The following is a 52,245-nucleotide window of genomic DNA, read 5'->3' on the forward strand; positions in this document are numbered from 1 at the left end:
GACCTCTGCATCGCTAGACTCGCCAAATACCACCTCTATATCACCCTCATAATCCTCATACCTAATTGTGACCAAACCAACGCTCCTCATAACCACCCTACCATCTATGGTCCTGAACTGCCTGACCCTCCTCGGTTTAATGCCGATCGACGCCAAGGTATCCTTATTAATCCAGGTAAAGACGCTGCCGGTATCCACTATCAATTCCACGTCTCGACTCGCCCCAGTCTCCGGATTTTTTATTAATACCTTAACCTTCGTAATGCCCATTATTCCCTCTAGAAATGAAAATACACGGGCTTAAATGGCTTTTTATCAATCCTCAATCAGCCTTAATCCTAATAAGCCACTTATAAACAGGTTCATTAACATCCTCGACATTATTTGGATTTACATAAATGTCTAAGTGCCCATAACCATTAAGTATTACCACATCGCTCGTCAACCCCTTCATTAAGTCCATGTCAACCATCTTCATACTAAATAACCCACTTATGATGGCGGGCATTGGCGTTTTAACCTCCGTGTACTTAGCCTGAACTGGTCCATTGGCTCTATAAACAGCCTTGTCGGCCAGTATGGGTCTAGCGTAGCCATCACGCAAATACAGCCTGGGGTGGTGAGTTTTGGGTATGAGTATGGGTTTGCCAACCCCTGGTTATAAACCATGTTCATTAGGTAGTCACTCAACGTCTTAAAACCGGGTTCCGGACTTGGCAGCGTTAGGTTGTATAGTGCCTTGAGCCATATCGTATTCACGACATTACCTGGGTATTTGGCACCCGCTAGGATTGAGGGAACTGCGTATAATTTACTCGCCCTTAATTCATCAATATTGCGTACAGGTAATGCCTGAGTTACAGAGGACCTTATTGGCGCACCATCCAGCAACACTATTGCCCTCACATCGTTTGGGTAAGCCGTTACATAGTTAATTGAGGCGATACCGCCAAAGCTTTCCCCAATTAGTATGACCTCATCCTTACCAGTAACCTCCTTAATCATATTAATGGCTTCTTTAATATCACTTAACCACGCATCCCAACCCCAATCAACCATGAATGATAGGTCCTTAATTTCCGGAAGTACAAAGTGTGTCCTGTAGTCAATGGTGTAAACCAAGTAACCCCGTCTCGCTAGGTATATGGGTATCATGGAGTCCGGCATTGCGGGCTCTATTGGTTGTATTCCATGCCACGAAACATGTATTAACTGCTCCCCATGTGACGTCATGCCCGGCAGTATCAACACTGGGTATGGATAAGTCACGTCCTCACCCCTAACCTCCCTAAGGGCAATGTGATTGAAGAAACCACCGGGTGAGCGTTCCGTAATCCAAACCCTCTCGGTAAGGTCCGGAAATTCCTTAATGCCTCCCTCCCAGGTTAGTTTCCAACGCTGCATACTTGGTAATGTCTTATTTTACGATTTATTGTTTGTGTTTATATGGAGAATATATTTTATATAGTGCTATAGCATTAATTTATATTTATCGCATATTAATTGTGGAGTTAGCAAAGTTCCTTAGGGATGTTGAGGAATTGATTGGAAAGGATAACGTAATTAAGAGGGAAAATGAATTATCCATGTATAGGAGGGATTGGTGGTCAATACTCATGCTTAAGGAAGTCCTTGGGCATAGCTTGATTCGCCACCAGCCGTTATTAGGCCTGGTAGTATTAACGATGTAATTAATGTTGTTAAGCTCGCCAATAAGTATGGCATATGCCTTGTTCCATATGGCGGTGGGTCTAGCGTTGTTGGTGGTGCTTATCACAATGGTTGTGTTGTTATCGATATGAGCAGGTTAAATAAAATCCTAGACTTTAGTGAGGAGGACCTAACGATAATCGTTGAAGCCGGTGCTAGGGTGATTGATGTGGAGAGGTGGCTTAATGAGAGGGGTTATACCCTGGATTATCATCCGCAATCCTTTCAATTGCTCACAATAGGCGGCGCAATAGCCCATGGAGGCACAGGCTCGCATAGTATGAGCAATATTGATGAATTAGTATTGTCACTTGACGTTGTGTTACCCAATGGTGAATTAGTAACGATAGGCCCTAGGGTGTTCATTAGGACGGCTTGGCCTGACCTAAGAGGTTTATTCATAGGCTCCGATGGCGCGCTCGGCATAATCGTTAGAGCAATGCTTAAGGTTAGACCACTGGCTAATTACTACGTTGACTTAGCCTACGTATTTAATGACATTGAGAAAGCGGTCCGCTTTGCCCGTGATCTTGTAATTAATGTGCCTGGTCCGCATAGGGTCGTTATTCATGATAGGGAGAGCAGTAGGTTAATGGTTGGTGAGGATGGGGTCATAGCCCTGATAAGGATTAGGTGGTATAACGAGGATTTCGTTAATATAATGAGCAGTGTAACCAATAAATTAGCCATTAAATACGGTGCGACTAGTGTGGAGTCTGGATTGGTTAAGAGATGGAGGGACGTCTTTGCCAGGGGTTATAAATCTCAGTTACTTATGCTTGCTCAATCAGGTCTTTGGGTTGATACTATCGACATGGCAACTACATGGAGTAGGTTAGTCAAGCTTCATAATGAGTTAGTGAGTAGGCTTGGTTCTATTGATGGTGTTTATCACGTACTCTCGAGGATAACCCACCTATATTTAAACGGTGCGTCTCTCTATAGTGTTATTGTATTTAGGCAGGATGAAGATTTATACTGGAAGATTTGGAGAGAGGCGTTTAATGTGGCTAATGGTATTGGCGCAACCATAAGCCACCATCATGACACGGGCCTTTTAAAGAGGGATTTCGTGAAGGTTGAGATGGGAAATCAATGGGGTTTATTGAGAAGTATTAAGGGATTGCTTGACGGAAATAATATAATGAATAGGGGTAAGCTGGTTTGGTGAGTTGGATGGGGGATTATAAGAATATTATTGTTGAGGAGAGGGGCCGCGTCTTTATAGTTACTATTAATAGGCCTGAACGTAGGAACGCCATTGACGCCGACACGGCCGAGGAGCTTTATAAGGCCTGGACCTACTTCGATAAGAACCCTAACCTTTACGTTGGCGTGATAAGTGGGGCCGGCGGTAACTTTAGCTCTGGAGCTGATCTCTACGACATTGATAGGCTAATAAATAGGGTGACCAATCCAGAGGGGCCGCTTGGCTTCACTAGGCTTAGGCTTTCTAAGCCCGTTATAGCCGCGATTGGTGGTTACTGCGTAGCTGGTGGCTTGGAAATTGCCCTATGGCTGATATTCGGGTTGCCGATAAAACCGCTAAGTTCGGTTTCCTGGAGAGGAGGTTTGGCGTTCCTCTTGTGGACGGTGGTACCAGAGACTTGCCAGGATTATTGGGCTTGGTAGGGCGTTGGATTTAATACTGACTGGGCGGTTAATAAGTGCTGAGGAGGCATATCAGTGGGGTTTGGTTAATTACTTGGTTGATGAGGGCAAAGCCTTGATAAGGCTGTCGAGATCGCTGAATTAATAAGTAGGTATCCTCAGGAAACCCTTAGAAATGATAGACTCGCTGTGTACGAAGGACTGGGTAAACCGTTGAATGAGGGCTTAATAATCGAGATGAATTATGGGTTGAAGTCGATACAGATTGGTGAAATATACGATGGCGTGAGGCAGTTTAAGGGTGGGGCAGGAAGACATGGCGATTTGAATATTAGATAGTAGTAAGATTTATTAACTTAGTAACTAATTAACTTAGTAACTATGAAAGTAAAAATTACTAGGAATTTTCAAGTAACGATACCAGTTGAGATAAGGGAAAGGCTTGGTATAAGGATTGGTGATTATGTGGATATTACTTATGATGAGAAGGAGGGGGTCATCATCATAAGGCCCTACCGTAGGAAATGGACGACCTATGAATTAGGAAGGAAATTGACGCCTGAGGATATTGAGGAAGTAATTAGAGAGGTGAGCAATGAAGTCACAGGTAATTATTGATACCAATGTTTTGGTTTATGCAACATTTAAGGATAGTGAATATCATGCCGAGTCATATGATATCCTGCAAAGGAGTAATGTCGTAATACCTCACATTGTTCTTTACGAATATATGTGGGTATTGTTGAAGCTGACCGGTGATTTAGGGATTGTTAAAGTAAAATTGAATGAATTAAGGGACTTCGTTATTCTCCACGAGGATTTAGATACGATTTATAACGGCTTAATTTTAATGGAGCAGGACAAGGCCTCATCTACTATGCTGAATGACTACATAATACTATCAGTGGCACTGAGGAGGAGTGCTTACCTAGCCACTTATGACCAAAAACTAAGGAAGATAGCCAATAAGCATGGAGTAATGGTAATACCATAGGCCTTAAACGGCTTCGCCCCTAAATTAATGCCTGATTATTTTACGTATATAATGACCAATTAATCCGCCAAGCCCTGATAATGCGAGGGCTATTAACAACGTTATTATTAGGAGTATTATTAAGCCGATGATGTTATATGGTAATCCGATTATTGCAGCGGTTACCTCACCATCATATATCGCGTATGGATTCATGAAAATACTAAATAGGACACCTGTTAACCCGGACACGCCTGTGCAGATGAACGCTGATGATGCCTTATTGGAGTTTAGGACGTAACCGATTATTAACCCTAGCGCAGCCATTAATAACCAATAACCCGCATATGCTAATGCAAATGAAATAACTAGGTTAATGATGAACAGGGTCCAGAAACGAGCCGTATAACTTAAGGCCATGCCCATCACCCTGGCAACGATACGTTCGGTAGATATAGGTAGTAGAAGTATTGCGGTAAGCCAGGCGGTATTAACGTGTAGTATTGACCAACGAGCCAGTACTCAGTCGTATCGTTATAAAACGGGCTTAGTGGATTCTCCGAAATACCACCTGGGTAAACACCAACGCCAGTGAGTGGATTTGCCATGTCAACTATCTGGCGCCAGCTCGGTCCTTCATTAGATATTAGGCCGTAGGCCGCATTAATGGTATTGCAATCACCAGGTGCTGGGAATGGACCAACGGACAACGCGTTTATACCGAAGAAGCTTATTAACTCCCTGTAATGTACCCTTCCCCAGTACCAAGTTGATGGGTTTGGACCGAGTTCATGCGTTAACTCCGTTATTGTTTGGTTGAAGGCTAGGAGCATGACGATCGTGGCGTTCCTTTCCTGACCCGTTAATGGATCATTAAACCACTGAATGTTTGGGTAATTATTAGTCCAATTTGCTAGGTCCAGCACTAATGGTCCATGGAATGCCGCGTCTGGGCCTAGGAATAGTGAGAACTGGCCTAATCCGTCGGCTGGCGTTATGTTATAGTACTGGAACCAGGGCATGAAGGTATCGTTCAAGTAATTCCAAAGCCAGAAGTAGTATATCGTTGCTGCGGCGGAGTTGGTCGTGAAGTCACCATTCCAATTCTTCAATAATTCATAGGCCTCAACCTCAATTGGCGTTAATTGGCTTAGGTGCGTAGATAATGCATTGAGTAGTGGTGGTAGGAATAAGTTGGTGGAGTAATCATGTACATTGAGTTGTATTGCCTCCATGGACGCATAGGTTATATTGCCCTCACCCTCAAACTGCGATAGTAATGTATAAATTTCATCAGCCTGAAGCCGCTTTCGAATACCCAACCAACGTAGTATGGGTAGTTTGGTGATACGAGTACTTCATTAGCTGATAATGCGAAGTGCGAGGGCGGATTTAGTACGTAGGGCTGGTATTGAGTCGGTATGAAGCCGACCCAGTCATATGACCATTACCAAGCATGACGGCCCTTGGGTCACCGCCCATGACTATTGGGTATAATCCCCAGGCGAATATTCCGATGTTGCCGTACCTATCGGCATATGCAAAGTTCTGAATACCAACCTTGAAGTAGGATAATGCGTTGAGGAAGTCTGAGAGGTTTCTAGCTATGTCGAAGTATAGGAACGTCGCAACCTCATCTGTTGGGTACATCCCAGTCCAATTCATAACTATAATTACATTACTGTAATTTGCAATTACCACGCCATTGCGCGCAAGGTAGACATTATATGGCACATAACCAACACCCTTAACATAAATCTCCTCGTGAATAACCTCAAAGGGTAACCAGGAACCGTCATAGTAGTACTCGCCTGGGTGATCTGGCTTGTGACCTCCACGTAATAATAAACCACCTGAGGCTCTGCATCCGTGGCGCCCCAGGCAATGTATGGATTATGACCGAGTATTACACCAGGCACCCCCGGAAAGTCAACACCAACGACGTTCATGCCAGGCCCAACCAATTGGAACCCAATCCATATGATGGTACCGTGGTTGTTAAGTGAGGGTCATTTGCCAGAAATGCCTGCCCATTTGGCGATACGGCCACCCAATTATTACTACCTTCATCGGTTAAGCCCACGACCAAATGCTCGAATGGATTTATGCCAGGTAGGAACTTACTAACTAATGAATCCCTAAACGCAGTATCACCCTCAACATAGAACTTTATCGCCTCATCAATTGCATCAAGGAGCTCCTGCTTCGTAACACCAGGGGGTAGTGGATTTAATGAGTATAGATTCAAGTATTTCATGTTACCCGTGGTGTTATAAATACCTGGGTTCCATTCCTCAGGGTATACGGGATACTGAATTGATGATGGGTACGCAGGATAGAACGCATAAATAACCTGCGGCGGCATTTTAAGGAGAGCTACCGTGAATGCCAATGGATCAGCCGTACCACTCAAAGACCATGTAAGCAATTGCTGTATAGCGAAGGTGTCCTCCATGGTCCATGGCGGCGGTTTAAAACCAAGCACCTTAAATATTATTGGCGTCCTACGTGGAGTTAGCGAATCAACGTAGGCATTCACACCAAGCGTATAGTAATACAGCGCTTCATAGATAAAGCTTGACCTATTCAACGAATTCGCTATTTCCACGGTAACCTGCGGCGTTAATAGTGTTCTGAAGAACTCGTCACTAGGCAATACCGAGGGACCTACTATTGATGATAGATTACCCATACTCATCATCGCCATGAAGTACATTTGGGCAAGCCTATACTCAGCCGTTAGGTAACCCTCCTCATAAAACACGGCCCAGGTCTCGTTAGATGCGATTCTAATGAAACCATCAGGAGTGACGCAAACAATAACAGCCGCGGAACTACCATTAAGCGTTAAAACACCACTATGACAACCAACACCGGAGGGAGGAGGAACACTACTCCAAACACCAGTACCCGGATTAAGAACCTGCCCAAGCGGCGCCATAATACTAATAGGAATACTCAACAAAACAACAAGCAAAACCAAACCAACCAAAGCCAAACCCAACCTCACATAAACTGAGACAGCCATACAATGCTGCAATAAATAATTAAACTTATAAAATCAGAAACCTTATAATTTATATATAAATTATAATGCAGTTTATTTGATAAATAGATTGAAAAATCTTTATCAGTAAAATTCGCCTAAATTCTGTTTTGCCTTAATATTCTTGTTAATCATATCCTCAGCACCAGTCCTTCTACCTATTAATGCTTCCCTGAAGTACTTAGTAACTACCTGCTTTGCATGTTCCAATGATAATCTACCCTTTAGTAATTCAGTGTTACTTAGGTATTTTATTGTTGTGCCAAGTACTATTGTTAATGCGAAGACGTCACTACCAAGTTGTCTTGCATTGATTATAATGTCTAATTCACGGTATCTCTTATCGACGCATTGAGTCTCCCTGCCTTTACTGACGTGATTATCAATGATTATTAATCCATCATCCCCAACATAACCGCAGTACTTATTATATGCCTATTACAATTACATGAGCAGTAATGCTAGCTGATAAGTTCGTAAGTGGTTATTATGCTTATGATTACCCAATAACCGTGGAGCAATTAAGGGAAATGGGACTTAAGGTATCGACAGACGTACCGCCTGAGGTTTATGAATTAATGGCGCTATACCCACAGGCCAGGGCGAATAGACCCGGAATCGAGTATTTACCATACCCAATGGTGCCAAGGCCTATAACAAGGGAGGCGAGGAGTGAGGTGTTATTTCCATAAGCAGTACCTGGACAAAGGATTTAAAAATAATGAGAAGAAAATAATATTTAATTTGAATTTTATGGTTACATGCCATTTATTGCCTTGATCTTCTCATTAATATAATTATTATTGCTACTAACACGACAATTATTACTATAATTACAGCTATTAAGAACGTGCTTTGATTGCTATAATTGGTATTACCTATCGAGTTACCTGTCTTAGGCATTGATATTGTTATGTTTATTTGATTTGTGAAGTTCTCATTCGTTAAGTAAAAGGTGTATGCCTTGAAAATTTGTTCTCCATTTATCGTCGTGTTTATCGTGATGGTAATGACATCATCCTTACCCGGTAATGGGGGTGGTGGTTGCGGAATTATGGCGATTCCATTATTATTAGTTGTGGTTGTGCCATATGCATGAAGCATCTGGGTGGTGTATGACTGAACAAACTCCATGTACGTTACCGTGGCATTACTCAACGGGCCTATTCCCTGAATCTCCACCCTTACCTGCATGGTATTAGACTGCGATATTGATACCATTGCCATTATTAGTATTGTTATTGCCGCCGTAATAACTACGTACTTTATGTATCTATTTTTCCCAATCACGATTTTGATGACTTAATGAGCTATGTATATAAGTATTATGCCTATTACGCAGTTACTACGTATTAACCCACCCTTAATCCCCTCACGAATTCCATGTACATAATTGTAATAAGCACCAGTGCTATTAACAATGCCGATGAAATTAATGAGGCAGTGATTGCGCTTACAATAATTGAGACCACGAATACGGCAAATACGGCTATGACAAACGCCTTAATATGGTCACTGCTAAGTAATCAGTGCGTGTATTAGTGAGATAGGTCATTATTGAACATTACGGATCCAATAATAGCAGAGGCTATAGTTAATCCCTCAGCAACATTAATATTCTTGGCACTTCCCGATATAATCTTTGCACTACTTACTTGACTAATTAGTTTGGCTATGGAGAGGAAGATGAGGCTTGCCGTAATTAATACGTAAATTACCGTCAAGATTATGCCAACTGAATCGGCACTACGTCTATAGTAAATGCCGAGGTACCTCGATATAGGTATAAGTCCGAAAAAGGTTATGAATATTCCGAGAAAGATTAATAACGGGATAATGAGGGAGACCGCGTCTATTATGAAGCCAATAATGGAGAGTATGAGACCTAGTAATAGGTATGTATTATCATGCTTATTCCTTCTCATTCCTGCCATTATTAATTAATGTCCTGTGAAAAACTTAAGCATTGCCCATTAGATAATTCCTAAAAATACCATTGGCTTAACCTATATGTGTCAATATCATTCCCCAGGAACTTCAGGTTTGGTTGGTCTCAAGCCGGTTTTCAGCATGAAATGGGTGTTCCGGGTGATGAGGACCCAAACAGCGATTGGTGGGTTTGGGTTCACGATAGGGATAATATAGCGTCAGGGCTCGTTAGTGGTGACCTGCCTGAGAATGGGCCTGGCTATTGGAGTCTGTTTAGAGTTTTCCATGATAATGCCGTTAAGATGGGGCTCGACATTGCCAGGATCAATGTTGAGTGGTCCAGGGTATTCCCAAAACCAATGCCTGAGCCACCCAGTGGTAATGTTGAGGTTGTTGGCGATAGGGTAATTAAGGTTGATGTTGATGAGCGTGACCTAAGGAGACTCGATGAGGTGGCTAATAAGGCTGCCGTTGAGCATTATAGGGCGATATTTAATGATTTGAAGAATAGGAATATATTCTTCATACTGAATCTCTATCACTGGCCGTTACCGCTGTGGGTTCACGATCCAATAAGGGTCAGGAGGGGTGACCTTTCTGGACCCACTGGATGGCTTGATGTTAAGACGGTGATTAACTTCGCCAGATTTGCAGCATACATTGCCTGGAAATTTGATGACCTAGTTGACATGTACTCAACAATGAATGAGCCGAATGTGGTTGCCTGGAGTGGTTATGTTGGTGTTAAGTCTGGGTTCCCGCCAGGTTATTTAAACCCTAATTTCGCTAGGAGGGCCTTAGTTAATTTAATTCAGGCACATGCGAGGGCATATGATGCGATTAAGGCGATTAGTAGGAAGCCCGTTGGATTAATCTATGCGAATAATGCATACACGCCGCTGACGGAGGGGGACGTTAAGGCCGTGGAGTTGGCTGAGCAGGATGCGAGGTGGTCGTTCTTTGACGCAATAGTTCACGGTAACCTATACGGTGAGGTTAGGGAAGACCTTAGGAATAGGCTTGACTGGATTGGCGCCAATTACTACTCAAGGCTCGTGGTTAGGTTAGTCGGTGATAACTCATACGCAGTAGTGCCTGGTTACGGCCATGCCTGCGAGAGGAACTCCGTAAGCCCTGATAATAGGCCCTGTAGTGATTTCGGTTGGGAGTTTTACCCGGAGGGCTTATACGATGTATTAATGAAATATTGGAATAGGTATCACCTGCCAATATACGTTACCGAGAACGGGATTGCTGACTCAGCTGATTACTTAAGGCCGTATTACCTCGTCAGCCACATCTACCAAGTCCATAGGGCGCTGAGCAATGGGGTTGACGTTAGGGGTTACCTACACTGGTCATTGACGGATAATTACGAGTGGGCCTCAGGCTTTAGCATGAGGTTTGGCCTGCTCTACGTTGATTACACTACCAAGAAGCAGTATTGGAGACCCTCGGCCTACATTTACAGGGAGATAGCAATTAATAAGGCAATACCCGACGAGATAATGCACCTAAATACAATACCGCCGGTAAAACCGCTGAGGAGGTGATTACAACGGCATTACCACATTAATACCCATCCTCCTCGCAACCTCTCCCTGCCTAATATCGAGTGTTGAAAGAGACAAGCCTTTACTCAATGTTAATGCTATGTATAATGCATCGTATACAGTTATTCCATTGTCTATCGCTATCGTAAACGTCTTATCGATATATTTCTCCTCAGGCTCAATAGTAATATTCTTACCAATCAACGACATTAGTATGTCACGAAGCTTGACTGAGTATTCCCTGGTAATAATCCCTTTAATTTGCGCCTTCCAAATTGCATTCATAACTTCCTTAACTACGTGATCAACTGAGTTCACGACGTAATTAATTAATGATCGCCAACCAGGCTCCTTAAGTATAAAGGCGGTTAGTGCTGATGCGTCAATCACTATCACGGTCCTCCCTCACCGAACTCACTGAGAATCCCCTGGGCGCACTTATTGGTATCCTCTCAAGCTCCTCAAGAACACGCCTAATATTCTCCTCGGCCTCCAACTCCCTAGTCCTCTTTCCGACAAGTCTTCTCAACTCCTCAGCCCAGTTGACCCTGTCCTTAAACCTCTCCATCTTCTCTTAAATTTCCCTCCTAACCTTAAAACTAACGACGCTAGATATTGAGATGATGTAGGTATACCAATTAAATAAATCCATTGGTATACCATACATGGCTAACTCAGTACTAATACCGTAATATAGTAGATGATTAAATGCCGTGGATACTTAGGAATCTGAGGATTCTAATAGGAAGCATTTGCGAAGTCGTGAGTCAGCTTTTTAATCAGTATTGATATCGGCCTTCCGTGCTTAGGGGCGTTAGCAGTATTAGATTGAGTTCCGAGGCGTGGAGGTACCTTGCCGTTCTCGCGTCCATATCGATAATCACCATGTATGTCGAGATGGTGGTCATGCCATCCCTACCAACGATAGAGAAGCAATATGGCGTAACGGAGTCTGAGGTTTCGTGGGTTCTGTCCTCTGAGACACTTGCAGGTCTTGCCCTTGCTCCAATCCTTGGGAAGTTGGCTGATAGTTATGGTAAGAAGAGGGTGTTGCTTATCACGTTGATTGTTTATTTCGTCGCCGTATTCCTCACGAGCATGGCGCCAACATACCCAATACTAATAATGCTAAGGGCTATTCAGGGCATAGGACTTAGTATAAACCCAATAGGTACACACTACTTAGGGAGAGGTTACCACCTAGGGAGTGGCCGATTGCCCAGGGAATCATTGCATCAACCTTCGCAGTAGGGGCCGCTGTGGCACTGCCAATCGGTGCCTATCTAGCTCAATACTACTCCTGGCAATTTGCCTACGAAACCGCATTACCCATACTTGCCGTGTTAATTTTAATGGCTTATTTATTACTACCGGAGTCAGAGACTAGGGTTAATGAAAGTATAGACTACGTGGGCTTGGCTCTACTGGCGGTGTCTTTCGTAATAATTGGGTATTCATTCACGGAAGCCCCAACATGGGGTTGGCTCTCTGAAAACTTCTGGCTAGGCATTGCCCTCGGATTAGCCATATTGTTCCTATTCATTAACCACGAACTATCCACACAAAACCCAATAATAAACGTAGGTGATTTCGCAGATCCTAACATTGCGGTGCCCCTGCTCTCATCCTTCGTCGCCGGTTTTGGGATGTTCCTATCATTCCAAGCACTGGTATACATGTTTGAGTTGCCCAAGCCCATCGGCTATGGCATGACAATACTGAGGACGGGCCTCACGCTGGCGCCCATTGCATTGATAATGCTATTTGCAGGCCCATTATATGGCGTCTTAATGAATTCCATTGGCTATAGAAGGGTTTTGGTAATTACGTCAGGCATAGCCACTATTGGCGGTTTATTAATGGCGGCCACGGTATACGTACATGAGTTAAGCATTACGATAATGATCATGATACTGAGTATGATCGGTATTGCGGGCATGACCGTTACCAGGATAACCCTATTAATATCATCAACGTCTAGGGAGAGGATGGCGACCATGACGGGCACGAACACGGCAATGAGGCTCATGGGCAACACACTAGGCCCGGTAATCGCCGGTTCCCTAGAAACCACCTATAGAACGCCAATACTTGCTTACTACCTAAATGGCGTACCAATATTCTATGAGGTACCTGGTAAGGAATCGTTCGTACTATCCTTCGTGATAGCCTCAATCACGGCATTCATAGTGATGATAATGTCGACGAAGGTGACGAGATAAACCTTAATAGCGTCCTCATAATGTATTACCCATAGTTTAATGGCTGAGCCATGGCTTAATAAGGCAAGGAGATTTAGGGATTATGCGAGGGAAGACTTAGCCAATAATAGGTTCGACTCAGCCGCATTCTTTGCTCAACAATCCGTTGAATTACTAATTAAGGGGTTGCTTATTAAGTTCAGCGGTTCTCGACCAATCACTCACTCAACGTCTGAGCTACTTCAATATCTAGTGAAGCTCCTGGGTAGGGATGCGCCGCAGGACGTTACTAGGTGTGCCGAGTTACTTGAGCAGCATTATGTCCAGGCACGTTATCCAGATGCTAGGATTAATGATTATAGGAGGTGGGAGCGGAGGAGGCCGTTAGGTGTATGGACGTGGTGTGGGATTATGTACAGCAGGTGGTTGGAGGCACTTAATGAGATTACTAGGCAGAGGGAGGTTAGGTTTAGGGAGGTGCTTAATGAGTTATGCCGTGAGTCCTTAGTCGTTATTTTGTTCGGCTCTAGGGCGAGGGGTGATAATACCCCATTAAGTGATTGGGACTTAATGGCCGTAGTTTCGTCCGGCGAGTATAGGGTCGAGACCGTGGATGTTGGGCAGGTTGTTTGGTTACCACTGGATAGGCTCGATTACGTACTTGAGCATTCAATGATAATACTTGACGCCGTGGCCGATGGTAAGGTACTCTGCGGTGATGCGAAAGTGTTTAACGACATTAAGGATAGGGTGATTAAGTACATTAGGGACAAGGACCTAGCCAGGACTAAGGATGGCTGGTTCCCAAGGAGTATAGTTAAATAAAGCCTGGACCGAGTAACCTGGGTAATGAGCTTCCTAAGTTCAAGGGCTGAGGAATTCCTGGAGCAGGCTAGATTTGCATATGAACGGGGATACTACGACTTGGTAATGTTCAATGTGGGGCAATTCATGCAATTGAAACTTAAGTCACTTCTATATAGTCTCATTGGTGATTACCCAAAGACCCATAAATCAACTCAACTTTTCATGGAGGTAATAAAGATATTAAATAATAAGTGCGATCTCGAGGATTTTTACAGTAGGAATAGGGAAATAATTCTATTACTGGAATTCGCGTACATAGCGAGTCGTTATATGCCGCCAAGGTTTAATAGAGATGATGCGGATAAGGCACTTAACGTGCAGGGAATTTCAATGAGGTGGTTAAATGCCTAGTCTCGTAGACCTACTAATAGACGTTAAGAGGGTTAGGGATAAAGTCCTTAACAACCTTGACCATTACCTAGGTAGGATTAGGGACTTGGTGCTTAGGCTTGACCCTAACGCTGAGTTGATGCTCATTGGTAGTTACGTACGTGGTGACTTCAGGCCAGATAGCGATGTCGATGTTTTAATAATATCTGATGTCTATGGTGATGACCCTCATAAATACGTGGAATTAGTTATGAGCATTATTAGGGAGGTTGGTGAGGACGTGCTCATGGTACTTGAGTTCCACGTGGTTAGTAGGAAGACATATAATGAATGGTACAGTAAATTCATCGACATATACAGGATCATTTAAATACCCAGGTAATTACACGTGTGGATCTCAAGCCCTAACTTGTCCTTAAGCACGTTAATGAACTCGCTCCCGGCACCATGGGGTAGTGTGAGCTTCAACACCCTATCATTATATTTAATCTTGAATACGTCGTAACTCGTCATGCCATTTATCATGTCGGGAATATTTAACTCAGCAATGCAGATTATGGCTTCGCTGAGTGGTATGTCCAGTGATTCGTTAGTTGCAGTTGTGATATGCATGTAATCACTATATAATAGGATATCCCTAATTTCATTCCTCCTAGCCTGGAGCGTTCTCCTAGTTCTCCTAATTATGAGGTAATATGCATGTATAAGCCGATTAGGATTAAGAGGATAACGATATCGCTGAGCATGAACCTACCATGCATGATGTCGGTGGCAATCGCCCCCAGTATTACGAATGTGATTATTGCCATGATTATTGTGTAAATGGCCTCACCAGACCTAAAACTCTTGCTAGGGGTGACCAATGCGTTGTTAAATCCCCAAATTGCATTATGCAATTCAACATACTCCCTCCTTCTCTCAGCACTTCTATAGCCCCTATAGGCATAGATAAGGGTTCCAACACCAGGCATGACAAGAAGCCAAAGAGAACCGTAGAAGTAAATCCAGTCATGAGCCTCCACCGACATTAACATTGCAACAAGCCCAATGAGGATTAGAGCAAGGCTAAGCTTAACCAGTGTGCCTGGCTTAGCACCGCCATAGGGACCAGAAACAATAATACCTATGGTAACCGCCCTAGCAGGCTAAACTGGGTCTCTCAATCTTGCCTAACTTACCCATGTCCTTGACGACCCTCCCACCACACCAGTCAATCTTGGCTTATTGTAATCGGTGCTCAGCACAGTATTAAGCCTTCTACACTGTTCTGTGTCAATATGAAGTATGTAGTCCTCATCATCGTGGCTTATCTTTAACCACACCCTGCCTGGATAGTATTGATAGTTCCAAGGCTGACCAACGCGTACCGAGTTTGGGTTTACATTAACTCGATATGGATATGAACTTAATGGCGGCGCATAGTCAGTTACGCAGGGATTGAACTCCTCAATGGGTATTGTGACCTCATCCCCCTTCACCGTTGTGAACCAGACGTAGTCCTTATAGAGTATGAAGTCCTTGATGTATTTTCCTCTTTCCCTAACGCTTTTAATTAACTGCCGAACTTCAAGTACTATGAGTAAGGCAAAGAATAATTGAATTAATGCGAACTCCCATAGTGGTATGCGATATTGCGGTGGTGCTAAATAACCAAACATAAACCATAATGCACCAGTGACAATCATTGCGAGTATCATCTTCCCAACCTCGCTTCTGGCCGTAGCGGCCTGAGCTCAAGTACTGCCTCATTCATTATTAAATTGAAAGTAAAATAGGTATTTAAATGCATCTGTTCAATTTCTAATAACAAGCCCTAAACTTAAGCTCGATGTTAATTACTCAAGAACATCTATGCTCATGTCCTCCTCGTAGGATATCACCGTTATTAGCTCCAAATCCTCATTACCAACATTAATTATTGAGTGCGGTGTGTTTGGTTTTACGAATATGCACATGCCCGGTTTTACGTCAATGGTTTCGTTATCCACGGTCATCCTACCAACGCCCCTCAGCACTATGAAGGTCTCAGCATAGGCATGCCTATGCAGTGGCGCCTTACCGCCAGGCTTAACCACCTGCCTTCTCACGGCGTATTTAGAGCCGTCGTCCCTACTCACAAGCCACTGTGTATATACGCCCACGGCACCCCTAATACTCAGTGGCTCCTCGCGTACCCTCGTTATGTCATCAACAACCTTGTAACTTGGCATAATAATGCCATCTGCACTATGCCTTATACGTGTTTCCCAATTAATCATGTTTGTTTGGGTTTTACCCCTATAATTTTATTGGCCTCATTAACTATCCTTTCAACATAAGGAAACCTCGTCCTCACGGCCTCAGGGTCTAACTTCGCCTCGTGAAAGCCCCATACATGTAGATAATTTGCCACGTCCCATGATTGCATAAACCAATCACCGAGCTTTTTACTTATTGCTTCAACAACCTTCTCAAGTTCAGTCACGGTCCATCTACCCTCTCGCTTACTCTACTTAGTATATCCTTTAAATCGTAATATTGAGCTAGGGCCTTAACACTTTCCTCGGCAGCCTTGTAAAGCTTCTCGCTTGCCTGTACTGGGTCCTTATCAATTAATTCCTTGCCTTCAATTAAGTATTTATTTGCGAGTTCCATCCTCGCCTCAATTATCGCATTCGGATCTAGATTAATTACCCTCATTAATGCATTAAGTACTGTGTCTTCAGGGTTAAGCCCCCTCTTCCTTAACTCCTCAATGATTATGCTTGGTATTACTACTTCCTCGGTCATTCATTTATACCGTGTTTAGGCAAATTATATAACTTCGCATCCATCATAAGTACATGAGAAATACTTAAAACTGGCGTGAGTGCGGTGTTCCGTGGACTTCGGGATATTCTTTGCGGCATTCGGTATAAGCCTACTCGAGCTCTCAGAGGCCGGCGCAGTCACGGCTATTTACCAGGGAATTTACAGGGGCTTTAAGCCAGTACTCTACGCGATAGCCGGCGTACTCCTGGTGCTGGTACCCACATTCACCGTTGGTAAGTACATCATTTACCTACCCTCGACTACGTACTAGCCGCCTCAGCAATAATCCTGTTCTACTTCGGGTATAGACTACTGAGGAGCGCGCGTAGATCATTCAAGAGGAGCGGGAAGGGCAAGGGTGGTGAAGAGGAGCGTGGGGATTTAGCCGTGGTATTTACGGTATCCGCCATAGAGCCTTTGAGGCCGCCCTGGTGCTCATCGCATTAATACCAAGGAGCTACTCATCAACTCATAGGCACTTTATCTGCTGCGGCCCTCGTCGTTATTCTCACGACAATAATTAAGGACCAAATAGCCAGGATTAGGCTGCCGCACCTGAAGTATGTACTCTCAGCCCTACTCTTTAGCCTAGGAACCCTGTGGGCCATTGAGGCGGTTGGAATTGACATAACAGACCTAGTGCTAATACCCCTCTTCCTAGCCTACCTAGGCATTAACTATCTAATCATTAAATTGTGAAGGCGATTCATCGCCCTGGTTATCAACCCAATCTCCTATTGAAGTCTTTTAACACTCGGTTTCATTAATACTTACAATACCTGGACAGAGATAAAAATTACTTCAGGGATTTCCTTACAAAGGAATAATAATTCCTAAAGGCCGAAGCACTTTTAAGACCTTACTGAATTTTTAGGTAAAGTAAATGAATGATAGAAATTAAGTTAAACCTAGACGAGATAGGTAGAGCTAGGATCAAGGAGGCGGAGGCGGAGCTTGAGCTTGCAGAGAAATTCCTAAATGATGGATTACTTAGGAATGCGGCAGGTAAGGCGTTCCAGGCATGGAAGGCGTACCTGTCGTATTTAGCCATTAAAAATAGGGATTTGTTCAATTTCACCGGTTATAAGAGGGTTGGTCGTGATATCAAGGTTCTAGAAACGACTGGATCCTCGCAGTCATGCCCACTAACATGCTCATAGAGGTTGCTAATAAACTGTCCAGCAAGGTCGTGGAGGCTATGGAATTGACGTCGCTCGCCCTCATCATACATGAGTATCAATACAATGGGCCTGACCCAACTGGAATTATTAGTAAAATACCGAGCGATGATGTTGCTAGGCAGGTAATCATGAAATTCATAGTTAGAATTAAGGAGGTGATTTCACGGAGTAAGGAATAACATTAAATCCTTTAATTTAACCTGCCCTGAATTATTCCCTGCCTAGGTATTTATTGGCTATTATGTCCATGACCCTGATTAAGTCGTTACTTAATACATTATCCACGTCCTCCCTTGACCTGAGCACAACCTCATTACCCGACTCATTTATTTCATAGTTACTAACGTAGAGGGCGTTGGCAAGCCATGTGGCGTATTCAATTGCCCTATTCTCACCAAAGGCCTTCACGGCATTTTCATGCACGGTTATCTCAAGTGGGTTTGCCTTTACTGTGATTAGGGGCTTACAATTGCCCATTTTTTTTCAAGGCATAATTCAATGTGGGTATTACCACTCAATGCTCTTAGTACTAGGCTTTCACCGTTAATATTGCCGTAACTCCTAACCACATTGGCAGCTAATAACTTTGTAGGGGCTGATTGGGGGCTTGCCCGTATTTGCATTTCCTGTGGCGCCTGCGGTATCTCCTGCTGTGACTGGGCAGTTACTGTCTGTGTAACCGCTGGCTGGGTAGTTATACCGAGTGATGTTAATACTTCATTAAATGCGTTAATTACGGAATCCATATTCTGACTAACCCACTCTGGGTAATGGCTTGGCTTCCTCCTTATCCTTAATTCAATGTCTCCACGCTCAATAGCCTCGTAATCCTCAATGCCCAACGCCCTGGCCAGCCTAACCGCCACTACCCTAGCAGTGTCTACGCCAAATAAATTCATGAATTTCCTGGTCACCCTAATCATTGCGTTATAGTGATGACAGCCAGTGCTTAGTTCAATGAGTATCTCGGGAATCCTTCCCTGGCTAAGGGTTGATAGGTTTATGAAGCATGGCAGGTTATTGATCCTAACCTCCTCAAGTACCAACTCATGATTGTTATATGCTCCATAACTTTTTAAGATATTGTGGCTCATAATGAATCATTAGCCCCCACTAATCTCAAAATCACTGGATTGACCTGAACCGCCCTGCTGTGACTGCTGGCGCTGCTGCGTTGGCGGTACAACCAACTGCGGTAATCCACTGGGCATCCCAGCCGTGGGCAGTATGTATATTGGGTAATAGGGCACTCCAAGCATCATGTTAGTGGCTGCAGGATCGCTTCTTTGGGCCATGATCTCCGCGAGCCTAGCCCTAATCGCGGTGTTAACGTCTAGGCCAAGGGCCATGAACTGCACGGCCCTCCTCATCGTTTCATCCTCAGGCTCCAACCTAACAATCCTACACGTGATTAGGTGAACACCAACTTCGTCAAGGAATGACCTTAGGCTCGCCGTTACGGCATCAGTGACCTTATGCAGGTTTGCGTAGACCTCATTTAGGGAGACCAGATTAAGTACCTGACTAACCGCCTGGTCTACGATTGGTGATACATAGTTCCCGAAGTCCTCAACCGTGTACTTAAAACTGCTGAATTGCACGGCATTTATGAACTTCACGGGGTCTGTGATCATGAAGTAATACGCCACTTGATATCTCATTGGGACTAACTCCTTCGTCTGGGTAATACCCTCACTCCTTGCCTCATGCCTAGCGGTGCTCACGAAGAGCACCTCAACCTCCCAAGGCACATTACCCGCATATTGAAACTTAGCGAAGAACTGCGATATTGGGTTAGCCGGCGTCTGAAGATCGTGTGCTCCTGGATCGAACACCCCCTGTACCTGCCCCTGTATCCTAACCACGGCCTTCTGGTTCGAGTAAACAATGAGCCTTGACCTAGTCCTGACATCGACCGAGTGATACTTCACTATTAAGTCGTCTGGGCCCATTTGGTCAACTCCCTTCTCATCTATTGTGGATATTACCTGAGCCTTATCGACATATCATCATTAAATTGTTAGTTTGGTTTATAAAGTTTATTGTTAAATTGAAAATTAATGTCAACAAGGGAGGTTAGATACAACGCAGTGGCTGGTGTTGGCTATGCATTTTTCGTGTCAGTGGTCACGCTAATGCTCGAGGCGCTCGCCAACATATTTTACCCAACACCACTCGTTTTAAGCCCAATATGGGCATTGGTCAGGGGTTACTGGCTATCACTTATATTGATTTTAGCCCTTTATGGCTGCTCATTCTATTTGCAAGGCCGTATAGGTCTGAGGAAATGACGAGTTATAACATATACTTTAGGCCTGCCCAGAGGACTGTTGTCTACGTCATAATTGCCGTGGCGATACTAGGCTTATTATTCGACATATACCCAGGCCCACTCTGGAGTAGGACTAAGATTGGTATCTTCATTGCCGTGAATATACTCGCAGGGGCTATAGGCGGTTACTTAGCCGTTAGATTTAAGTAAAGTGGTTAATTATTTTTCAATGAAGAGTAGGGTTTATTAGTAATTGATTGTTAATTAGTGATTGAATGATCATAAACATCAAGCTCTACGTAATTGAGGGCAGGGACGATAAGTACCTGGAGACAATAAAGGAGGCCATTAAGGATATCATGAGGGAATTAAGACTTAATGATAATATTATTAGGTTTGTATCGGTAAAAATCAGTAGAGACTACGTTGACATAATCCGTGGAATGCTACTTGGTGGTGAGGGCCCTGCTGAATTTATGCTAATAATCAATGAATTAAGGGAATACGAAATATTTGACTTACCTGCATTAATAATTAACGGTAGGAAAATAATCGAAGGAAGAGATTTAAGCCCTGTCAAGATTAGGCGTTTGATTTCTAATAGAATTAAGGAATTACTACATGGTTAATGATGTTATGATAAAAGTTTTACTCTTAGGATTACTTAAATCGAAGTAAATGATAAAATTTAAAAGACAGAATATTGCTTGGCAAATATGCCAGGTTCTGAGAGTGAACAGAATAGGCAGGGGGTTAGTTTACGTAAGGAGCTAAGCCTGTTTGAGTTAACAATAATAGGGCTCGTGGGTGCAGTTGGTACTGGCATACTGTTCTCTGCCCCTCAAATGATGGTTATGAGCGGGCCAGCAGTCATACTCGGTTGGATATTGGGCGGCATATTTTACTTCTTCATAAGCCTCATGTACATGGAGATGGGTACGCTGTACCTGAGGCTGGCGGCCCTGCTCGTTATGCTTATTACACTCATGGCCCTGTGACTAACCTGCTCAACGCCTGGGCTTCAATGGTTTGGTATCTATTCATACCACCTGCTGAAGCCATTGCCGTGGTTTACGGAATAAACTACTTCACGCATAACCTACTCACACCAACAGGCATACCCACGTGGCTCGGGGCTGGCGTAGCCGCAGCACTAATACTATTGATGGTGCCATTTAATTACTATGGCGTTAAAGCCTTTGGAATCACGACAACCAGTATCGGTATATTCAAGCTAATTCTTTACCTGATAATACCTGTTGGTTTAATGATTGCAGTCTTCATGCCGCAGAACTTCGCTGGCTTGCCTGGAGGCTTCATGCCCTATGGCGCTGCAGCCATGTTCTCATCAATACCACTCGCCATGTTTGCCTTCGGTGGCACAAGGTCATACCTGACTATGCCGAGGAAATGAAGAACCCACAGAGGGACCTGCCGCTTGCTGTGCTGCTTGTCGTCATTGGGCAGACATTAGTTTATGTGTTGTTTGCCGTAGCCTACGTAGCCTCACTTAATTGGAGTGTTTTTGGTGTTAAGCCTGGTGATTGGGCTGACCTAACGATGATCACCTCAGCTACAACCCAGTGATGTTCATTGCAGGTAAGTACGGTCTTACGTACTTATTGGTAATAGCTACAATAGTCGGTATATTAGGGCCCTTCGTGGTCGGCTATATATACCTTGGCGCTGGCTCCAGGGTATTATTCTCAATGTATAGGTCCAAGTACGTTGGTGCGAGGGTTGGTGAGATCCACGAGAGGTACGCAATACCCTACTGGGCATTAATAATATTCGGCCTGGCGGGCCTTGTGCTTGCCCTACTCTCACCAATACCGACGGTGTACACGATAATTGAGGAGGCCGTAGTTGCTGGTTACCTGGCTTCTCAGTAATACCCGTTTCTCTCGTTGTTTCCAGGAGGCAGGGGTTAAGCGGTATTTATAGGGTTCCTGCACCGGCAATAATTGGTGCGTTGGCCTTCATATTCGCCACGTGGATTGTTTATTGGAGTGGTTGGCCTGCAACGCCATATGGCGTATTACTCGTATTCGTGCTCTCAATAATATTCGGCGTTATATACAGGGTTAAGGCTGGGCTTAAGAACTCCATTTGGTATATTGTTTACATGCTCGTTATGGTTTTGATGACCTACATTGGACAGACTGCGGGTGGCCCAATGCCCATTCTTAAGTTCCCATGGGACATGGTGACAGTCACCATACTCGCCATAGCCTTCTACGTATGGGGCATATACTCAGGACTACCAAAACCATACGAAACACCACCAATTAAGTCGTGAACCCCTTCGAAAATGCATTATTTTAAAAAGTAATAATTAACCCTAATGCTGTATGTCCGGCGTGACACCAATTGACGGTAATTGGGTCCTGTCAAGCCTAAACCTGGTCCCTGAGTTTAGGTTGATGATGGTAAGGTAATTATTAGGTTAACGGGATGCGTTGAGGAACCTATTGTTAAGATGGTGTGCCATACCGTGAGCTTTAAATTATCAGTTAAAACGAGGCCTGAGGATGTTAAGGAGGTACTCAGGAAGGCTTATTACGAATTGCTTGAGGCGCTCGATACGAAGATTAAGGCGGCTAGAATACTCACGTACCTTTACAGGGAATTGCTCAGTTCCTGTAAGGATGTTATTGGGGTTGAGTGTTGATTTTTCACTGCAATTATTTAGCTAAGTTTATAAAATTGAGCATTAAGTAGTTAATTAATGTCCTCAGGTAGTGAGACGAAACCGCCAATTTCGGGGTCTCCACTAAGCCCATTAGAGCGACTACAACTAATGGTGCCTGGGTTTAGGGGTTATAAGGTTAAGGACTTGATTAGGCAGGATGACTTCCTAGTTAAGAAGGCTGTGGCCTCCATGCTCGAGGAGGCCCTTGGCTTCATCCAAAGAGCTGAGGAGGAGATTGCCCGTAATAATCCATTTGACCCATTAATACAGCAGTACGAGGTGGTACTCAGTGACCTAAGGAGTTTAATAGCTGAGGTTTGGGGCTCGCCAACCGGCGATGCCGGTATGCATGACAGGTTTAAGGTGTTTCCAGAGAACCTGGAGAAATTGGTTGAGTATGACTTGAAGCTCGTTGATACGGCTAGGGCGATACTTGACTCGGCTAAGGCCAGGGCTAACCCGCAGGTTATTGACTCAATGATTAGGGATGCCAGGACATACGTAATTGAGAGACAGAAATTACTAATACCGGAGAAGCTTGGCGAGAAGTGGTGAGTTCGGCATCATTAAAGGTAATCGCCCATGGAGGACTTACACTCACTATCTAATTCAATAATGGGTACTCCATCCGTTAATTTCCTGGCAATCCTCCTCTTAAGGCTATTAGCTGTATTGTGTGAGTGAAGTATTGGTATTGGCATTTGGGAACCAACGCATAACCTCTTAACGAGATTGACAGCACTCATTAGTGAGATTCCATAACCAACACTGACGTAGGTCGGCCTACTCGGCGCACATTGTATCGCCCACCCAATAACCTCATTGGCATTTACATCAAGCACCGGGCCCTCGACCCTGTCCACCTTACCGTAAAGTAACGACTTAGCAACACCAATTGTTGGCACCCGCATACACACCCCGAAGTGCTGGCAATACCGAGCCTATACGGGTGCGCCCTACCATGCCCATCAATTAGGACGACCTGGGGCCTAGACCTTAACCTTAGGTATGCATTTACCACGGGCTTTAATTCCCTGAAGGAGAGTAGTGTTGGTACGTAGGGGAAGGTCACTGGGCCAACCCAGCAACTCCACTCGATTATTGATGACCTACTCAGGGAATACGTACTAGCCACTGAAATTCCTATTTCCACATCACCATGGTTAATATACGCTACATCAACGCCCGCTATTAAGTCAACGTTGTTAATATTTACTAAGTCCTTCTCAATAACCTTGCTCGCCAATGCAGTCTGGACCTTCCTGGCAACCTCCAGGTGAAACCCCTTGGGCACCCTGGACCTCACGTAACCCTCGCTAGGCCCCCTAGACACCCTCATGACGATCTCCTCAGCCTACTAATGTCTATGGAGAATGCCTTGAAGCCTAGTCTCCTAAGCTCGAGCGCGCCCCATCTACTGCTAAGGCCCCTGCTGCAGTATAGTACGTAGACCCTATCCCTACCCATGGACTCAACCGTGCTCACTAACTTATTGATATCAACGTTTATAGCGCCTGGGTAATGCCACGTCTCATATTCATCCCTACTCCTTAGGTCAATTACAACGGCATCCTCAGGTACGTGGTCGATCTCCACATTGCTTGTTCCAAGCATTAACTCATCAATTACCTTACTAGCCGCGCTCGCCCTTAGCGTCACGACACTACTCAGTAAGTTATTAATAAGGCCTTGATCGAGCTTATTGAATTCATTGTTCAATTCCTCTATGGTAACCCTAGTCCTGGGCTTCTCAGAGAATATTGCGCAGAATTCCTCAGTCCTCATGGACTCCTCATAAGTCCCTATCCTCCTCGCATAATCCACTATGTCGTCCTTGTCAAGGCCGATTAACGGCCTATAGATGGGCATGTCAATGCCGTGCTCAATAGCCATTAGGTTATGCAGGGTTTGTGACGAAACCTGACCAAGCGACTCACCCGTCACAAGCCCCAACGCACCCATTGTCTTTGCAATCCTCGACGCGACCTCATAGAGAACCCTCTTGAATAATACGCTCCACATGTGTGGGTTGACCCTAGTCCTAAACTCATTAATTAATGGTGAGCAATCAATTATGAAGAGCCTTGGGTCATAACCAATGGACCACCTACTGAATAGGGCGTGTGAAACCCTGAGGAAGTTAATAACATCGATTGGATAGGCCAGCGAGCAGAATAAGGCATCCACGTAGGAGCCCCTCCTCATCATGAACCAGGCAGCCACAGGTGAGTCAAAGCCGCCGGATATAAGGCTAATAACCTGCCCTCAGAACCGAGTGGTAGCCCACCGGGCCCATTAATAACCTCGGTAAATAGGTATGCCTTATCGCCCCTAATCTCAATGAATAACTCAATATCGGGCCTCTCAAGATCAACACCCGCACTAAATGGCTTAAGCGCGGCACCGACGGCCTTGGCCACGTCAATTGAGGTGAAGTTATGCGAACCAACCCTGTGAACCCTAACCGCGAACCTCCTACCCCTAATTAAGTCACTCCATTCCTTAACCGCGGCATTGACTATATCATTCAACTCCTTAAACACGTAGACCCTAACAGGCGATAAGGACTTAACACCAAAAACCCGACTAATCAACTCAACACTCTCCTTAACCCTATCATCAGGGACCTCAACAAACAGCCTACCCTGGGACCTTGTAACTCTAGCACTAATGCCAATGCCCCTCAAACCACTAAGTATATTATGCATGAGCAATCTCTCCATCCTAGACCTCGTACCTACTCCCTTAATCGCAACCTCACCATACCTAACCAATATCAAGGCCATACAGCAATTACAAGCAATGGCAAATACCCATGAATAAAAATCTACCTCAGGTGGGTGACGACAAGCACCATTAACGCTGTTTCGCTCAATGCCCATTTACATTACCAATCATTAATAGCACAAATTATTGAAGAGTAGTTAAGTCAGTAAAGACCAATTTCATCAGGTCCTCAGTCCCGTGGAGGCACATCACCCGTGGAAACATATGTAGGGCAGTTCTTAAGTCTTTATGGTAAAAGGGTTAAAGCATCCCTTTTATTACTACTAAAATAGCCCCGCTGGCGTGGGCCGACTGAGCTGGGGTTGACCCACCGATGAGCCGTGCTCCTCCAAGGCGGGGCACATTGTCATAATCGCAGTGGCTGCAGCGGTATTGTTTCCTCTATTGAGTTATTGCTGGTTATTGTTAGTATGTCAATGCCATCCCCAGAGACTGGGTCCCTAGATATGCTCTGGTTTATTGCCTTAATGGCCAATTCCCTGGCCTCCTTAACAGTCATTCCAGCCTGTAGTTGCTCTCGAGTATTGCAATGGCCAACTTAGTGCCTGTACCCACCGCCGCGTAGTCATCCTCAATTAATGAGCCGAGCGAGTCCATTATGAAGAGGTGCGGCCCCTCATCATCAACGCCGCCGACCAGCACCTCCACGAAGTATGGAAGAACCCTATTGGAGAATAAAACGTATGATAGCAGCTTCGCCGCAGACCTAATGCTCGGCCTAGTCTTTGTGTCAAGGGCGTAAAGCGACATGTAGGCCTTCGCAATCTTAGTGAGTACCTGCATGTCGGCTAGTATACCTATTGAGGCAATGCCAATGTTATCATTAACCTTAAACACCTTCTTACCCGACCTGCTAAACATGGTGAATCCATAGGCAACCCTCTTCTCGGCGGCGAGCACGACACCATCGCTAGCCTTAATCCCAACCGCCGTACCAGTTATTAATTCCTCAATTGATGACATCAAGCAATTAATGGGCATTCCCTTTAAAAAGTTATACCCAGCAGCACCTAGTGTGAGCACACTCATTAGGGATGAGGGTGATATCCATGTTGAATGTGATATGGACTATGGCAAGTACGTGATTAATGGTATTAATTACGTGCCATGCATAGTAAGGGTTAATGAACTCAGCAAGATAATGGATGTATTAATGAGCTACGTGAGGGGTGATCCAGTGCTTAATCAATTAATGATTAAAGCCGTTGGTGATGAATTAAGGATTGAAATGCCAATCACAATAATGAGTAGTGGCAAGTCCCTTGGCGAAGTTATTAATGAATTAATATACTTAATAATTGGTATTAGGCACTGCCTACACTCCATTGAGGTAAAGCATTAAAGAGTTATCGTTATTACCTTCATTAATTATTCATGAAACGCGAATTAATAATTAAACCATTGATTGGAGCTGTGACGTACATAGTAAGCATGATTGAGGTGGTGTACGTCTGGTTGCAATTATTTAATGGGAGTGGTTATTACTACGGACTTGGGGAATTGATCTTGAAGTCCATGGGCTTATCAAGTATTGACGTTAATGACCTCGGTCAAAGCCTATTACTTGGCCCATTGGTAATGAGCGGTTACCTACCAATCTTCATAGCACTCCTCATAATAATCACAAACTCACTAATCGCAATCTACACATATAGACTCAGTAGGGCCAGGGATTTGGAAATTGGCTTCACCTCCCTCCTAGTCCTAACATCGATAATTAATGCCTCACTCATTAATTTAATGACCAATCCCTGGCTCCCACAAGCATTATCAACGGCATTAGCCATAGCCATGTATTACCACATCGATAGGGATAATAGGCCTGTTAGTGCCGCCCTCTCGGCATTAATGGCATTCCTAAGCCCAGCAACCAACCTACTCAACGTATTGGTCCCAATAACCCACTGGTTTATTAGGAGGAGGTTCAATGAGCCGAGCCAGTACGTAATGACAATAGGCCTGGCGGCCTTCACCTACTACTGGATAGCCGGTGCGTACTCAATAATCCATGAAATAACAACACAGGGAGTACTTAACCAAATTATCTACCTATTATCAACAACCTCCTTCATACAACTAGCCACTCTGGGCACAGCCATACCAGCTAGTAACTACTGTACTCGGAGGCGTTGGTTTCATGACCGTTGTCCCCGCAATCCTCATAATAACGCTTGTTGAGGTTCTCAGCGAGTTACGTGAGGGTAGATTGGCCGTATTAACACTTGCCGTGGCGATAATAATAACGGCATTAACATCACCAATATCGCCAATGTGGCCTCCGTATCAGGGAATCGGGCAGGTGGGCATTAACTGGGGATCATTAACCAAGGACCTCGTCAATATTTACAGCCTTACATCCTTAGCGCCGAGAGGTTATGCGGAGAGCACCGTAATTCCAACGTACTCCCTGGTGATTATGAATCCAGGAAAACGGGTCATGGGCTACGTAATGCCCGTCACGGCTATAAATGGTACATACGCGATATGTGGCGATTACCAACTCGTGCTTATGAATTACACAGGACTTACCGTGATAAATGACTTCGAGAAAACCATAAGTCAACTAATCACTAACGCCACGAGCTATGCTGATAACTCGCAACTAACAATTCCAAGCGGCCTATATCAAAGTGCGATCATTGTTGGTACCGGTGAATTAACAATACCTCCAGGCGTATATGTGGTCACCACAACTATAAAGGTGGTACCCGCAACACCCTATATGAATACTTTAATACCGCAGGTAATGTCAACACCATTAACAGAAACGATACTACCGATAGACGCAGGTTCTGTGGTGACCTTTGATTTAAGGTTTAATTTCACAGGGAGTATTAGTAAGGTTACTATTTATGGAGTATCGTATGCGGAGCAATCCGCAACATTATCACTGGCAATACTCAGGAATGGGCAGGTAATCGCTAGGGCTAGTGCCACCGCACCGTCCATTATGCAGGGCATGAAGCCATACCCAATAACCTTCAACGTGAATATCAACGTCACGCCCAGGACCTACGAACTCAGCGTGACAACGGACCAGCCATTAATCCTCTACGTAGCGAGCGGTACCGGAATGAGCATCATCAGTGGTAACTCCACATTCAATTACCCAAGTGACGTACCCACATACTCAATAATCTACACCGTGACGAAGACCGTGCCAGTGAGGTTCACGTGGCTGAAGATATCATTAAGTGCCGTGGGTCAGGTAACCACGATGAACATAACCAGTGGTGGTACCTATGAATTAAGGGATGTGGTTACAGTAACCCATTGGACCAACTCATCAATAAGCCTGGTGATAACCACGAATGAGCCGGTACTACCCACGAACATCACCGTAGGCCCAATATTAATAAAGCCCCTAGAACCAACACACTGCCCAACGCCGGTCATCATCAAAGCACTTGAGAAACCCGGCAAATCACTACTAATAAGCCTAATGGCACTACCAATAGCCGTAGCACTACCACTAATGCCTAAACTAGGACCTAGGATGAGGATAAGGAGGATCCTATTAATCCTTGGACTCACCCTAATGCTACTATTCTACATAGTCTGGGCCCTGGGCTTCACAAACATAGCGCCGCAGCTCTACGAACCAGAGGTCCTCAGGGTCTTCGGCATACTATTCATAATAGCCTAATCACGGCAATAATCTCGCAATCATGTAAGCCCATTACTCACCATTAAACCCGCCAAGCAGCCTCATTAAGGCCCTATAGTGCCTAAGGAATTCGCGGCCCTTCCCACCAAACCTATTGAACCTACAAACCCTCTGGGTCTTAGGGTCGTAATAATAATCATACCTCTCAATAAGCTCCCAAATCCCAGGCCAGCAAAAGTAAACCATCACCATAACCCCACATGCACAGAAAACCAAGCAACTCATGGGTATAAGGATCACGATCCCTACGAGGACTAAACTTCTCAGTAACTCTAAGTAACCTCGCCAAACTAAACAGGAGAACCTCCGTTCTCCGACCCATTGCATTATCAATTATTGGTAATGCATACGGTTATTGAACAACACCGCCTCTGATGGCGAAATCTCCATGTCATTACCTGCATGGTCTCATTAATTCCCCTGGGTCGCCAATGATCGGTATACCTATCCTTAATGCCTCGAGCATTATGTTATTATCCATGTGGTGGCTGCAGAATTCACCTAGGGTAAACACCATGACCTCCACATCACCTAGTGATGACCCAATTACCTTAGCCTAAATGGGGACTCGCCACTCACTATAACCACCAGGTCTATGTCGCTCATACCCAGCACGAATTCTCCACGGGCCATCGAACCGATTATGAATACTGCAATTGGATTTAGGTCTCTGATCGCCTTATTAATGGCTTGAATTAACTGGCTCGGTTCCTTAATATTATTCCTCTTGGCAACCTCATACACTCGACTTAACAAGGTCAACCACCCTATTCGCGTAATCTATCGCCCCCCTGGCATCCTCCTCGGTATAATGCCCATGCGGTGCGCCTGAGGGCCAAGCATTCGGATATTGTGTTGGTACGTAGTACCTATCGAGTTCGTCACCAATCCTAATTAACTCATCGCTGACATCAACGCCATTATCCCTAAGTATTTCGAGCAACTCCCTAACGCTATGCGTGTGTTCATACCGATTTAACCTCTTAATCAAAAGGGCCTTAAGCGCCTTCTCAGCGGCCTGCTGAGCAAAGTAGCAGCCTTTGAGTACCTGCTAAGCCTCAGAAGGTCAATTGCCGTTGCCAGGTCATCCTCAGCCTCATCAAGCCAACCAACCCAACGCTGATAGGAAGGCATTCAATCATTATCAGCAAGGAATACTTAATAATACTATACTTATCTTAAAACCTCCAACGCCCTTCTAATGGCTTCCCTGTGAAGTGGGCTTTGCCACGCGACGTATTTGCCAATGCCCAGCTCAGGATCCCTCTCTGGCGGTGGTTCATCAACCCAGGCCGTTGGGTCCCTGTTGGGTATTCCGAATACTATTAAGTTCCTGTCCACTAATTCATTTGTGAGTTCCTCGGGTCCCTCATTCCATAGGTAATCCGGGTCGTTAAGGGCTATCCCCAGCTCCCTCCTCCATCGCCTAATGAATTCCCCCGTTAATTTCTTATCCAGGATTAATCGCTCAATGGCCCTATTAACGTCCCAACGCACTTCATAGAGCATCTCGAGAATCCTCGGGTTTCCACCCGTTAACTTCCATACCTCCTCGAAGTCCGGCTTACTCCCAGGTATTTGATCGTATAACTGCCTAAAGCCTTCCCTACCCATGTTCCAAATGGGCATGGTGATCGACCACAGGTGCCTACCTATTTCACGTAGGCTCATCCCCTCGCTCGTGGCCGCTATGGCAATCACCCTCTCATAGGGCCTTGGCGGGTGCTCCAGAATGCCTAGTAGGCCCTTAACGTAGATCGCCGCCTTATCAGTGCCAATCACCTGGAAGGCATCATCAACAATCACGGCTAACCTGCGCATACCTACCTCTATCGTGGTTCTTGCCACATCTATTATTGACCAAATCACCCTACCCCAGTTGAATTGGGCGGCGGCCTCCCTAATCATGCCCATAAGCCTATCCTTTAGCTCGGCAATGCCCAACTCAACCATGAATGATGACTCAAGGGGGTTTACGTAAATCACGTTAAACCCAAGGCCTCTGAGCAACTCCGCCGATTGCCTCAACCACGCTGTTTTCCCGCAGCCCTCCGGCCCGTATACGACCCATGGTAGTGCCATGCCCCTCTCAGCCAAGTCCTTAACTCTACTAAGGGCTTGCTCCCTATCGGCGAACTCAACCTCCACGTTACTGGCGAACCCAAGCCTAATCCTCCTCATATTAACCCCTGCAAAGCCCTTCTAACGGCCTCCCTGTGGAGCGGTGTTTGCCATGCCACGTACCTCCCAATCCCGAGTTCTGGATCCCCCTCTGGTGGTGGTTGGTCTATCCAGGTTGTTGAGTCCCTACTTGGTAGTGGGTGGATTATTAGGTTGCGTTCGGTTAATTCGTTTATTAATTCCTCGGGTGCGTTGGCCCATAGGGTGTCTGGGTTTTCGACGGCCTTCTCGAGCCAGTTGCGCCATTTGCTTATGAAGCTTTGTGTAATGGTTTTGGAATCCACTAGCCAGTTAACCACTTCCCTAGTGTTCCAGCCCCTTGTGATTAATTCACCCAATATTCTTGGGTTACCTCCGGTTATTCTCCAGACCTCCTCAAAGCCCAACTTACCGCTGGGTAATTGGCTGTATAGTTGTTTAAAGCCCTCCCTCGCCATATTCCACATTACGTCTAGGTGCGCCCACGTGTGCCTGCCTATCTCCCTCCTCGACAAACCCTCGCTCGTGGCCACTACGGTTATCACCCTCTCATACTCAGCCGGTGGTACTCAATTAGGTTCAACAAAGCCTTAACATACATCGCCGACTCCCTAACACCAATTACCTGGAATACGTCATCAGCCAGTATGGCCACCCTACCCCGCCTCGCCCTTATTAATTCATTAATCACGTTGTAGGCGATCCAAGCTATCCTAGCCAGGGCGTTTTGACTGATTGCTTCCTGGACAAGCCTGAAGAGCTCATTCCTCAAGTCCCTAACCCCAACCTCGGCGTAGACCTGGCCATTCAGTGGGTTTACGTAAACAACGTCAAAGTTGAATTCCCTAAGGAGCTCCATTGACTGCAGTAGCCACGCCGTCTTACCACAACCCTCCGGTCCGTAGACCACCTCCACAAGCCTCATACCCCTATCAACCCAATCCTCAACACGCCTAAGGGCCAAATCCCTATCCGCGAACTCAACCCGCAGGTCAGGAGCTAAACTCAGCCAAATCCTCCTCACGTTAATCCAAATTAATGAGGGGAGGTTATATTAATACCTTAAGGCCAACTATGGCAATAGGGAGTGCCAGGGTCAAGCACCTTAAAACGGCATTAATAACCCCCAGCCTGGCAACCCACGGCCAAATCACCTGACTTAATTCTGGACATTACGTTCACAAAATCCCAAACACAATAATGAAGCAAACCCAGCCATAACCATGCCCCATTGGGCCCCTCCCTCAATCCACTAGTCTACAACCTAATCCAAGCCCAAACAAAGGGACTGAGCATGGGAATGATCGGTGGGCAAGTCATGGTGGGTGATTTGACCCTCATCACGTTTAGAAATTTCTAAACGTAGTAAAAACATGCCTAATGACGTGACTTAACTCACGGTGGTTCGCGTGGGCCTGGGTTATTGGGATTGGGTGTTGGATCCGTGTGTTGTAGGTTGAGTGGTGTAGTTTGGTGTTTGGGTGTTTAATGTTAATAGGTATTTAAGGGGTGTGGCTTAATTTAGGGCGTGGATGCGAGGTTGTCGGGTGAGGATTACGTTGGTGTGAGGCTTCTTAAGGCTTTGGTTGAGGCTTGGTTTGCCCCTGAGTTCCTAGGCAAGGGCCTTGTTAGGGATGCTGCTGGTAGGGTGTTTCAGTCTTGGAGGGCTTTCCTGGCTTGCCTTATTGAGGCTTGTGCTTGATAAGTTGCTGAAGGTGGTGAGAACTGATGAGGGGCGTAGGTGGCTCGTGGGTAGGGCTGTTCCGAGGATTCCACGAGCAGGATGAGGGCACTATCGCAATTGCTCGAGGAGGTGGGGCATCAGGGGGTATTACCGTGGACTGCGATAGCCCTGGAACTACACAACTACCAATACAACGGACCAGACACGACACTAAACAAGTACAGGAATAGGCAGGAGGCCGCGATAGACGTAAAACTACTCATAAAGGAGTTGGCAAATAGAATTGAGAACCTAAAGCCAGGGTAAAATGGAGCAACGAACTAGAGAAGGCATTGATGGGCTGAGGAGGGGGCTTGGTTACTGAGGGGATGCGTTGATAAGGTGATGCTTAATTCCGCATTATTTAGTCATGAATGGCATGTCGCTTATGGTCACCACATCCGCGTTGGTTGGCTTGGGCCCTTCGTATCTCCTCGATATCACGTGGAACCTATATTCATAGCCCTCCAGCGGTATGCGCCTTGCCTTAACCTCTAGTTCGCGTATTATCCTCCTTACGTCGTTCTCGCTTAGGTCGCTCCACTTAACCTCAAATAGGTGGGCAAACCTATTGGCGTGGTCGATGGCCACCAGGTCTACCTCAACGCCCTTATACATGAACCTGCCCAACTCGTCGTACCTAATCAAGCCCCTGGCCAGTAGCGACTCCACGTACTTCCTAGCAACCTCCTCAAATGCCTCGGCAACGTGCATCTCCAACTTACCCTTAACTAGTCTCAGGGCCTCTGTTGGGTCGGTAATGCCCGATGTAATGACCGGCTCTATCAATCTGAACCAGGTGGATAATACCCTGTCCCTAATCCTGTAAATACCCCTTCTCGTGAACAATACCCGCTCCCTCTCGATAAGGCCCAGCTGCTCGAGCACGTGCAGGTACTTACCAACGTGTTGTCTGGGTATTCCGGTTATGTTCGTTATTTCCGAGGGGCCCGTGGCCCCCTGGGCCATGGCCCTAAGGATGCTGTAGTACGTGGTGTAATCCCTGAACTCCTCCCTAAGTAGGAAGATGGCCTCGTCCCTAAGTGGCGCCCCTGGTTCGAGGAAGAGCCTCCTAATTATGTCATCGATTCCCCAACCCTCGCCAACCAATGCGTGGTAGTGAGGTACACCACCGAGTAGTGCGTAAGCCCTTACCCAACCCTCCCTATCTAGCCATGGGTAAAACATGGGTATGTACCAGGCTCTAACTCGCTAATCCTTAGCCTGAACCCTGCCCTGCCGTAGAGGGGCGCGCCACCGCCTAGTACGTCCCTATACATAACACCAACGAGGCTACCCACCAGGGCTATTATGAACCTGGTCCTGGGCATCACGTGATCCACAAAGCGCTGAAGCTCACCAACAACCCTGGCTCCGCCCTCACCCAATACGTGAATTCATCAATTACTATGACGACGTCATTGATAAGTGATGACATGAATTCAAGTAGGGAGTCCAGGGTTTCAAACCTAGCCCTAGATAGGCCACTCAGCCCGAGGGTTTCCTCAACACGCTTAATGAATTCGGCTAGGTTAACCTCATGCCTAGCCGGTAGTGCGTGGTAGTAAACGCACCTGGCGCCAGACCTGCTGCACCACTCAAGGACCAACCTCGTCTTACCAACCCTACGCCTACCGTAAATAACGACTAGGCAGGGCCTTGAGGCATACGCATTGTCCAGAACCCTCAACTCCTCCTCACGATCAATAAACCCAGTAACAACCATAGTAAGTTACCCCAGCTGTTACAACACCTAGGTAGTTAAACCTAACCTTGAATGCCATGCCATAACCATGGAGCTCAGTCCAGGTTACTTTATTATTAATTCATATTGATTCTTTATTATTAATTAATGATTATTAATTATTTATACTTATGTAAAATTGAATTAATGAGTAAAGTTTATAAACCCATTAGTTAAAATAGGGAGTGGTATGCAGGGTAGGTGTCCGAGGTGTGGTGTGCCGATTAGGGGTATTTACAGGGTGAGTAAGAGGTCGAATTCCTACTACGTGGCCGTGCATGTTGATGGTACACAGCATTACCTGGGGCCGCTGTATTATAAGTATGGGACTAGGACGAATAGGATAGTGGTTAGGGGCGCAATAGACATCAATAGGGAATTGAAATACATGGAGGAAATAACCAAGGCAATAACCGAGGAGAGACTGGGCAGGGAAGCCATCATAAACGCCATTGAGGAGGTTATGAAGGCAACAGCTGAATTAATAACTACAGCTACACAGAAACACCCAGAGATAACCGAGGTAATAACACCATGGATAGAGTACATAAACAGGCTGGTGAGGAACCAATAAGCAGGTAAAAGCCAAAAGCACTCAAACAACAGACATATTGCCTATACATTCATCGACTATGTTTGAAAACCCTAACTAAACATTTCAACTAAAATAAACCACAACCCTAAACCAAGTACGTAAACGACACGCAACACCTCCATACCGTGAGACAAGCCGATGAGTAATACGAATATGCATTTACACAACCAAGCAACACACCACCTTACTACCCGGCGAGCACCGAGTCGATTGACGATACATGATTACGTTTTTTTTGGGTGTTGCACGTAGAAATTTCTAAACGTGACGAACAACAAACAACCAATCATGACCCGCCCACGCCCGTTTCTTCCATGCGTTGTATCGCTTATGGCGCTTGGGTCGATCGTGGTTCGTGTTTTCTGTCGTTATGTGGTGCTTAGTGGCTGTGTCTTGGTTGGGGGCGTGGGGTGGTCGTTAATCCTGGTTATGCGTCCTTAGGCGTGGTTTGCCCGGTTCTCTCCCTTAGTGCTTTAATAATCTTAATGCTTAGTGATTATTGGTGATTATGGTGAATGTTGATGAGGTGCTTAGTAGGTTGATTGCGGGGTTGGGCATGGTAGGGGGCATGCCGGGGCTTACCAGCGCGTTTTTAGTAGTGGTTCATTTCGAGATTTCACCAGGGATGCCGGGGTTAGGGAGGTTTACTGCTCGATGACTCGGCACTAGGGGATCTTGCTGTATAATTGAGTGGCCCTGCCCCTACTTATGAATCTCGGTTCTGCGTGCCTGGACGCCGCCTTGGGTAGCCGCACGTAGTACTGCCCTGACGCCGGCACCACCGCCGAGCCTGGCAATGCCCTATTAATGCCTTGGCGCCTTATAAGCCGCTCATTAACTGCCTATATATTTGGGGGTAGTAAGTGGTGGTGAAGACGCGGCGTCTCTAAAAGTCCTCACCAATGCTGAGCCTTACCCAGCTAATGAAACTGGTGAGGGACCTCGTGATTGGGAAGCCCAGGGCAGTCCTAGCACTAATGCCTTAGGTGTGCCATGAAGTTGTTGACAAAGCCCCACGCTCAGTATCAAGACAAACATCGCAATACCCCTCACCATACCTGACCTAGCCGTGACAAGGCCAGGGAAGATTAAGAAACTGCCATATTCATAATACCCAGGGCAGCCTAAACCCAGCGAACAACCTCAATAAACTAATGAAAAACACAGCAAATCACAGAATAAAGATAAGGCGCGCGTCAATCCGCGGCTAATGAATTAACACCCGCCACGTTTAGAAATTTCTAAACACAACACTCCCCTAGGCTTAGTCCTTGTCCCTGTCTCAGGTTAATGCATTAATTCCTGCAGTGCCCTCCTAACGGCTTCCCTGTGTATTGGCTCTGCCACGCGGCATGGTGGCCGATGCCGAGTTCTTGATCCTTCTCTGGCGGTGGTTCGTCGATCCATAGCTGTTCCCTCCTCTCGGGTAGGAAGTATAGGATGAGGTTTCTACTTATTAACTCGTTGATGAGCTCCTCGGGTGCGTTAAACCATAGGTAGTCAGGGTCATTAACGGCCTCCCTGAGGTGGTCACGCCACCTCCTGATGAAGCCGTATGTTAGGTTCTTCCTAGTGATTAGTTCGTTAATGACTATCTCCACGTCCCAATTAGCCTTATAGAGCATCTCGAGCATCCTTGGGTTTCCCCCGGTCAACCTCCAGGCCTCCTCAAGCTCAGGTTTACTGCCTGGTATTTGCTCGTAGAGTTGCCCAAATCCTTTCCTCGGCATGTTCCACATCGCTAATAAATCAGCCCATTCATGCCTACCTATTTCACGTAGGCTCATCCCCTCGCTCGTGGCCGCTATGGCAATCACCCTCTCATAGGGCCTTGGCGGGTGCTCAAGGATCCCGAGCATCCCCTTCACGTAGATCGCCGCCTTATCAGTGCCAATCACCTGGAATGCGTCGTCAATTATTACCGCAATCCTCCCACGGCCAAGGCTTATCGCCTCCCTCGCAACGTTCCCAGGCCAAGTACGCCACCTCGCAACAAATCGCGGCATTACGCCCCCTCCCTAATTAACCCCCTCATCATAATATCCATATCCCAATTAGTCTCATAGAGCCTACCCAGTAGCCCTGGACCTCCACCCGTTAACCTCAGCCTAACTCTACCAAAAGCCACAAACAACACCAGGGCGGCCATTTTAAATACCTTAATTACCTAAATTACCTAGCACACCCAAGACTTCTCAAGAACATGACACCGGGTATTGATAAATCTATGGATAAGGAATTAATAAATCCCAACCAAGTAATGAGTTGAGAATTTAAAGCATGAGCACCGTCAGCATCGAAATACCGAAGACACTCTACGAAGAAGCGACAAGGAGTGGGATCGACATTGAGGAATTAATATTAACGGCGATAATTAAAACCTTAAGACTCGACCCAGAAACAACCATGAAGGCCAGGCTCGAGTTAGCAATGAAGTACCTAGACGAGGGTGAGGCATTGATTGATAGGGACCCCGCGCAGGCCAGCGAGAAGCTCTACAGGGCCGCCGAGGAGGTTGTTAAGGCCCTCGCCCAGTACTACGACTTAAAGGACGTGCTGAGTAGGGTTGAGGGTAGGGGTAGGTGGACGGTTACGGATCTCGAAAAAGCCGTACTGGCAATATCGAGGACACTCGGCGATCGGGTTAGACACTCATGGGACACCGCTAATTACTTGCACGTCTGGGGATTCCACGAGACAAAGCTGGATCCCGAGGACGTGAGGGAGAGAGTACCAGACATAGAGAAGATGGTACAAGAGGCACAAAAAAATACTAACAAAACAAGGCAAATAAACACCCAACCCAACATCACCAATACACACCACAACGAAGAAACCTAAGACTCCTCACGATACAACAAACATAATCACGATTAACTATTACCTTTTTCTTATTAGCCAGCCCTGTATGTATATTGCGTCTAGTCCTCCTAGGGCGAAGGATTTCAGTGCGTCTTGTGGTGTTTCGACTAGTGGTTCTCCGGCTAGGTTGAAGCTTGTGTTTAGTACAATGCCCTCCCCGGTCAAGTCCTTGAATGCCTTTATGAGCTCATACCATGTTGGGTTCTCGTCCTTGGCCACTGTCTGCGGCCTCGCTGTCCCATCAACGTGGTAGACCGCGGGCACGACCTCCCTCATCCCCTCCCTATACTTGAACATTAGTATCATGAATTGGTGAGGCACTGGGTCGATGAAGTACTTGTTCATGTCCTCAACAAGTAGTGACGGGGCCAATGGCCTCCACCACTCACGACCCTTGATGCTATTCACAATCCTCCACATGTCACCCCTCCTAGGTCAGCAACAATTGAGCGGTTACCAAGGCCCTAGGACCCAATTCGGCACGGCCTGGTACCAAGCCACAACGAAGCCCTTACTAACCAGGTCAGCCACGGCATTAACATCATCACCAATGTACCTAGCCTCGAATCGGCTACGCTCAACAACCTTCCTAACATCCTCATCGCTGTATTCCGGACCCAAGTAAACAGTCCTAAGCCTCTCCCTCCTCATCTTACCACCAAGCACGTGTTCATAGACATACGCCGCAGCACCAACCGTAGTACCCGCGTCATTGGCTGCCGGGAAAATGAACAAGTCACTGAATAACTTGGAGTAGTGAATGACCATGTTAGCCTTGGCATTCAGGGCAACACCACCGGCCAAGGCCAAGTACTGCTCATTAGTATGCTCCCTAGCCCACTCAGCAAGCCTAAGCATGGCCTCCTCAGTCACGGACTGGACCGCAAAGGCCAAATCAACGGCATCCCTATTCAAATCACCATGCGGGTTCCAGGGAACACGACCAGGAAAGAGGGAATCAGCAATGAGACGGTAAGGCCTCCTATAGACCGCGTCATTACCCTTGATTACTCTAGGCTCAGAGCCATCAACACTTATGTAGTACGGGTAGTCCCTATCATCAAAGCGGAAGTAGGACCTCAACTTCTCATAATACTTCGACTTCTGACCATAGGGTGCTAGTCCCATGACCTTACCAGGACCCTCGAGACTGTCATAGCCTATTGTCCAGGAAACCTCCTCATAGAGTATGCCCAATGAACCATAGTAAGTCGGTAGTGAAGCTACCTTCTCAAACTCACCATCCCTCACACGCCAAACAACCGTGGACTCATATTCACCACTACCATCAACAGTGAGGACAACAGCATTATTAAAGCCACTGAAGTAATAAGCCGAAGCAGCATGAGCAAGGTGATGCTCCACAGGAAAAACCCTAACCTTACTCGGCACCTCCTCACCAAGATCATAAATAGCCTTCCTAACAAACCTCTCAGCCCAAACCAAAATCGTGCTTTTGTTAAAAGGCCAAGTAAGGTAACGAAAACCAGCACCAACCAAAGCCCTAACCCTATCAATCATAGTGAGATCACCATAAAGCCCACTAAAATAACCAAAACGTAAAGAATTTGTGATAGTACCTCTTAATGCCTGCATATACAGTTTTCTAGGTAATATTCCTGGGTCGAAGTTCACGGCATACGCATCTACATCCTTCGGCTTTATCCCGTACCTACTCTTTAGGAATTTAAAGGCTTGCTTTAGAGCATTGATTGGTGGTTAGCCTGGTGAGTGCTTATGCCTCGTCCACCTCTCCTCCTCACTGGCAAAAACCAACTCACCATCAACAACAGCTGCAACAGAATTATCATGCTCCACAGGCCAATTAAAACCAACAACAACAGTCACTGAAAAAGCATGGCGGTTCATCTTAAAAGCATTACCCTGTTAGCGATAAATCACTATGAATTAAATCCCACTATTGTAAATCTAACCGCTTAATCATTGATTCACACTCTAATTAAGGACATGCTCGAGTAGTTCTGTGGATGTTATAATATCGAATCTGTTGATGCCGAAGACGTTGATTATGAATTCGGCTAGTGTGATGACATCAATGAATAGGCCGGGCTCGAGGTCGATGCCGATGTATAGCCTGGGCCTTAGGAATTTCTCGATGAACGGCCTAACACTACCATTAACATATCTACTACCAACCTCAAGAACAACCCTACCAAGGAACTCCTCAACCTCCGCATTGTTATGGAAGAACTCGAGGATTGCCGCATTACACATGAATCACACCCTCACGCACATAATCATGCCATGCCTATTAAGCCCCATCCTCACGGCTATCTCATTGTGTGCGTATCTTCTGCATTTGAATCCTAGTGATTCCACCTTGCTTATTAATTGGTTTGCCGTGTAGTTTCTTAGATATCCGCTGTACTCGATCTTGACTATTTCGAATAGCTTTAGGGTTTCCGGCTCATTATTTACTACGTCCCACTCACAGCCTTTGCAATCCATCTTCAAAGCCCTAACCCTGAAGGAGTTGATGTCGATTCCCAAATCCCTAACGTGACTAAGGAGTGATGTTAGGGTGAATGATTTAACCCTAACCCTCCTAACGCCGCCCTTAAACATTGACGCCTCACCATCAATCTCACTACCCAACCCAATCTCCACGTAGCCATCCCTATCCGCAATCGCGGCATTGATTGGTAGGATCCTAGGCTTAAGCCTGGGTTAAGCTCAATATTCCTGAGCATGGCCTCGAAGTGGCTTGGCACGGGCTTGACGGCAATAACAAAGGCACCGCGTTTAGCGAAGTAAAGCGGTGTATCACCAACATAGGCACCAACATCAACAACAAGCCAATCACTAAGATCAAAACCAAGAAAATGAACATCAAAAAGCCAGGTCTCTGAGAGAACTATCAAATCCAGGTGATCAGCGTAAAGCCTAGTGCCATCGGGTGTTATGAGTAGTGCGTCGCCGCTCCTATTAACAGTAAGCCTTATGGCATCACCAAGAACGGCCTCCATTAAGCCATTGCATCCGAATCCACTGACATAACCATCATAATAGGCATTAACTATGAATGAGTATAGCTTGGGGCTGAGCCTATACTCGGAATCACCACACTCAACGGTTATGAAGCCCCCGGATAGACCGTGCTTAATGAGGAGGTACTTAAAACCAGCACTTAACCAATTCCTAAACAAACGCCTACTGGCTAGGGCAACCTTTAAGTCCCTAATTAAACCCATCACCTTACCCCTGCGTTAATGCTTAAATGAATTACCATGAACTAGACTACGTGGTCAAGGCCTCAGTAATCTGGCTAAACTACAACAGTATGAACTTCATCGACATTGCACTGAGGAGCCTCGAATCTTTCCTTAACCTTGACTTTGGTGATTACGAGCTTATTGTTGTTGATAATGCCTCGACTGACGGTAGTTTTGAGCGTATTAGGAAGTTCGTTGAGGAGCATAAACCGAGCAGTGTTAAGGTTAAGATCATTCGCAATGATAGGAACCTGGGCTACGCAGGGGGTATGAACATTGGTTGGGATGCCAGGGATCCAGACAGTAAGTACGTGGCATTCGCAAACAACGACCTAATACCAACACCACAATCCCTAGCAAAATGATAGAACACATGGAGACAGACGAAAAGATAGGAGCCGTAAGCGGACTAATCTATTACGGAGATGGAAAAACAATATACTCAGCAGGAGGGTGGATAGACGAACTATGGTTCTTTGATGGTGTTTGTAATGGGTTTACAAATGATGAATGCCCCGGCATTGATAAGGAGCACTACGTAACATACGCAGATGGAGCATACATGGCAGTGAAAGTCAACGCCGTGAAGAAAACAATGCCAGATGGCAAGCCATTCATAGACGAAACATTCCTATACCTAGACGATTCACTCTTAGGTCTAATTCTATGGAATAAAAAAATACAAGGTACTATATATACCAATTATTGCCGGCATTCACTATGCTGGACAAACTACGGGCATAACTAAAGTATCTAAACCATCTATAGGCTTTTATTATATTTCAAGAGGATTTGCCGCATTCTCTAAAATAGTTCAAACAAGATATTCATATATGCGTGATTTAATTATTTCAGAACTATTATTAGCAAGTGCTATACTTTGTAAAATTATTAATGGTAGATTTTGCTATTATATACATGGATATAGAGATGCAGAATCATTAGCTAACCTGATCATACATAGAATTGGTTTATTATCATTATATAATGCACCATATGTAAAAATTAATTTATCTAACTTTCTTTCATATATTTTGATGTATGGTTATATAAGTCAGAGATTATATAAAACATATTCATTTTCATTTAATGACCTATATACTTTAACAATATAACGAAAAATGTTAAAAAATGTATTTTATAAAAATGAAAGATATATGGATAATGTAACATATTTTTATCTGGATAAACTATACAATAGTGATAGAATTAAGGATTTAGTGTCTTTTTATGAAAAGTTAAGAGATATTAATGACGCATTAGAATGGGTTAAGAGGAGACCTAGGCTGAGCCACGTATTTATGAGGTGCCTGGCGATACTGAGATTGTGGTTATCGTGCCTACTGCAGATCATGATGGTATTTATGCCAGGAATATTAAGGAAATATTTAGGGGCCTCCACATAATATTTGTTGAGTCGAGAGGTCCGTACTTTAGTTACTCATATAGTTGTAACGCCGGATTTAAATATGCGTTGAAGAAATATAAACCTAAATGGTTCATTTTAAGCAATGACGATATGATAATGGAAGACCCACCAGACAAAATAAAACAAGAACTCTCAGTAATAAATGAACGAAACATAGCAACGGTTTTCACGAACCTCCCGGTATTTATCATTCAATTCCATCATATCTTATTCAATTCAAAAAGCCATATGAATTATTATATTCATTATATATTAGCTCATCATGTAAATGCAAGATTCCTAATTTTTATCAGAAATTTCACATAAGATATGGTGCTGGTGTCTTCATTAAAGGATCACTATTTAATAAAATAATATCATCAATAGCATTATCAAATATAGCCGTTAAAAGAATAAAAAAAGTACTTACTTATAGGATCCTTTGGAATATTTAGTCGCTATTTCGTAGAAAAATATAATGGCAATATATTTGATAATAATTACTTAGTAACTTATCAGGATTTTGACTTAAGTATTAACATTGCTGAGAACGAAAAATATGACTTTATAAACTATAAAATACAGGATATAATTGGAGGAACTCTTGGAACGGGTCCACTGCGTAGTTTAAAATCATTAATTGATATCATTACATTTAATTATAAAATTACCAATGGTATTATAAAAATATCCCATAATTACGATGAAAATCGATAAAATTTCTTTTTCACCTTCACCCTATCATTATCCTTGATTATATTAGGAATATGTTGATGAAGAAATCAATAATCGATGCAGTCTATTATTTTAAATCCTATCTTATTTAGCTCATTAATTATCCATAATGTGCTTGATCTCAATTCAATCATTAGGTACCTCGTGATCTTCAATGTCTCTTCCATTCCATGTATTGCCTCGGCTTCGGCACTCTCAATATCGATCTTAAGTAAGTCTATGTGGTCAATTTTTAATTCCTTTACTATATTATCGAGTGTGTCTGCTTTAACGATTATGTTACCATTAGGGCTTATTATTGATCCTCCCTCGTTGAACTTAACTTGCTTCATTAAAACCGTGCCTTTTTCTTTCCACACTGCCTTCTTCACTATTATTACATTTTTACAATCATTAAGTTCTATATTCTTACGGAGTAGGAACACGGCATTTTCTAGGGGCTCAATTGCGATTACTTGTTTTGCCTTTTTACACGCTCTAACGGTATAACCGCCTATATATGCTCCAACATCAATAATAATCGGGTTCTTTATTTCGTTAAGTATTAAAATAACCAGTTATGTAGTTCGTATTCCTCAGCTAATACATCATATAAGTCGCCACTGCGTTGTCATAGATTCTATCGTGATATCTTATTTTAACATTTTAACATTAATTATTTTTGCATTAGAAACTACATGAAGTACCTAACCTATATAGTATATAATTAAATCTATTTATTATGGATATCTTCGTAAATAATTGAATGTTGTCCATCAATGTTGTTCCGCAGATATTGAATATATACCTAACGATATGTTTTATGAACTTTGGGCTTTTTGCAATTAATATTCATTGTTGTCATTGCCGTTTTTCCTTTTTAAAGATTATCGGTATTGCTGATATAGCAGATATAGTAAGGATAGCGCTTTAAAGATTGAAAGACCATTACCTCATAGCGTATATTATGCCTGTAATTCTGCCATTACTAATACGGGGTCTTTTCCATCTTTTTACTTTAAAACCGGCCTCCTTAAGCTTATGCATTAAGTCTAAGTATACATAGTCATACTCAATAATTATGTACCTAAATCTACGCAATACGTCAGCATCTATGCTTAAAATTGCTCGTTCACAACCTTCACAATCCATCTTTAATAATGCGTCATTAATGCCGTATTCATGTACTATATCTTCTAATGTAAGTATCGGTACGTTAACTCCATCATTTGACGACACAGATAATGCGCCATATCTACCGCTCACCACATTGGGTATTTTTATTTGCTCCCTCATGGCGCCTACACCTGCATTCACAAGAGTTATATTGCCTATCCCGTTTAATTCAACATTAATTTTAGCCATTTGAAACGCATAAGGATAAGGTTCAAATGCGTATATATGGTTAGCACCATTTAATGAAAACCAAATTGCCGAATCACCAATATAAGCTCCAACATCAACCACATCAAAACCCTTCGGACTTATTAAAGAATATTGCTCAAGCCTAAATTGCTCAACCAACGAAAGCAATATATCTCTAATGGGCTCTCCGTACATAAACTTAAGAAGTTTATCCTTATAATTAAATACAATAAAATCTTTATTTATTTTTATATTAAAAATTTCACTTAAAAGTGATATACAATTAGTTATATCATTAAAGTTCTTAATATGACAACCATCATAATTAATATTCATGTTAAAGAGAAATTTAAAGATGCTTTTTACCTTTATTTTCTTTAAGATTTTCATATAATATTTAATTAACTTAGGATAAATATATATCAAGTATAATGGATAATATTTGCCAAGTGTTCTACCAAATAAATAATCACATAATGTTACATTATTTATGCTCATGCTATTTTAATTTCTTAGAAGGAAGATTTTAAAGATTATGTAAATATTTAACGATTAATTATGGTTATGATAAATATTGATGGCCGTTGTAGGGAAAAACCAGGTCTATTTTTCCGTGCAGTTAAATTATTAAAGACTAATGGCATTACTATGGTTGATTCACTTAGATTTTTTTTGTAGCGTTATTACGTTTTTCCACGGATCTTTTAATTAAGAGGAATGAAAATAATGTATATGCCGTGTCTTATTATATACCTGGTAATAAGCCATTAACTGTTAAGTTAAATGAACTTGGCGAAGATATTTACTTTATACTTAGGCCGAGATCTGGTGACGCCCATGATTTATTAGTTGGTGAGCATTATGAAATATTTAATTGGTTTTATCCTAACATTAATGATGCGATTTTTTGTGGATGTAGGTGCGCATATAGGAGGCTACACAATTCGTGCATGTAAAAAGGCTAAATACGTAATAGCTATTGAACCACAGAAGGAGGCAGTAGATATTTACGTAAAAATATACAGATCAACTCATGTAATAATGTAATTATCATAGAGAAGGCCGTATGGAGTAGTCGTGGATTTGCTCTTATGAAGGTACCTGAGGGTGATGAACAGAAGGCTATGGTTAGCGCTAATGGTAATGTTCTTGTTGAAATAGATACGCTAGATAATATAATAAGGAGCTTAAATGTAGATAGAATTGACTTTCTTAAGGTGGATATTGAGGGCGCTGAGGCAGAGGCATTGTATGGAATGTCTGAGACCTTGAAGATTACAAAATATTTAATGATTGAGTTGAGACCAAGTACGTTGTGGATAATTAATTACCTTCTTAATAATGGTTATGATATTATTGATTGCGTAGATCACGGTGCAGTTACTAATTTCCTATTCCTAAATAAGAAATTTAAATGAATAAATATTGCTATTATTAAAATAATATATTCAGGTACTAACCCTATGGTTGGTATTAAATACCACGATATTGGTAGTTTCTTAGCATTCTGGGTTACTATTTTTGTCTTTATGAGAAGTTGAATATTAGGTTCTATTTTATATGTACTTACCATTAATGTTAAGCTTGTTGTATTCTTCGTTTTTGTAATTATGATTATTTCTTGATTTCCACCTATGTTAATATTATTGCCTAATATATTTATTGTGGCGTTTGTTTGTGGTGCGGCTTTGGTGTTGTTTTGTGTGTTTAGTGTTATTATTGTTCCTAGGGTGCATGGTAATTGCTTTATTACTTGTCCTGTTGTTGCGTTTATAAGTAGTGCCTTTGGTGCGTTTGGTATTTGCTCACATATTGTTTGTCCCTGTACCGGAAACGTTAGTATTACGTAGTATGCCCCTGGCTTTAGGGTTATACCTGGGTTTGCTGTTATTGGTGTTGCCCAGGAGTGCGGTAGACACCACCATGGTATTGTAAAGGTGTACGTGTATATTGTGCTTTCTTGGTTGAGTTTTGGTGATGATGTTATCGCTAATTCTGCTGTGGTTAAGCCGCTTGTATATGATGTGAATACTGTTATTGTGTTTATTTTTGTTGTTTTATTTATGGTTATTGGTTGTGCTATGTAGGTATCCTCCGGTATTATTACTTCACCGGGTCCCGGTCCGAGTACGTCGCCACACGCTATTCCTTGAGGTAGTTGCAATTGCGTTTTTAGTAGTGTTGTGTTTAGCAATACTATTGCCTGTTGTGGTTTTGCCTCGGTTTTTATTTGTATTGTTATGTTTGTTGGTGGTATTTGGGCTATTGGGTATTGCCACGTGCCTGGCAATACCGGGTTTATTATGTATACGTTTTCATAATAGAATCCGTTAATTACCCTTATCGGTCCTGTATAGTTGATCTTTAATATCCATGCACCATCATCGAATATGTATGGTTCGTATTCGGAACCTCCAGTATTAAATGGCCACCCTGTTGATATTAATGGTGAATATACGACGTATTGCGTGCCATTACTTGGCCCGAAGAATAGTACCCCGTGGTTTCCCCACCCATACCTTGTTATTGAGTACCAGGGGACTGCCGTGGCCGGTACGGCCACCGACGCATTCCATGGTACATAGTTAGCCAGCTGTATCATGGCTAGGTCGTATTGGTTGGCCACTGGTGTGTTCCAGTTTGGTATTGTGTTTCCGTAGTATAGCCCGGAGAGAGGTGTTAGTGGCCCCATGAGTAGTCCGGCTATTGCGTTTATTATCAGTAGCGCCGTTAATGCCTTCTTCCTTGCTTCAATCCCTAATTTTCTCAGCGCCCATATTGTTGCTGGTAATGCGACCGCACTGATTAGGATTGTGTAGTATACGTTGGGTATATAGTATGGTGTGAAGTTCGTTAGTAACGCCGCTAACCAGGGCATTAATAGTATTGTCTGTGGTTCGAGAAAGTTTATGAATGCCAGTGGTCCAAATACGTATATTATGTATTGAGCCTTTATATTGTATTGAAATGCTGCTTGTTGAATTATGCTATTTAATATGCTTGTCATATTTATGTTATCATGTGTTTGCGGATCTATGGCTAACGTCTTTGTGGCATTAAAGTTTAACAGTTTATTTGTTATACTTGTTAGTAGTGAGCTTAGTGCTGCTCCGTATAGGTTTGAGAATATGTTGTGAGTCCAGCCGCTGAAGTACATTACTAGGTAGTAGTCAGCTATTAACCATGCTATTGAGTATATGAGTGTTGGTATGGCTAGTTTCCTGAACTCTCTCGTTAGTGCTTGGTATATGCTTAGTCCGATGCTGAATAGTGGTACGTACTCTATCGATGCCATTGCCAGGGTTAGTGATGCCCAGTAGGCCCTTCTGTCGTTTAGGTACATTGTTATTAGTGCCATCGCCATGAGCGAGCCTGCCAGGGTGACTACCTCGAATGGTGCGTAGGCGGTTGTTATCCATGGGTATAGTATGTAGAGTAGGGCTGTGGCTAGTGCGTACTTTGGGTTGTTGAGTATTTTCATGCCTAGTTTGTACATTAGTGGCATTGGTAGCATTAGTATTACTACCTGTATCGTCATCAGTGTGAATATTGATGGGTATACCTCATAGATTGGGTATATTAGGAGTAGTATTGGTGATGCGTGCACGCCAAAGAATGGTCCCACGAAGCTCACCAGGAACTTCCTGTAATATGTTAGTGACGCGAAGGATTGCAGGTAGGTTGCCGTGTCCAGGCTCGCCCCTAGGCTTAGTCCGTAGTACGGCGGTACCGTGGCTAGGTAGGCTAGTTCGTAGGTTATTGCCAGGAATATTAATAGGGTTGTTGCGTAATACTTATCGTTTATTGCCTGTCTCACCTGGTTTGCTATTGTTGGTGTTAGGAGTAGAAAGAGCCCCGCCGTGAATATTATTGCCGATGCATGTATTACTTCGTAATTATATAGTTGTGGTATTATGTTTAGGTAGCCGAGTGTGAATATTATGTAGAACTGAATTAATAGCGGTAAAGAGATTAATCTAATGATTGACCTCCCTTTCTCGACCTCATTAATAATGATGTACTTATTGATTAATCGCATCCTGCACGGTGTTTTTCAATACTAAATATCATTATTTAAGTATTATTCACAAGTACCTACGTCTAAGTTTATTCCGTAGTCTCATTGTGAATCGCCATTGACAATGCCTTCATGAGTTTTCTTTTGAAGTTTTCTGGGCTGTATCTTTCCCTGCTCTTGAATATTTTTTTCTCTATCGAGCGTATTCTCAGCCTTACTTATTAGTTGTGGTATTTCCTCGATGTTTGTGTATCCAAGTCCGTACTTCCCCTCCTCCACTATGTCTGTCCAGGGTCCTCCCGTCCTTGGTACTATTGGTATTGTTGCTGTGGCTATTGCGTCTAGTACGGCTATTCCGAAGTGCTCGTTTGGCTTTAGGTGTAGGTATATCGATGCGTGTTTGTATAACTCCTCCTTCGTTTTTTTCGTCTATGTCTGGCATCACGTCTATGTTGCCCACACTCCTCAGTGCCCTGGTCACTTCCCTTGATTCCCTTGAGTCTGCCCTGCCTGCCACTATGATCCTCCTCCTTATTTTTGGCGCTATTTTCATTAATTCCCTGTAACCCTTGCTCCACTCGAGCCTTCCCAGGGTTAGTACGTAGTCCTCCTTCTGTGGTATTTTGTCTATGCTTATTGTGTAGTGTGGGCTTAGTATGTACTCGAGGCTTGGCTCTATGCCCATTTTTGGTAGTAGTTTCTTGGCTAGGTTCATTGTGTACCTGGAGTTGTATATCATGAATGATCCGTCGTACATCCTGTAAATCCTGGAGAGTACCCAGAAGAGTGGTTGGTTCTTTATGTTCCCGTTCTCATCGATTATGAAGTCCACGAAGGATAGTCCGTGGAGCACTATCGGCCCCTTGCTATAGGGTATGTAGTTTGGGTGGTTGTTTATGACTAGGTCGCAGTCGCTGACGTACTTACTTAGTAAGCCCCTGAGCCTCCTATGGTTCATGTAGTTAATGAGTAGTGAGACTGGGTCGTAGGATGCCCTGAAACCCACGTCTACATGCCTCACTGGGTATTTAGGGTCAACCCTAACCTCGCCGGCAACCACGAAATCCACGGAGTGCCCAAGCTCCGTTAACGCCCTGGCCATTTGCAGGGCGTAGACCTGCCCACCACCGAGCCTTGTGAATTCCTCGAGTATACATATCCTCATTTTTGGTTTCCCAGGTCACGTTGAGTTAATAAGCATTGACTTGCTGAGACGACATGATTAAGCTGGGTAATTAGCCCAAACCATCACTGGTGGTTTTTCTCACCCTGCTTTAGCACCAAGTTCCTCCCTTAAGGCCTTAAATTCACCTTCAAGCTCCTCACTCCACTTAATCCTCCGTACTTTGGCTTAGGCAGTGGTTTCTTGAATGCTTCTGAATCCATGATTATGTATGGATTACCTAAAATGCTTAACTCCGTAGTAACAACCTGTGGCTGGGTTGAAGGTAGGCATGAACACGCCTTGATAATGGGCTAGGGCACGGATCGTGAAGGTAATTAGCGAGCCTTAGGACTTCTCTACCTTGTTAAGCCCATCCTTAAGCTCCCTGAGAGCCTCCTCAAGCTCACCACCCCACCTCACCCTTGGCTTCAACTCCTCAATGCGCCTAACCACCTCATTAATCATTTCCAGGACCGCCGCCGCGGCGTCCTCCCTATTCCTGAACTTCGATAGTGCCATGTCTGGGTCTGGGCCGTTGTATTGGTAGTCGTGTAGGCTCAGGGCCAGTGCTGTGTCGGGTAGTAGGCCGGTGTGCCCAATGTCACTGAGCATCTTGGACAACGCCATCATCCTACTCGTCGGAACCCTCGGTACAGCTCTTTCCATTAGCCACCTACGCTCCTCATCAATTCTCACCACCTTCAGCAACTTATCTAACTCAAGCCTAAGTAGAGCCGCCAACAAGGCCCTCCATGCCTGGAATGCCTTACCAGCAGCATCCCTAACAAGGCCCCTACCCAGGAACTCAAGGGCCAATCTAGCCTCGATCAAGGCCTCCAAAAGCCTCGCACCCACATAATCCTCAGCACTCGGCCTAGGCAAAGGCCTCTCAAGGGCTTCGGTATTCACAGCTTAAGATATGATCAACCTCCTTAAATGCTTACCTTGCGTTAATGCTCTGTATTCTTCAGTCCACGTCTAATTCCAGTACCCTAAGTCCCTTGATTGTATGCCGAGACTACCATGCAAGGATTTAGTGATATAATGTTGAATTATTGTGAGGACTCCCGAAGGTTAATGGCAGCTTAGCGCCGGGGCTTGTGCAGCATTATTTCTGTTGCCTAAGCTTTGGGTATACGAAGACCACCTTAGCAACCATTGCGTAATACCTGAGTTTCCAGGCGTACTCAATTAGGTCCCTCCTCTTTGTTTCAAAGCCCTCCTTCTCTATTAAATCTGCAATCTCATTCATCTGCTCAATATCCGCCATCGTGTACTCATTCGGGTCCTTATCAAGTAACTGCCTAAGTCTCTCATAGACCTCCCACGTGTAGTACTTGGTCCTCGGCACCGGTAGTAGTGTCTTCACCATGCCCCTGAGGGTCAGCGCCTCCGTCGATGTGAATATACCCTTGGTCTCCAATGCCGTTATGAGAACCTCAGAGAACTGCGTGAAGGCGTTTTCAAGCCTTTCAATCCTAGCTTCAATACCACCAATCCTACCCTCAACCCCATTGATTCTACTTTCAATCTCATTAATCCTATTCTCGATCTTATTGATCCTATTCTCAATTCCATTAATTCTATTCTCAATCTCATTAATTCTACCTTCAATTCTATTAAACCTATCTTCAATTTTATCGAACCTA

At 44.3% G+C, this 52,245-nt stretch carries 79 protein-coding genes and 9 pseudogenes (2 of these 88 cut by a window edge); 38 read left to right on the plus strand and 50 right to left on the minus strand.

Annotated features, from left to right (window positions below):
• The 3 genes in view from JCM16161_RS02995 to JCM16161_RS03000 are tightly spaced (at most 52 nt apart) and all read right to left on the minus strand, a layout consistent with a single transcriptional unit that may run on beyond the window.
• On the minus strand, positions 1 to 270 hold the 5' portion of the coding sequence (locus JCM16161_RS02995; RefSeq protein ID WP_054854951.1) for an aspartyl protease family protein. 87 nt of this gene lie to the left of the window's left edge; only the first 270 of its 357 coding nucleotides appear in the window; the start codon lies at positions 268 to 270; its stop codon lies beyond the left edge, outside the window.
• Positions 271 to 322: 52 nt separating this feature from the next.
• Complete coding sequence (locus tag JCM16161_RS14595) at positions 323 to 508, minus strand: hypothetical protein (protein ID WP_243668893.1); 186 nt, start codon at positions 506 to 508, stop codon at positions 323 to 325.
• Positions 493 to 1,404, minus strand: coding sequence for an alpha/beta hydrolase (locus JCM16161_RS03000; RefSeq protein ID WP_243668895.1), 912 nt, complete (start codon positions 1,402 to 1,404; stop codon positions 493 to 495). The genes JCM16161_RS14595 and JCM16161_RS03000 overlap by 16 nt, the downstream gene beginning before the upstream one ends.
• A 101-nt stretch (positions 1,405 to 1,505) precedes the next feature.
• Here JCM16161_RS03000 and JCM16161_RS14600 point away from each other — a divergent pair, with 101 nt between their 5' ends.
• The 6 genes and pseudogenes from JCM16161_RS14600 to JCM16161_RS03020 all read left to right on the plus strand — a co-directional run bounded on the left by JCM16161_RS14600 (position 1,506) and on the right by JCM16161_RS03020 (position 4,315).
• Positions 1,506 to 1,691, plus strand: a complete 186-nt coding sequence (locus tag JCM16161_RS14600; protein WP_243668898.1) for a hypothetical protein — start codon at positions 1,506 to 1,508, stop codon at positions 1,689 to 1,691.
• The gene (locus JCM16161_RS03005; protein ID WP_243669149.1) at positions 1,691 to 2,881 is read left to right on the plus strand and encodes an FAD-binding oxidoreductase; all 1,191 of its coding nucleotides are present in this window, start codon (positions 1,691 to 1,693) and stop codon (positions 2,879 to 2,881) included. The genes JCM16161_RS14600 and JCM16161_RS03005 overlap by 1 nt, the downstream gene beginning before the upstream one ends.
• 5 nt (positions 2,882 to 2,886) lie before the next feature.
• Positions 2,887 to 3,466 (plus strand): annotated as a pseudogene (locus tag JCM16161_RS03010) (enoyl-CoA hydratase-related protein).
• A 44-nt stretch (positions 3,467 to 3,510) separates the two neighbouring features.
• Positions 3,511 to 3,660: a hypothetical protein gene (locus JCM16161_RS14605; protein ID WP_243668900.1), complete on the plus strand. Its 150-nt coding sequence runs from the start codon at positions 3,511 to 3,513 to the stop codon at positions 3,658 to 3,660.
• A gap of 42 nt (positions 3,661 to 3,702) precedes the next feature.
• Complete coding sequence (locus JCM16161_RS03015) at positions 3,703 to 3,939, plus strand: AbrB/MazE/SpoVT family DNA-binding domain-containing protein (RefSeq protein WP_054854952.1); 237 nt, start codon at positions 3,703 to 3,705, stop codon at positions 3,937 to 3,939.
• Complete coding sequence (locus tag JCM16161_RS03020) at positions 3,917 to 4,315, plus strand: type II toxin-antitoxin system VapC family toxin (protein ID WP_054854953.1); 399 nt, start codon at positions 3,917 to 3,919, stop codon at positions 4,313 to 4,315. The genes JCM16161_RS03015 and JCM16161_RS03020 overlap by 23 nt, the downstream gene beginning before the upstream one ends.
• A gap of 24 nt (positions 4,316 to 4,339) precedes the next feature.
• On the opposite strand, the gene JCM16161_RS03025 is transcribed toward JCM16161_RS03020, so the two are convergent.
• From JCM16161_RS03025 to JCM16161_RS03045, 5 genes are all read right to left on the minus strand, one after another.
• Complete coding sequence (locus tag JCM16161_RS03025) at positions 4,340 to 4,720, minus strand: hypothetical protein (protein ID WP_054854954.1); 381 nt, start codon at positions 4,718 to 4,720, stop codon at positions 4,340 to 4,342.
• Positions 4,720 to 5,616 (minus strand): penicillin acylase family protein, encoded by an 897-nt coding sequence (locus tag JCM16161_RS03030; RefSeq protein ID WP_243668902.1) that lies wholly within the window; start codon positions 5,614 to 5,616, stop codon positions 4,720 to 4,722. Before JCM16161_RS03030 ends, JCM16161_RS03025 begins: the two co-directional genes overlap by 1 nt.
• A gap of 70 nt (positions 5,617 to 5,686) precedes the next feature.
• A complete protein-coding gene (locus JCM16161_RS03035) occupies positions 5,687 to 6,064 on the minus strand; it encodes a penicillin acylase family protein (RefSeq protein ID WP_243669151.1) in 378 nt (125 codons plus the stop codon).
• A complete protein-coding gene (locus JCM16161_RS03040) occupies positions 5,989 to 6,258 on the minus strand; it encodes a penicillin acylase family protein (RefSeq protein ID WP_054854957.1) in 270 nt (89 codons plus the stop codon). Before JCM16161_RS03040 ends, JCM16161_RS03035 begins: the two co-directional genes overlap by 76 nt.
• A complete protein-coding gene (locus JCM16161_RS03045) occupies positions 6,240 to 7,322 on the minus strand; it encodes a penicillin acylase family protein (protein WP_054854958.1) in 1,083 nt (360 codons plus the stop codon). Before JCM16161_RS03045 ends, JCM16161_RS03040 begins: the two co-directional genes overlap by 19 nt.
• A 476-nt stretch (positions 7,323 to 7,798) precedes the next feature.
• On the opposite strand from JCM16161_RS03045, the gene JCM16161_RS03055 reads away from it, so the two are divergent.
• Positions 7,799 to 8,032: a hypothetical protein gene (locus tag JCM16161_RS03055; protein WP_054854959.1), complete on the plus strand. Its 234-nt coding sequence runs from the start codon at positions 7,799 to 7,801 to the stop codon at positions 8,030 to 8,032.
• Positions 8,033 to 8,108: 76 nt separating this feature from the next.
• Here the strand turns inward: JCM16161_RS03055 and JCM16161_RS03060 are convergent, their stop codons facing one another.
• Positions 8,109 to 8,630 carry a hypothetical protein gene (locus JCM16161_RS03060; RefSeq protein WP_054854960.1) on the minus strand — a complete coding sequence of 174 codons (522 nt, stop codon included), beginning with the start codon at positions 8,628 to 8,630 and terminating at the stop codon, positions 8,109 to 8,111.
• A gap of 93 nt (positions 8,631 to 8,723) precedes the next feature.
• Here JCM16161_RS03060 and JCM16161_RS14610 point away from each other — a divergent pair, with 93 nt between their 5' ends.
• Positions 8,724 to 8,882, plus strand: a complete 159-nt coding sequence (locus JCM16161_RS14610; RefSeq protein WP_243668904.1) for a hypothetical protein — start codon at positions 8,724 to 8,726, stop codon at positions 8,880 to 8,882.
• On the opposite strand, the gene JCM16161_RS03065 is transcribed toward JCM16161_RS14610, so the two are convergent.
• Entirely contained in the window at positions 8,879 to 9,265 is a 387-nt protein-coding gene (locus tag JCM16161_RS03065) for a hypothetical protein (RefSeq protein WP_243668906.1), read from the minus strand. The two genes, JCM16161_RS14610 and JCM16161_RS03065, sit on opposite strands and share 4 nt — an antisense overlap.
• Positions 9,266 to 9,352: 87 nt before the next feature.
• Between JCM16161_RS03065 and JCM16161_RS03070 the strand changes: the two genes are divergently transcribed.
• Positions 9,353 to 10,822, plus strand: a complete 1,470-nt coding sequence (locus tag JCM16161_RS03070; RefSeq protein WP_243668908.1) for a glycoside hydrolase family 1 protein — start codon at positions 9,353 to 9,355, stop codon at positions 10,820 to 10,822.
• Here JCM16161_RS03070 and JCM16161_RS03075 read toward each other — a convergent pair whose 3' ends face one another.
• Together JCM16161_RS03075 and JCM16161_RS03080 are read right to left on the minus strand one after the other, a co-directional pair.
• A complete protein-coding gene (locus JCM16161_RS03075) occupies positions 10,823 to 11,218 on the minus strand; it encodes a type II toxin-antitoxin system VapC family toxin (RefSeq protein WP_054854962.1) in 396 nt (131 codons plus the stop codon).
• Positions 11,205 to 11,390, minus strand: a complete 186-nt coding sequence (locus tag JCM16161_RS03080; protein ID WP_054854963.1) for a hypothetical protein — start codon at positions 11,388 to 11,390, stop codon at positions 11,205 to 11,207. The genes JCM16161_RS03075 and JCM16161_RS03080 overlap by 14 nt, the downstream gene beginning before the upstream one ends.
• A gap of 338 nt (positions 11,391 to 11,728) precedes the next feature.
• On the opposite strand from JCM16161_RS03080, the pseudogene JCM16161_RS03085 reads away from it, so the two are divergent.
• From JCM16161_RS03085 to JCM16161_RS03105, 5 genes and pseudogenes are all read left to right on the plus strand, one after another.
• Positions 11,729 to 13,044 (plus strand): annotated as a pseudogene (locus tag JCM16161_RS03085) (MFS transporter).
• Positions 13,045 to 13,083: 39 nt separating this feature from the next.
• A pseudogene (locus tag JCM16161_RS14615) lies at positions 13,084 to 13,317 on the plus strand (HEPN domain-containing protein); the annotation flags it as partial.
• A 117-nt stretch (positions 13,318 to 13,434) separates the two neighbouring features.
• Positions 13,435 to 13,848, plus strand: coding sequence for a nucleotidyltransferase domain-containing protein (locus JCM16161_RS03095; RefSeq protein ID WP_054854964.1), 414 nt, complete (start codon positions 13,435 to 13,437; stop codon positions 13,846 to 13,848).
• Between the two features lie 24 nt (positions 13,849 to 13,872).
• Positions 13,873 to 14,241 carry a HEPN domain-containing protein gene (locus tag JCM16161_RS03100; protein WP_054854965.1) on the plus strand — a complete coding sequence of 123 codons (369 nt, stop codon included), beginning with the start codon at positions 13,873 to 13,875 and terminating at the stop codon, positions 14,239 to 14,241.
• Complete coding sequence (locus tag JCM16161_RS03105; protein WP_054854966.1) at positions 14,234 to 14,590, plus strand: nucleotidyltransferase domain-containing protein; 357 nt, start codon at positions 14,234 to 14,236, stop codon at positions 14,588 to 14,590. The genes JCM16161_RS03100 and JCM16161_RS03105 overlap by 8 nt, the downstream gene beginning before the upstream one ends.
• Here the strand turns inward: JCM16161_RS03105 and JCM16161_RS03110 are convergent.
• From JCM16161_RS03110 to JCM16161_RS03130, 5 genes and pseudogenes are all read right to left on the minus strand, one after another.
• A complete protein-coding gene (locus JCM16161_RS03110) occupies positions 14,587 to 14,832 on the minus strand; it encodes a hypothetical protein (protein ID WP_054854967.1) in 246 nt (81 codons plus the stop codon). The two genes, JCM16161_RS03105 and JCM16161_RS03110, sit on opposite strands and share 4 nt — an antisense overlap.
• A gap of 71 nt (positions 14,833 to 14,903) precedes the next feature.
• On the minus strand, positions 14,904 to 15,248 hold the full coding sequence (locus JCM16161_RS03115) for a hypothetical protein (protein ID WP_243668910.1): 345 nt from the start codon (positions 15,246 to 15,248) through the stop codon (positions 14,904 to 14,906).
• Positions 15,249 to 15,389: 141 nt separating this feature from the next.
• Positions 15,390 to 15,917, minus strand: coding sequence for a hypothetical protein (locus JCM16161_RS03120; RefSeq protein ID WP_243668912.1), 528 nt, complete (start codon positions 15,915 to 15,917; stop codon positions 15,390 to 15,392).
• Positions 15,918 to 16,055: 138 nt separating this feature from the next.
• Positions 16,056 to 16,430 carry a cupin domain-containing protein gene (locus tag JCM16161_RS03125; RefSeq protein ID WP_054855053.1) on the minus strand — a complete coding sequence of 125 codons (375 nt, stop codon included), beginning with the start codon at positions 16,428 to 16,430 and terminating at the stop codon, positions 16,056 to 16,058.
• A 44-nt stretch (positions 16,431 to 16,474) separates the two neighbouring features.
• Positions 16,475 to 16,854 (minus strand): annotated as a pseudogene (locus JCM16161_RS03130) (PaREP1 family protein).
• Between the two features lie 226 nt (positions 16,855 to 17,080).
• On the opposite strand from JCM16161_RS03130, the gene JCM16161_RS14620 reads away from it, so the two are divergent.
• On the plus strand, positions 17,081 to 17,281 hold the full coding sequence (locus tag JCM16161_RS14620) for a hypothetical protein (RefSeq protein WP_243668914.1): 201 nt from the start codon (positions 17,081 to 17,083) through the stop codon (positions 17,279 to 17,281).
• Positions 17,282 to 17,474: 193 nt separating this feature from the next.
• On the opposite strand, the gene JCM16161_RS14625 is transcribed toward JCM16161_RS14620, so the two are convergent.
• Positions 17,475 to 17,639, minus strand: coding sequence for a hypothetical protein (locus JCM16161_RS14625; RefSeq protein ID WP_243668916.1), 165 nt, complete (start codon positions 17,637 to 17,639; stop codon positions 17,475 to 17,477).
• A gap of 258 nt (positions 17,640 to 17,897) precedes the next feature.
• On the opposite strand from JCM16161_RS14625, the gene JCM16161_RS14630 reads away from it, so the two are divergent.
• Positions 17,898 to 18,170, plus strand: coding sequence for a PaREP1 family protein (locus JCM16161_RS14630; protein WP_243668918.1), 273 nt, complete (start codon positions 17,898 to 17,900; stop codon positions 18,168 to 18,170).
• Positions 18,161 to 18,370, plus strand: a complete 210-nt coding sequence (locus tag JCM16161_RS14635; protein WP_243668920.1) for a hypothetical protein — start codon at positions 18,161 to 18,163, stop codon at positions 18,368 to 18,370. Before JCM16161_RS14630 ends, JCM16161_RS14635 begins: the two co-directional genes overlap by 10 nt.
• A 31-nt stretch (positions 18,371 to 18,401) precedes the next feature.
• Here the strand turns inward: JCM16161_RS14635 and JCM16161_RS14640 are convergent, their stop codons facing one another.
• The 3 genes from JCM16161_RS14640 to JCM16161_RS03150 are packed head-to-tail and all read right to left on the minus strand — an operon-like array spanning position 18,402 to position 20,143.
• A complete protein-coding gene (locus JCM16161_RS14640) occupies positions 18,402 to 18,668 on the minus strand; it encodes a hypothetical protein (RefSeq protein ID WP_243668922.1) in 267 nt (88 codons plus the stop codon).
• Positions 18,647 to 19,237, minus strand: coding sequence for a hypothetical protein (locus JCM16161_RS03145; RefSeq protein ID WP_243668923.1), 591 nt, complete (start codon positions 19,235 to 19,237; stop codon positions 18,647 to 18,649). The genes JCM16161_RS14640 and JCM16161_RS03145 overlap by 22 nt, the downstream gene beginning before the upstream one ends.
• A 57-nt stretch (positions 19,238 to 19,294) precedes the next feature.
• Positions 19,295 to 20,143: an SPFH domain-containing protein gene (locus JCM16161_RS03150; protein ID WP_054854970.1), complete on the minus strand. Its 849-nt coding sequence runs from the start codon at positions 20,141 to 20,143 to the stop codon at positions 19,295 to 19,297.
• A 108-nt stretch (positions 20,144 to 20,251) separates the two neighbouring features.
• Here JCM16161_RS03150 and JCM16161_RS14645 point away from each other — a divergent pair, with 108 nt between their 5' ends.
• The 10 genes from JCM16161_RS14645 (at position 20,252) to JCM16161_RS03175 (ending at position 23,710) form a co-directional block, all read left to right on the plus strand.
• Positions 20,252 to 20,482 carry a hypothetical protein gene (locus JCM16161_RS14645; protein ID WP_243668925.1) on the plus strand — a complete coding sequence of 77 codons (231 nt, stop codon included), beginning with the start codon at positions 20,252 to 20,254 and terminating at the stop codon, positions 20,480 to 20,482.
• The gene (locus tag JCM16161_RS14650) at positions 20,479 to 20,673 is read left to right on the plus strand and encodes a hypothetical protein (RefSeq protein ID WP_243668927.1); all 195 of its coding nucleotides are present in this window, start codon (positions 20,479 to 20,481) and stop codon (positions 20,671 to 20,673) included. Before JCM16161_RS14645 ends, JCM16161_RS14650 begins: the two co-directional genes overlap by 4 nt.
• A 65-nt stretch (positions 20,674 to 20,738) precedes the next feature.
• A complete protein-coding gene (locus JCM16161_RS03160; RefSeq protein ID WP_054854971.1) occupies positions 20,739 to 21,092 on the plus strand; it encodes a hypothetical protein in 354 nt (117 codons plus the stop codon).
• Positions 21,093 to 21,179: 87 nt separating this feature from the next.
• Positions 21,180 to 21,461, plus strand: a complete 282-nt coding sequence (locus JCM16161_RS14655; protein ID WP_243668929.1) for a hypothetical protein — start codon at positions 21,180 to 21,182, stop codon at positions 21,459 to 21,461.
• Positions 21,458 to 21,877 carry a hypothetical protein gene (locus JCM16161_RS14660; RefSeq protein ID WP_243668931.1) on the plus strand — a complete coding sequence of 140 codons (420 nt, stop codon included), beginning with the start codon at positions 21,458 to 21,460 and terminating at the stop codon, positions 21,875 to 21,877. The genes JCM16161_RS14655 and JCM16161_RS14660 overlap by 4 nt, the downstream gene beginning before the upstream one ends.
• On the plus strand, positions 21,874 to 22,050 hold the full coding sequence (locus tag JCM16161_RS14665) for a hypothetical protein (RefSeq protein ID WP_243668933.1): 177 nt from the start codon (positions 21,874 to 21,876) through the stop codon (positions 22,048 to 22,050). Before JCM16161_RS14660 ends, JCM16161_RS14665 begins: the two co-directional genes overlap by 4 nt.
• Positions 22,047 to 22,355, plus strand: coding sequence for a hypothetical protein (locus JCM16161_RS14670; RefSeq protein ID WP_243668935.1), 309 nt, complete (start codon positions 22,047 to 22,049; stop codon positions 22,353 to 22,355). Before JCM16161_RS14665 ends, JCM16161_RS14670 begins: the two co-directional genes overlap by 4 nt.
• Positions 22,356 to 22,435: 80 nt before the next feature.
• The gene (locus JCM16161_RS14675; protein ID WP_243668937.1) at positions 22,436 to 22,762 is read left to right on the plus strand and encodes a hypothetical protein; all 327 of its coding nucleotides are present in this window, start codon (positions 22,436 to 22,438) and stop codon (positions 22,760 to 22,762) included.
• A gap of 195 nt (positions 22,763 to 22,957) precedes the next feature.
• The gene (locus JCM16161_RS14680; protein WP_243668939.1) at positions 22,958 to 23,134 is read left to right on the plus strand and encodes a hypothetical protein; all 177 of its coding nucleotides are present in this window, start codon (positions 22,958 to 22,960) and stop codon (positions 23,132 to 23,134) included.
• Between the two features lie 57 nt (positions 23,135 to 23,191).
• Positions 23,192 to 23,710 (plus strand): hypothetical protein, encoded by a 519-nt coding sequence (locus JCM16161_RS03175; protein ID WP_054854972.1) that lies wholly within the window; start codon positions 23,192 to 23,194, stop codon positions 23,708 to 23,710.
• 11 nt (positions 23,711 to 23,721) lie between these two features.
• On the opposite strand, the gene JCM16161_RS14685 is transcribed toward JCM16161_RS03175, so the two are convergent.
• The 5 genes and pseudogenes from JCM16161_RS14685 to JCM16161_RS03190 all read right to left on the minus strand — a co-directional run bounded on the left by JCM16161_RS14685 (position 23,722) and on the right by JCM16161_RS03190 (position 26,905).
• Positions 23,722 to 24,066: an endonuclease V gene (locus tag JCM16161_RS14685; RefSeq protein WP_243668942.1), complete on the minus strand. Its 345-nt coding sequence runs from the start codon at positions 24,064 to 24,066 to the stop codon at positions 23,722 to 23,724.
• Positions 23,985 to 24,494, minus strand: coding sequence for an endonuclease V (locus tag JCM16161_RS03180; RefSeq protein WP_243668945.1), 510 nt, complete (start codon positions 24,492 to 24,494; stop codon positions 23,985 to 23,987). Before JCM16161_RS03180 ends, JCM16161_RS14685 begins: the two co-directional genes overlap by 82 nt.
• Positions 24,491 to 25,378 carry a hypothetical protein gene (locus JCM16161_RS14690; RefSeq protein ID WP_243668946.1) on the minus strand — a complete coding sequence of 296 codons (888 nt, stop codon included), beginning with the start codon at positions 25,376 to 25,378 and terminating at the stop codon, positions 24,491 to 24,493. The genes JCM16161_RS03180 and JCM16161_RS14690 overlap by 4 nt, the downstream gene beginning before the upstream one ends.
• Positions 25,360 to 25,941 (minus strand): THUMP domain-containing protein, encoded by a 582-nt coding sequence (locus JCM16161_RS14695; RefSeq protein WP_243668948.1) that lies wholly within the window; start codon positions 25,939 to 25,941, stop codon positions 25,360 to 25,362. Before JCM16161_RS14695 ends, JCM16161_RS14690 begins: the two co-directional genes overlap by 19 nt.
• 347 nt (positions 25,942 to 26,288) lie before the next feature.
• Positions 26,289 to 26,905, minus strand: a pseudogene (locus JCM16161_RS03190) (proteasome subunit beta).
• Positions 26,906 to 26,957: 52 nt separating this feature from the next.
• Between JCM16161_RS03190 and JCM16161_RS03195 the strand changes: the two are divergent.
• Genes JCM16161_RS03195 through JCM16161_RS03200 form a run of 3 tightly spaced genes read left to right on the plus strand, consistent with a single transcriptional unit; the run spans position 26,958 to position 29,588 of the window.
• Positions 26,958 to 27,284, plus strand: a complete 327-nt coding sequence (locus tag JCM16161_RS03195; RefSeq protein ID WP_243668950.1) for a hypothetical protein — start codon at positions 26,958 to 26,960, stop codon at positions 27,282 to 27,284.
• A 59-nt stretch (positions 27,285 to 27,343) separates the two neighbouring features.
• The gene (locus JCM16161_RS14700; protein WP_243668952.1) at positions 27,344 to 28,120 is read left to right on the plus strand and encodes a hypothetical protein; all 777 of its coding nucleotides are present in this window, start codon (positions 27,344 to 27,346) and stop codon (positions 28,118 to 28,120) included.
• Positions 28,080 to 29,588 (plus strand): hypothetical protein, encoded by a 1,509-nt coding sequence (locus tag JCM16161_RS03200; protein WP_243668954.1) that lies wholly within the window; start codon positions 28,080 to 28,082, stop codon positions 29,586 to 29,588. The genes JCM16161_RS14700 and JCM16161_RS03200 overlap by 41 nt, the downstream gene beginning before the upstream one ends.
• A gap of 33 nt (positions 29,589 to 29,621) precedes the next feature.
• On the opposite strand, the gene JCM16161_RS03205 is transcribed toward JCM16161_RS03200, so the two are convergent.
• The 6 genes and pseudogenes from JCM16161_RS03205 to JCM16161_RS03225 all read right to left on the minus strand — a co-directional run bounded on the left by JCM16161_RS03205 (position 29,622) and on the right by JCM16161_RS03225 (position 32,793).
• Positions 29,622 to 29,801, minus strand: a complete 180-nt coding sequence (locus JCM16161_RS03205; protein ID WP_054854974.1) for a hypothetical protein — start codon at positions 29,799 to 29,801, stop codon at positions 29,622 to 29,624.
• Positions 29,802 to 30,155: 354 nt separating this feature from the next.
• Positions 30,156 to 30,353: a nucleotidyltransferase domain-containing protein gene (locus JCM16161_RS03210; RefSeq protein WP_054854975.1), complete on the minus strand. Its 198-nt coding sequence runs from the start codon at positions 30,351 to 30,353 to the stop codon at positions 30,156 to 30,158.
• Positions 30,346 to 30,600 carry a HEPN domain-containing protein gene (locus tag JCM16161_RS14705; protein ID WP_243668956.1) on the minus strand — a complete coding sequence of 85 codons (255 nt, stop codon included), beginning with the start codon at positions 30,598 to 30,600 and terminating at the stop codon, positions 30,346 to 30,348. Before JCM16161_RS14705 ends, JCM16161_RS03210 begins: the two co-directional genes overlap by 8 nt.
• Positions 30,597 to 30,743: a hypothetical protein gene (locus JCM16161_RS14710; protein WP_243668959.1), complete on the minus strand. Its 147-nt coding sequence runs from the start codon at positions 30,741 to 30,743 to the stop codon at positions 30,597 to 30,599. Before JCM16161_RS14710 ends, JCM16161_RS14705 begins: the two co-directional genes overlap by 4 nt.
• 39 nt (positions 30,744 to 30,782) lie before the next feature.
• The gene (locus JCM16161_RS03220; protein ID WP_054854976.1) at positions 30,783 to 31,790 is read right to left on the minus strand and encodes an ATP-binding protein; all 1,008 of its coding nucleotides are present in this window, start codon (positions 31,788 to 31,790) and stop codon (positions 30,783 to 30,785) included.
• Positions 31,787 to 32,793: pseudogene (locus tag JCM16161_RS03225) on the minus strand (ATP-binding protein). The gene JCM16161_RS03220 and the pseudogene JCM16161_RS03225 overlap by 4 nt, the downstream one beginning before the upstream one ends.
• Before the next feature lie 504 nt (positions 32,794 to 33,297).
• Here JCM16161_RS03225 and JCM16161_RS03230 point away from each other — a divergent pair.
• Positions 33,298 to 33,797, plus strand: a pseudogene (locus JCM16161_RS03230) (PaREP1 family protein).
• A 55-nt stretch (positions 33,798 to 33,852) separates the two neighbouring features.
• Here JCM16161_RS03230 and JCM16161_RS03235 read toward each other — a convergent pair.
• From JCM16161_RS03235 to JCM16161_RS03240, 3 genes are read right to left on the minus strand one after another with little or no spacing between them, the layout of a single operon-like run.
• Positions 33,853 to 34,680, minus strand: a complete 828-nt coding sequence (locus tag JCM16161_RS03235; protein ID WP_054854977.1) for an ATP-binding protein — start codon at positions 34,678 to 34,680, stop codon at positions 33,853 to 33,855.
• A complete protein-coding gene (locus tag JCM16161_RS14715) occupies positions 34,662 to 34,880 on the minus strand; it encodes a hypothetical protein (protein WP_243668961.1) in 219 nt (72 codons plus the stop codon). The genes JCM16161_RS03235 and JCM16161_RS14715 overlap by 19 nt, the downstream gene beginning before the upstream one ends.
• Entirely contained in the window at positions 34,823 to 35,218 is a 396-nt protein-coding gene (locus JCM16161_RS03240) for a hypothetical protein (protein WP_054854978.1), read from the minus strand. The genes JCM16161_RS14715 and JCM16161_RS03240 overlap by 58 nt, the downstream gene beginning before the upstream one ends.
• A 208-nt stretch (positions 35,219 to 35,426) precedes the next feature.
• On the opposite strand from JCM16161_RS03240, the gene JCM16161_RS03245 reads away from it, so the two are divergent.
• Complete coding sequence (locus JCM16161_RS03245) at positions 35,427 to 35,810, plus strand: hypothetical protein (RefSeq protein ID WP_054854979.1); 384 nt, start codon at positions 35,427 to 35,429, stop codon at positions 35,808 to 35,810.
• A 523-nt stretch (positions 35,811 to 36,333) separates the two neighbouring features.
• Positions 36,334 to 36,489: a hypothetical protein gene (locus JCM16161_RS14720; RefSeq protein WP_243668963.1), complete on the plus strand. Its 156-nt coding sequence runs from the start codon at positions 36,334 to 36,336 to the stop codon at positions 36,487 to 36,489.
• Positions 36,490 to 37,118: 629 nt separating this feature from the next.
• On the opposite strand, the pseudogene JCM16161_RS03250 reads toward JCM16161_RS14720, so the two are convergent.
• Both JCM16161_RS03250 and JCM16161_RS14725 read right to left on the minus strand, forming a co-directional pair.
• Positions 37,119 to 37,798: pseudogene (locus tag JCM16161_RS03250) on the minus strand (ATP-binding protein); the annotation flags it as partial.
• Between the two features lie 38 nt (positions 37,799 to 37,836).
• Positions 37,837 to 37,980 carry a hypothetical protein gene (locus JCM16161_RS14725; RefSeq protein ID WP_243668965.1) on the minus strand — a complete coding sequence of 48 codons (144 nt, stop codon included), beginning with the start codon at positions 37,978 to 37,980 and terminating at the stop codon, positions 37,837 to 37,839.
• 131 nt (positions 37,981 to 38,111) lie between these two features.
• Between JCM16161_RS14725 and JCM16161_RS03255 the strand changes: the two genes are divergently transcribed.
• Positions 38,112 to 38,672, plus strand: a complete 561-nt coding sequence (locus JCM16161_RS03255) for a PaREP1 family protein (protein WP_054854981.1) — start codon at positions 38,112 to 38,114, stop codon at positions 38,670 to 38,672.
• A 39-nt stretch (positions 38,673 to 38,711) separates the two neighbouring features.
• On the opposite strand, the gene JCM16161_RS14730 is transcribed toward JCM16161_RS03255, so the two are convergent.
• The 6 genes from JCM16161_RS14730 to JCM16161_RS03275 form a co-directional block, all read right to left on the minus strand.
• Complete coding sequence (locus tag JCM16161_RS14730; RefSeq protein WP_243668967.1) at positions 38,712 to 39,113, minus strand: hypothetical protein; 402 nt, start codon at positions 39,111 to 39,113, stop codon at positions 38,712 to 38,714.
• 33 nt (positions 39,114 to 39,146) lie between these two features.
• On the minus strand, positions 39,147 to 40,328 hold the full coding sequence (locus JCM16161_RS14735; RefSeq protein WP_243668970.1) for a hypothetical protein: 1,182 nt from the start codon (positions 40,326 to 40,328) through the stop codon (positions 39,147 to 39,149).
• A gap of 84 nt (positions 40,329 to 40,412) precedes the next feature.
• Positions 40,413 to 40,562, minus strand: a complete 150-nt coding sequence (locus JCM16161_RS14740; protein WP_243668971.1) for a hypothetical protein — start codon at positions 40,560 to 40,562, stop codon at positions 40,413 to 40,415.
• Positions 40,563 to 40,649: 87 nt separating this feature from the next.
• Complete coding sequence (locus JCM16161_RS03265) at positions 40,650 to 40,928, minus strand: hypothetical protein (RefSeq protein WP_054854982.1); 279 nt, start codon at positions 40,926 to 40,928, stop codon at positions 40,650 to 40,652.
• A 3-nt stretch (positions 40,929 to 40,931) separates the two neighbouring features.
• The gene (locus JCM16161_RS03270; protein ID WP_054854983.1) at positions 40,932 to 41,279 is read right to left on the minus strand and encodes a hypothetical protein; all 348 of its coding nucleotides are present in this window, start codon (positions 41,277 to 41,279) and stop codon (positions 40,932 to 40,934) included.
• Positions 41,231 to 41,905, minus strand: coding sequence for a hypothetical protein (locus tag JCM16161_RS03275; RefSeq protein WP_054854984.1), 675 nt, complete (start codon positions 41,903 to 41,905; stop codon positions 41,231 to 41,233). The genes JCM16161_RS03270 and JCM16161_RS03275 overlap by 49 nt, the downstream gene beginning before the upstream one ends.
• Before the next feature lie 26 nt (positions 41,906 to 41,931).
• Between JCM16161_RS03275 and JCM16161_RS03280 the strand changes: the two genes are divergently transcribed.
• From JCM16161_RS03280 to JCM16161_RS03290, 3 genes are all read left to right on the plus strand, one after another.
• Positions 41,932 to 42,291, plus strand: coding sequence for a glycosyltransferase (locus tag JCM16161_RS03280; RefSeq protein WP_054854985.1), 360 nt, complete (start codon positions 41,932 to 41,934; stop codon positions 42,289 to 42,291).
• An 8-nt stretch (positions 42,292 to 42,299) separates the two neighbouring features.
• A complete protein-coding gene (locus tag JCM16161_RS03285) occupies positions 42,300 to 42,674 on the plus strand; it encodes a hypothetical protein (RefSeq protein ID WP_243668973.1) in 375 nt (124 codons plus the stop codon).
• Positions 42,675 to 43,232: 558 nt separating this feature from the next.
• Positions 43,233 to 43,661 (plus strand): hypothetical protein, encoded by a 429-nt coding sequence (locus JCM16161_RS03290; protein WP_054854987.1) that lies wholly within the window; start codon positions 43,233 to 43,235, stop codon positions 43,659 to 43,661.
• Positions 43,662 to 44,116: 455 nt separating this feature from the next.
• Here JCM16161_RS03290 and JCM16161_RS03295 read toward each other — a convergent pair whose 3' ends face one another.
• Positions 44,117 to 44,566 (minus strand): FkbM family methyltransferase, encoded by a 450-nt coding sequence (locus tag JCM16161_RS03295; RefSeq protein WP_243669153.1) that lies wholly within the window; start codon positions 44,564 to 44,566, stop codon positions 44,117 to 44,119.
• A gap of 430 nt (positions 44,567 to 44,996) precedes the next feature.
• The gene (locus JCM16161_RS03300; protein ID WP_243668975.1) at positions 44,997 to 45,911 is read right to left on the minus strand and encodes an FkbM family methyltransferase; all 915 of its coding nucleotides are present in this window, start codon (positions 45,909 to 45,911) and stop codon (positions 44,997 to 44,999) included.
• A gap of 554 nt (positions 45,912 to 46,465) precedes the next feature.
• Between JCM16161_RS03300 and JCM16161_RS03310 the strand changes: the two genes are divergently transcribed.
• Positions 46,466 to 46,831, plus strand: a complete 366-nt coding sequence (locus JCM16161_RS03310; RefSeq protein ID WP_243669155.1) for an FkbM family methyltransferase — start codon at positions 46,466 to 46,468, stop codon at positions 46,829 to 46,831.
• On the opposite strand, the gene JCM16161_RS03315 is transcribed toward JCM16161_RS03310, so the two are convergent.
• From JCM16161_RS03315 to JCM16161_RS03330, 5 genes and pseudogenes are all read right to left on the minus strand, one after another.
• A complete protein-coding gene (locus JCM16161_RS03315) occupies positions 46,783 to 49,452 on the minus strand; it encodes a DUF2079 domain-containing protein (RefSeq protein ID WP_054854992.1) in 2,670 nt (889 codons plus the stop codon). The genes JCM16161_RS03310 and JCM16161_RS03315 overlap by 49 nt on opposite strands.
• 81 nt (positions 49,453 to 49,533) lie before the next feature.
• Positions 49,534 to 49,821, minus strand: coding sequence for a hypothetical protein (locus JCM16161_RS14745; RefSeq protein WP_243669157.1), 288 nt, complete (start codon positions 49,819 to 49,821; stop codon positions 49,534 to 49,536).
• Between the two features lie 370 nt (positions 49,822 to 50,191).
• Positions 50,192 to 50,533: pseudogene (locus JCM16161_RS14750) on the minus strand (glycosyl transferase family 1); the annotation flags it as partial.
• A gap of 408 nt (positions 50,534 to 50,941) precedes the next feature.
• Complete coding sequence (locus JCM16161_RS03325) at positions 50,942 to 51,505, minus strand: PaREP1 family protein (RefSeq protein ID WP_054854993.1); 564 nt, start codon at positions 51,503 to 51,505, stop codon at positions 50,942 to 50,944.
• A 199-nt stretch (positions 51,506 to 51,704) separates the two neighbouring features.
• Positions 51,705 to 52,245: the 3' portion of a hypothetical protein gene (locus JCM16161_RS03330; protein ID WP_054854994.1), read on the minus strand. 134 nt of this gene lie beyond the right edge of the window; 541 of the gene's 675 nt are visible here — the last part of the coding sequence; its start codon lies beyond the right edge, outside the window; it ends in the stop codon at positions 51,705 to 51,707.

The organism is Vulcanisaeta sp. JCM 16161 (assembly GCF_001316285.1).

Coding starts and splice junctions, on each gene's coding strand:
- JCM16161_RS14730 (WP_243668967.1), bottom strand. CDS start 39,113: ATGTGGAGGATTGTGAATAGCATCAAGGGTCGTGAGTGGTGGAGGCCA.
- JCM16161_RS03110 (WP_054854967.1), bottom strand. CDS start 14,832: ATGCATATCACAACTGCAACTAACGAATCACTGGACATACCACTCAGC.
- JCM16161_RS14710 (WP_243668959.1), bottom strand. CDS start 30,743: ATGCCTTCCTATCAGCGTTGGGTTGGTTGGCTTGATGAGGCTGAGGAT.
- JCM16161_RS03150 (WP_054854970.1), bottom strand. CDS start 20,143: ATGGGCCCAGACGACTTAATAGTGAAGTATCACTCGGTCGATGTCAGG.
- JCM16161_RS03255 (WP_054854981.1), top strand. CDS start 38,112: ATGAGCACCGTCAGCATCGAAATACCGAAGACACTCTACGAAGAAGCG.
- JCM16161_RS03100 (WP_054854965.1), top strand. CDS start 13,873: ATGAGCTTCCTAAGTTCAAGGGCTGAGGAATTCCTGGAGCAGGCTAGA.
- JCM16161_RS03205 (WP_054854974.1), bottom strand. CDS start 29,801: ATGGTGATGGTTTACTTTTGCTGGCCTGGGATTTGGGAGCTTATTGAG.
- JCM16161_RS03280 (WP_054854985.1), top strand. CDS start 41,932: ATGAATTACCATGAACTAGACTACGTGGTCAAGGCCTCAGTAATCTGG.
- JCM16161_RS14635 (WP_243668920.1), top strand. CDS start 18,161: ATGCTCATAGAGGTTGCTAATAAACTGTCCAGCAAGGTCGTGGAGGCT.
- JCM16161_RS14625 (WP_243668916.1), bottom strand. CDS start 17,639: ATGTCAATTCCAACCGCCTCAATGGCCCACAGGGTTCCTAGGCTAAAG.
- JCM16161_RS03000 (WP_243668895.1), bottom strand. CDS start 1,404: ATGCAGCGTTGGAAACTAACCTGGGAGGGAGGCATTAAGGAATTTCCG.
- JCM16161_RS03125 (WP_054855053.1), bottom strand. CDS start 16,430: ATGCCAAGTTACAAGGTTGTTGATGACATAACGAGGGTACGCGAGGAG.
- JCM16161_RS03025 (WP_054854954.1), bottom strand. CDS start 4,720: ATGGGCATGGCCTTAAGTTATACGGCTCGTTTCTGGACCCTGTTCATC.
- JCM16161_RS14655 (WP_243668929.1), top strand. CDS start 21,180: ATGCCAGGTTCTGAGAGTGAACAGAATAGGCAGGGGGTTAGTTTACGT.
- JCM16161_RS03240 (WP_054854978.1), bottom strand. CDS start 35,218: ATGGTTGTTACTGGGTTTATTGATCGTGAGGAGGAGTTGAGGGTTCTG.
- JCM16161_RS14610 (WP_243668904.1), top strand. CDS start 8,724: ATGTACATAATTGTAATAAGCACCAGTGCTATTAACAATGCCGATGAA.
- JCM16161_RS03275 (WP_054854984.1), bottom strand. CDS start 41,905: ATGGGTTTAATTAGGGACTTAAAGGTTGCCCTAGCCAGTAGGCGTTTG.
- JCM16161_RS03095 (WP_054854964.1), top strand. CDS start 13,435: ATGTACAGCAGGTGGTTGGAGGCACTTAATGAGATTACTAGGCAGAGG.
- JCM16161_RS14665 (WP_243668933.1), top strand. CDS start 21,874: ATGAAGAACCCACAGAGGGACCTGCCGCTTGCTGTGCTGCTTGTCGTC.
- JCM16161_RS14645 (WP_243668925.1), top strand. CDS start 20,252: ATGTCAACAAGGGAGGTTAGATACAACGCAGTGGCTGGTGTTGGCTAT.
- JCM16161_RS03045 (WP_054854958.1), bottom strand. CDS start 7,322: ATGGCTGTCTCAGTTTATGTGAGGTTGGGTTTGGCTTTGGTTGGTTTG.
- JCM16161_RS14595 (WP_243668893.1), bottom strand. CDS start 508: ATGCCCGCCATCATAAGTGGGTTATTTAGTATGAAGATGGTTGACATG.
- JCM16161_RS03265 (WP_054854982.1), bottom strand. CDS start 40,928: ATGTGTAATGCGGCAATCCTCGAGTTCTTCCATAACAATGCGGAGGTT.
- JCM16161_RS03300 (WP_243668975.1), bottom strand. CDS start 45,911: ATGAGCATAAATAATGTAACATTATGTGATTATTTATTTGGTAGAACA.
- JCM16161_RS03175 (WP_054854972.1), top strand. CDS start 23,192: ATGTCCTCAGGTAGTGAGACGAAACCGCCAATTTCGGGGTCTCCACTA.
- JCM16161_RS03080 (WP_054854963.1), bottom strand. CDS start 11,390: ATGGAGAGGTTTAAGGACAGGGTCAACTGGGCTGAGGAGTTGAGAAGA.
- JCM16161_RS03015 (WP_054854952.1), top strand. CDS start 3,703: ATGAAAGTAAAAATTACTAGGAATTTTCAAGTAACGATACCAGTTGAG.
- JCM16161_RS03220 (WP_054854976.1), bottom strand. CDS start 31,790: ATGAGGAGGATTAGGCTTGGGTTCGCCAGTAACGTGGAGGTTGAGTTC.
- JCM16161_RS14685 (WP_243668942.1), bottom strand. CDS start 24,066: ATGCGGGTGCCAACAATTGGTGTTGCTAAGTCGTTACTTTACGGTAAG.
- JCM16161_RS03315 (WP_054854992.1), bottom strand. CDS start 49,452: ATGCGATTAATCAATAAGTACATCATTATTAATGAGGTCGAGAAAGGG.
- JCM16161_RS03235 (WP_054854977.1), bottom strand. CDS start 34,680: ATGTTTTACCCATGGCTAGATAGGGAGGGTTGGGTAAGGGCTTACGCA.
- JCM16161_RS14695 (WP_243668948.1), bottom strand. CDS start 25,941: ATGGCCTTGATATTGGTTAGGTATGGTGAGGTTGCGATTAAGGGAGTA.
- JCM16161_RS03120 (WP_243668912.1), bottom strand. CDS start 15,917: ATGATACTCGCAATGATTGTCACTGGTGCATTATGGTTTATGTTTGGT.
- JCM16161_RS03180 (WP_243668945.1), bottom strand. CDS start 24,494: ATGAGGGTGTCTAGGGGGCCTAGCGAGGGTTACGTGAGGTCCAGGGTG.
- JCM16161_RS14640 (WP_243668922.1), bottom strand. CDS start 18,668: ATGGGCAATTGTAAGCCCCTAATCACAGTAAAGGCAAACCCACTTGAG.
- JCM16161_RS03245 (WP_054854979.1), top strand. CDS start 35,427: ATGCAGGGTAGGTGTCCGAGGTGTGGTGTGCCGATTAGGGGTATTTAC.
- JCM16161_RS03115 (WP_243668910.1), bottom strand. CDS start 15,248: ATGTCGGTGGAGGCTCATGACTGGATTTACTTCTACGGTTCTCTTTGG.
- JCM16161_RS14725 (WP_243668965.1), bottom strand. CDS start 37,980: ATGGCCGCCCTGGTGTTGTTTGTGGCTTTTGGTAGAGTTAGGCTGAGG.
- JCM16161_RS03270 (WP_054854983.1), bottom strand. CDS start 41,279: ATGTTTAAGGGCGGCGTTAGGAGGGTTAGGGTTAAATCATTCACCCTA.
- JCM16161_RS03020 (WP_054854953.1), top strand. CDS start 3,917: ATGAAGTCACAGGTAATTATTGATACCAATGTTTTGGTTTATGCAACA.
- JCM16161_RS03105 (WP_054854966.1), top strand. CDS start 14,234: ATGCCTAGTCTCGTAGACCTACTAATAGACGTTAAGAGGGTTAGGGAT.
- JCM16161_RS03065 (WP_243668906.1), bottom strand. CDS start 9,265: ATGAGAAGGAATAAGCATGATAATACATACCTATTACTAGGTCTCATA.
- JCM16161_RS03200 (WP_243668954.1), top strand. CDS start 28,080: ATGACCGTTGTCCCCGCAATCCTCATAATAACGCTTGTTGAGGTTCTC.
- JCM16161_RS14740 (WP_243668971.1), bottom strand. CDS start 40,562: ATGAACCGCCATGCTTTTTCAGTGACTGTTGTTGTTGGTTTTAATTGG.
- JCM16161_RS03055 (WP_054854959.1), top strand. CDS start 7,799: ATGCTAGCTGATAAGTTCGTAAGTGGTTATTATGCTTATGATTACCCA.
- JCM16161_RS14650 (WP_243668927.1), top strand. CDS start 20,479: ATGACGAGTTATAACATATACTTTAGGCCTGCCCAGAGGACTGTTGTC.
- JCM16161_RS03285 (WP_243668973.1), top strand. CDS start 42,300: ATGGAGACAGACGAAAAGATAGGAGCCGTAAGCGGACTAATCTATTAC.
- JCM16161_RS03160 (WP_054854971.1), top strand. CDS start 20,739: ATGATCATAAACATCAAGCTCTACGTAATTGAGGGCAGGGACGATAAG.
- JCM16161_RS14630 (WP_243668918.1), top strand. CDS start 17,898: ATGATAGAAATTAAGTTAAACCTAGACGAGATAGGTAGAGCTAGGATC.